The 50,096-nt window shown below is 39.9% G+C and carries 43 protein-coding genes; 15 read left to right on the top strand and 28 right to left on the bottom strand.

Annotated elements, in window-relative coordinates:
* The first annotated feature begins 461 nt into the window (after nt 1–461).
* From H5201_RS16000 to H5201_RS15990, 3 genes are all read left to right on the top strand, one after another.
* Complete coding sequence (locus H5201_RS16000) at nt 462–869, top strand: hypothetical protein (RefSeq protein ID WP_182718909.1); 408 nt, start codon at nt 462–464, stop codon at nt 867–869.
* A gap of 265 nt (nt 870–1,134) precedes the next feature.
* Nucleotides 1,135–1,473, top strand: a complete 339-nt coding sequence (locus H5201_RS15995) for a methanolan biosynthesis protein EpsI (RefSeq protein WP_182785073.1) — start codon at nt 1,135–1,137, stop codon at nt 1,471–1,473.
* A complete protein-coding gene (locus H5201_RS15990; RefSeq protein WP_149980966.1) occupies nt 1,466–2,815 on the top strand; it encodes an SPFH domain-containing protein in 1,350 nt (449 codons plus the stop codon). Before H5201_RS15995 ends, H5201_RS15990 begins: the two co-directional genes overlap by 8 nt.
* 92 nt (nt 2,816–2,907) lie before the next feature.
* Here the strand turns inward: H5201_RS15990 and H5201_RS15985 are convergent, their stop codons facing one another.
* Both H5201_RS15985 and H5201_RS15980 read right to left on the bottom strand, forming a co-directional pair.
* Complete coding sequence (locus H5201_RS15985; RefSeq protein ID WP_145233036.1) at nt 2,908–3,153, bottom strand: hypothetical protein; 246 nt, start codon at nt 3,151–3,153, stop codon at nt 2,908–2,910.
* A 171-nt stretch (nt 3,154–3,324) separates the two neighbouring features.
* On the bottom strand, nt 3,325–4,248 hold the full coding sequence (locus H5201_RS15980) for a DMT family transporter (RefSeq protein ID WP_182739213.1): 924 nt from the start codon (nt 4,246–4,248) through the stop codon (nt 3,325–3,327).
* 91 nt (nt 4,249–4,339) lie between these two features.
* Here H5201_RS15980 and H5201_RS15975 point away from each other — a divergent pair, with 91 nt between their 5' ends.
* Together H5201_RS15975 and H5201_RS15970 are read left to right on the top strand one after the other, a co-directional pair.
* Nucleotides 4,340–5,233, top strand: a complete 894-nt coding sequence (locus H5201_RS15975; protein WP_182785072.1) for a LysR family transcriptional regulator — start codon at nt 4,340–4,342, stop codon at nt 5,231–5,233.
* Nucleotides 5,234–5,348: 115 nt separating this feature from the next.
* Nucleotides 5,349–6,176, top strand: coding sequence for a phytanoyl-CoA dioxygenase family protein (locus H5201_RS15970; protein ID WP_182739214.1), 828 nt, complete (start codon nt 5,349–5,351; stop codon nt 6,174–6,176).
* 82 nt (nt 6,177–6,258) lie between these two features.
* Here the strand turns inward: H5201_RS15970 and H5201_RS15965 are convergent, their stop codons facing one another.
* The 4 genes from H5201_RS15965 to H5201_RS15950 all read right to left on the bottom strand — a co-directional run bounded on the left by H5201_RS15965 (nt 6,259) and on the right by H5201_RS15950 (nt 11,884).
* Entirely contained in the window at nt 6,259–7,617 is a 1,359-nt protein-coding gene (locus H5201_RS15965) for a GGDEF domain-containing protein (RefSeq protein WP_182739215.1), read from the bottom strand.
* Between the two features lie 296 nt (nt 7,618–7,913).
* Nucleotides 7,914–9,863, bottom strand: a complete 1,950-nt coding sequence (locus tag H5201_RS15960) for a methyl-accepting chemotaxis protein (RefSeq protein WP_182785071.1) — start codon at nt 9,861–9,863, stop codon at nt 7,914–7,916.
* Between the two features lie 586 nt (nt 9,864–10,449).
* Nucleotides 10,450–11,046: a LysE family translocator gene (locus tag H5201_RS15955; RefSeq protein WP_182718885.1), complete on the bottom strand. Its 597-nt coding sequence runs from the start codon at nt 11,044–11,046 to the stop codon at nt 10,450–10,452.
* Nucleotides 11,047–11,062: 16 nt separating this feature from the next.
* Nucleotides 11,063–11,884, bottom strand: coding sequence for an AraC family transcriptional regulator (locus tag H5201_RS15950; RefSeq protein WP_182739217.1), 822 nt, complete (start codon nt 11,882–11,884; stop codon nt 11,063–11,065).
* A gap of 461 nt (nt 11,885–12,345) precedes the next feature.
* Between H5201_RS15950 and H5201_RS15945 the strand changes: the two genes are divergently transcribed.
* Nucleotides 12,346–12,753 carry a hypothetical protein gene (locus tag H5201_RS15945; protein ID WP_182718887.1) on the top strand — a complete coding sequence of 136 codons (408 nt, stop codon included), beginning with the start codon at nt 12,346–12,348 and terminating at the stop codon, nt 12,751–12,753.
* Between the two features lie 75 nt (nt 12,754–12,828).
* On the opposite strand, the gene H5201_RS15940 is transcribed toward H5201_RS15945, so the two are convergent.
* Nucleotides 12,829–13,998, bottom strand: coding sequence for an MFS transporter (locus H5201_RS15940; RefSeq protein WP_149980981.1), 1,170 nt, complete (start codon nt 13,996–13,998; stop codon nt 12,829–12,831).
* A 301-nt stretch (nt 13,999–14,299) separates the two neighbouring features.
* On the opposite strand from H5201_RS15940, the gene H5201_RS15935 reads away from it, so the two are divergent.
* From H5201_RS15935 to H5201_RS15925, 3 genes are all read left to right on the top strand, one after another.
* The gene (locus tag H5201_RS15935) at nt 14,300–15,244 is read left to right on the top strand and encodes a Gfo/Idh/MocA family protein (RefSeq protein WP_182718888.1); all 945 of its coding nucleotides are present in this window, start codon (nt 14,300–14,302) and stop codon (nt 15,242–15,244) included.
* A 20-nt stretch (nt 15,245–15,264) separates the two neighbouring features.
* Entirely contained in the window at nt 15,265–15,774 is a 510-nt protein-coding gene (locus H5201_RS15930; protein WP_182785070.1) for a M23 family metallopeptidase, read from the top strand.
* Between the two features lie 86 nt (nt 15,775–15,860).
* Nucleotides 15,861–18,782 (top strand): UvrD-helicase domain-containing protein, encoded by a 2,922-nt coding sequence (locus tag H5201_RS15925; protein WP_182785069.1) that lies wholly within the window; start codon nt 15,861–15,863, stop codon nt 18,780–18,782.
* 45 nt (nt 18,783–18,827) lie between these two features.
* Here the strand turns inward: H5201_RS15925 and H5201_RS15920 are convergent, their stop codons facing one another.
* Nucleotides 18,828–19,775, bottom strand: coding sequence for a sodium-dependent bicarbonate transport family permease (locus H5201_RS15920; protein WP_182718891.1), 948 nt, complete (start codon nt 19,773–19,775; stop codon nt 18,828–18,830).
* Between the two features lie 130 nt (nt 19,776–19,905).
* Between H5201_RS15920 and H5201_RS15915 the strand changes: the two genes are divergently transcribed.
* Nucleotides 19,906–20,871 (top strand): LysR family transcriptional regulator, encoded by a 966-nt coding sequence (locus H5201_RS15915; protein ID WP_182785068.1) that lies wholly within the window; start codon nt 19,906–19,908, stop codon nt 20,869–20,871.
* Between the two features lie 38 nt (nt 20,872–20,909).
* On the opposite strand, the gene H5201_RS15910 is transcribed toward H5201_RS15915, so the two are convergent.
* Genes H5201_RS15910 through H5201_RS15900 form a run of 3 tightly spaced genes read right to left on the bottom strand, consistent with a single transcriptional unit; the run spans nt 20,910 to nt 24,868 of the window.
* On the bottom strand, nt 20,910–21,911 hold the full coding sequence (locus tag H5201_RS15910) for a LacI family DNA-binding transcriptional regulator (protein ID WP_145233053.1): 1,002 nt from the start codon (nt 21,909–21,911) through the stop codon (nt 20,910–20,912).
* 58 nt (nt 21,912–21,969) lie between these two features.
* Complete coding sequence (locus tag H5201_RS15905) at nt 21,970–23,496, bottom strand: MFS transporter (RefSeq protein ID WP_182785067.1); 1,527 nt, start codon at nt 23,494–23,496, stop codon at nt 21,970–21,972.
* A gap of 43 nt (nt 23,497–23,539) precedes the next feature.
* Complete coding sequence (locus tag H5201_RS15900; RefSeq protein ID WP_182785066.1) at nt 23,540–24,868, bottom strand: GH1 family beta-glucosidase; 1,329 nt, start codon at nt 24,866–24,868, stop codon at nt 23,540–23,542.
* Between the two features lie 321 nt (nt 24,869–25,189).
* Here H5201_RS15900 and H5201_RS15895 point away from each other — a divergent pair, with 321 nt between their 5' ends.
* Nucleotides 25,190–27,766, top strand: a complete 2,577-nt coding sequence (locus H5201_RS15895; protein WP_182785065.1) for an exo 1,3/1,4-beta-D-glucan glucohydrolase — start codon at nt 25,190–25,192, stop codon at nt 27,764–27,766.
* A 71-nt stretch (nt 27,767–27,837) separates the two neighbouring features.
* On the opposite strand, the gene H5201_RS15890 is transcribed toward H5201_RS15895, so the two are convergent.
* The 3 genes from H5201_RS15890 to H5201_RS15880 all read right to left on the bottom strand — a co-directional run bounded on the left by H5201_RS15890 (nt 27,838) and on the right by H5201_RS15880 (nt 33,950).
* Nucleotides 27,838–29,328 carry a tryptophan halogenase family protein gene (locus H5201_RS15890; RefSeq protein WP_182785064.1) on the bottom strand — a complete coding sequence of 497 codons (1,491 nt, stop codon included), beginning with the start codon at nt 29,326–29,328 and terminating at the stop codon, nt 27,838–27,840.
* Between the two features lie 7 nt (nt 29,329–29,335).
* Entirely contained in the window at nt 29,336–30,871 is a 1,536-nt protein-coding gene (locus tag H5201_RS15885) for a tryptophan halogenase family protein (protein WP_182739222.1), read from the bottom strand.
* Between the two features lie 106 nt (nt 30,872–30,977).
* Nucleotides 30,978–33,950, bottom strand: a complete 2,973-nt coding sequence (locus H5201_RS15880) for a TonB-dependent receptor (RefSeq protein ID WP_149980989.1) — start codon at nt 33,948–33,950, stop codon at nt 30,978–30,980.
* A 483-nt stretch (nt 33,951–34,433) separates the two neighbouring features.
* Here H5201_RS15880 and H5201_RS15875 point away from each other — a divergent pair, with 483 nt between their 5' ends.
* Nucleotides 34,434–34,898 (top strand): GNAT family N-acetyltransferase, encoded by a 465-nt coding sequence (locus H5201_RS15875; protein WP_259399711.1) that lies wholly within the window; start codon nt 34,434–34,436, stop codon nt 34,896–34,898.
* Nucleotides 34,899–34,957: 59 nt separating this feature from the next.
* Here the strand turns inward: H5201_RS15875 and H5201_RS15870 are convergent, their stop codons facing one another.
* Nucleotides 34,958–36,007, bottom strand: coding sequence for a GGDEF domain-containing protein (locus H5201_RS15870; RefSeq protein ID WP_182718898.1), 1,050 nt, complete (start codon nt 36,005–36,007; stop codon nt 34,958–34,960).
* 220 nt (nt 36,008–36,227) lie between these two features.
* Nucleotides 36,228–37,121 (bottom strand): TIGR01777 family oxidoreductase, encoded by an 894-nt coding sequence (locus H5201_RS15865; RefSeq protein WP_182785063.1) that lies wholly within the window; start codon nt 37,119–37,121, stop codon nt 36,228–36,230.
* Between the two features lie 134 nt (nt 37,122–37,255).
* Between H5201_RS15865 and H5201_RS15860 the strand changes: the two genes are divergently transcribed.
* Entirely contained in the window at nt 37,256–38,296 is a 1,041-nt protein-coding gene (locus H5201_RS15860; protein ID WP_149980992.1) for an AI-2E family transporter, read from the top strand.
* A gap of 12 nt (nt 38,297–38,308) precedes the next feature.
* Here H5201_RS15860 and H5201_RS15855 read toward each other — a convergent pair whose 3' ends face one another.
* The 5 genes from H5201_RS15855 to H5201_RS15835 form a co-directional block, all read right to left on the bottom strand.
* The gene (locus H5201_RS15855; RefSeq protein WP_182718900.1) at nt 38,309–38,719 is read right to left on the bottom strand and encodes a hypothetical protein; all 411 of its coding nucleotides are present in this window, start codon (nt 38,717–38,719) and stop codon (nt 38,309–38,311) included.
* On the bottom strand, nt 38,706–40,043 hold the full coding sequence (locus H5201_RS15850) for an ATP-binding protein (protein WP_149980994.1): 1,338 nt from the start codon (nt 40,041–40,043) through the stop codon (nt 38,706–38,708). Before H5201_RS15850 ends, H5201_RS15855 begins: the two co-directional genes overlap by 14 nt.
* A complete protein-coding gene (locus H5201_RS15845) occupies nt 40,037–40,711 on the bottom strand; it encodes a response regulator transcription factor (protein ID WP_058558569.1) in 675 nt (224 codons plus the stop codon). Before H5201_RS15845 ends, H5201_RS15850 begins: the two co-directional genes overlap by 7 nt.
* Nucleotides 40,712–40,714: 3 nt before the next feature.
* Complete coding sequence (locus H5201_RS15840; protein ID WP_145233630.1) at nt 40,715–40,978, bottom strand: PepSY domain-containing protein; 264 nt, start codon at nt 40,976–40,978, stop codon at nt 40,715–40,717.
* Nucleotides 40,979–41,196: 218 nt separating this feature from the next.
* Nucleotides 41,197–41,499 (bottom strand): YciI family protein, encoded by a 303-nt coding sequence (locus H5201_RS15835; RefSeq protein ID WP_182718901.1) that lies wholly within the window; start codon nt 41,497–41,499, stop codon nt 41,197–41,199.
* A 316-nt stretch (nt 41,500–41,815) separates the two neighbouring features.
* Here H5201_RS15835 and H5201_RS15830 point away from each other — a divergent pair, with 316 nt between their 5' ends.
* Nucleotides 41,816–43,240: a sodium-dependent transporter gene (locus H5201_RS15830; RefSeq protein ID WP_182718902.1), complete on the top strand. Its 1,425-nt coding sequence runs from the start codon at nt 41,816–41,818 to the stop codon at nt 43,238–43,240.
* 66 nt (nt 43,241–43,306) lie between these two features.
* Here H5201_RS15830 and H5201_RS15825 read toward each other — a convergent pair whose 3' ends face one another.
* Nucleotides 43,307–43,948, bottom strand: coding sequence for a CPBP family intramembrane glutamic endopeptidase (locus H5201_RS15825; RefSeq protein ID WP_182785062.1), 642 nt, complete (start codon nt 43,946–43,948; stop codon nt 43,307–43,309).
* 60 nt (nt 43,949–44,008) lie between these two features.
* Nucleotides 44,009–44,602, bottom strand: a complete 594-nt coding sequence (locus tag H5201_RS15820; RefSeq protein WP_182785061.1) for an inner membrane-spanning protein YciB — start codon at nt 44,600–44,602, stop codon at nt 44,009–44,011.
* A 175-nt stretch (nt 44,603–44,777) separates the two neighbouring features.
* Here H5201_RS15820 and H5201_RS15815 point away from each other — a divergent pair, with 175 nt between their 5' ends.
* On the top strand, nt 44,778–45,047 hold the full coding sequence (locus tag H5201_RS15815) for an HU family DNA-binding protein (protein WP_145233641.1): 270 nt from the start codon (nt 44,778–44,780) through the stop codon (nt 45,045–45,047).
* Nucleotides 45,048–45,107: 60 nt separating this feature from the next.
* Here the strand turns inward: H5201_RS15815 and trpA are convergent, their stop codons facing one another.
* From trpA to H5201_RS15790, 5 genes are all read right to left on the bottom strand, one after another.
* Nucleotides 45,108–45,938, bottom strand: a complete 831-nt coding sequence (gene trpA, locus H5201_RS15810; RefSeq protein ID WP_149980999.1) for a tryptophan synthase subunit alpha — start codon at nt 45,936–45,938, stop codon at nt 45,108–45,110.
* A complete protein-coding gene (trpB, locus tag H5201_RS15805; protein ID WP_145233645.1) occupies nt 45,935–47,119 on the bottom strand; it encodes a tryptophan synthase subunit beta in 1,185 nt (394 codons plus the stop codon). Before trpB ends, trpA begins: the two co-directional genes overlap by 4 nt.
* A gap of 7 nt (nt 47,120–47,126) precedes the next feature.
* On the bottom strand, nt 47,127–48,491 hold the full coding sequence (gene trpCF, locus H5201_RS15800) for a bifunctional indole-3-glycerol-phosphate synthase TrpC/phosphoribosylanthranilate isomerase TrpF (protein WP_182718903.1): 1,365 nt from the start codon (nt 48,489–48,491) through the stop codon (nt 47,127–47,129).
* Nucleotides 48,484–49,512, bottom strand: a complete 1,029-nt coding sequence (trpD, locus tag H5201_RS15795; protein ID WP_259398526.1) for an anthranilate phosphoribosyltransferase — start codon at nt 49,510–49,512, stop codon at nt 48,484–48,486. The genes trpCF and trpD overlap by 8 nt, the downstream gene beginning before the upstream one ends.
* Before the next feature lie 53 nt (nt 49,513–49,565).
* Nucleotides 49,566–50,096, bottom strand: a 531-nt coding sequence (locus tag H5201_RS15790) for a glutamine amidotransferase-related protein (RefSeq protein WP_182785060.1), incomplete at its 5' end; no start/stop codon positions are given.

Here is a 50,096-nt window from a genome sequence, read left to right as displayed (position 1 = left end):
GTTGGTCAGGAAAGTCACGAGATTGGTCAATGATAAACGAAGTAAATTTGAATCCTGAGAAAAAAGAAGAAATGCGGGCGGCATAAAATTTAACTTGAGGCGACAACTAACTTGAAAAACTCCGAAGTTGAGGATTTCAACTTTGAAAATAACAAGAGAATTATTATTTTTATAATTAAGTTGCTGAAACTAAATATAAAGTCCACAACTTATCTTATATTCAATACTAATAGCGATTACGTACAAGTCCAGTAATATTTCATTGTCAGGCGTATATGAACAATTTAATGCCGTTAATAAATAGAATATCAGTTCGTTTATTAGACTAAAGTCTATAAGTTAATTTTCTTCACCTGTCGGGTTTAGTTTTATCGTTTGTCGAAATTGAGCCAACACTCTAAAGTTCAGTTGTCGGCAACCCAGACGATATGACACGACTCAAACCAAATAGGAATATAATCATGAAACGTTCACTAATCAAAACCATCGCACTTGGCTCATTATTTACTTGCTCAGCGGCTGTTATGGCTGATCAAAGTGATTACAAATTAATGATTATTGATAATGCGGCAGCGTCTCAGCCAGTAGAACAATCATTTAATAACTGCGCATTAAATGTGAAATCAAAAAATTATGCACAAGCAGATGAAATTTGTACCAAAGCAATTGCATTGCTAAAGCAAAGTAATGGTCCACGTATGAAAGTTCGCGCGCTAACATCATTTGCTTTAAGCAACCGTGGCGTGTCCCGCATGTTGGCAAAAAATGATACGGCTGGTCTTTCTGATTTATACGAAGCCGCACAAATCGCGGATAGCGAAATGGTGTCTCATAACCTGACGCGCGCTAAAGAATACCTTTCTTTATAATTGTTTTTATAAACGATTAAAGACAAAACCACGTTAGGCTAAGCCAACGTGGTTTTTTGTTTTTTAAAGTGTTTCTCTTCTGAGCCAACCGTAAAACTCACTTATATGTTATTACTTATACAATTAGAGAAATTATATTTCTTCTTGGTATTTTAAAACCTGCATTTTGTTCCTGTTACCTTGTATAATACTCGGCTTAACAGGTGTAAACCATTTTTACACTTATTACCAACCCCCCAATATTAAAACAATATAAGTAGATTTTATGATTTTTTACCTTATTGGGATAACGATACTCATCATTATTTTGTGCGCTGCTTTGTATATGATTTACAGTAACATGCATAAAAATAGGATTAATAAATCTAAAGAATACAATGTGTTATTTGATAAAGACACGATTGTAGATGAGTTAATTACCCAGCTAACAGAAAAGAATAAAACCCAAGAAACCGAAAATGAAGTGCTTAAAAGCAAAGAAGATATTTTAACAACTTTCATCGAGTTGCATCGCTCTGGTAGTTTTTGCGGGCAACTAAGTGAGCAAGAAATTATTTACTTTGTTAAGAAAAAATTAGATATGGAGAGTAATAAAAATGGATAGTCAGCAAGCTGTAACCCCTCAAGGCAATAAGAGTTCTTTTATAAGTCGATTTGGTCGTCGTAATGTTATTTTAGTGAGTGCTATTTTTATAGTATTAGCTGTAATTGCTACGCTTATGTCGCAAGTTATTTCATGGAATGAAGCTGATGAACGTTTAGTTCATCAATCGGCATTTACGGGTAACTTAACTGTTATCGATCAGGCTGGACCTTATTTAAAAGCTTTTGGTTCTACATCTGCTTATAAAAAAGTTATTTCAATTAACTTTACTGGCGACAGTAGTGCTACAGCAAGCGCCATTGTGCCGCTAATTCCGATTCGATTTTTAGATACAACAACAGGCGGTGCAAGAGGGGTGTCGCGATTTAGGTTACCTGGTAATGTGCCTGCTGGTGAATCTGGTTCTTTACGTGGATTACTTAAGATCCATGAAGAGTTTGGTTCGCAAGAAACCTTGATCTCAAACTTATTAATGCGCGCTACCACTGAAAATGTAAAGGCATCTGCGCGGATGATGTCTGTAGAGCAGCATTATTCTGGTGGTAATGGTCAATTAAGCCAAGATTTTGCAGATCAACTTACTAATGGTATTTTTGTGACTGAACAAATTATTAGTAGCGGTGAACGTGATAAAACGGATGAGCTAAATAATTTGAGTAAACAGCAACGTGTCACGATCAATATCAAAAAGGATTCAGAAGGTAATGCATTACGTAATGCGCCTATTTTAGGTGCGTATGGTATTACAGTGGTTGACGCCAGTATTATTGATATTGACTATGAAAGTAAGGTTAATGCAAGACTTGAGGCACAAAAGCAAGCGGCTGCTGATGAAGCTTTAGCAAGACAGAATTTAAAAAAAGCTGAACAACAAGCCCGTACTGAAGTTGCTCTAGGTGAACAAGCGATTGCTAAACAGCGCGCAGAATCAGAAAAGTTAAAAATCAAAGAACAAATTGATGCTGAACGAGTAAAAGCGAATGCAATTATTTCTGCGCAGCAACGCGTAGCGGTGAAAGCTGAATTGGCTAAAGAGCAAGCAGAGATCTTAAAACAGCAGCGCTTAGAAGCGATGGGGATGGATGTACTTGCCGAAGCGCGTCAACGGGCTAAATCGGCAGCCCTTGATCCTAAGTATGTGTTTGATGAAACACTAAAAGCTGAAGTTAAAATTCAAACTGCTTTATTCACCAGTTTAGGTAATAGTCGTTTAGTGCCTGAAATTGTAATAGGTGCCGGGCAGGGCGAGCAAAGCAATGGCTCTGAGTTTATGCGCATACTTGCAGCGGATGCAGCATTGAGCTTACAAAAGCGTTTAGATAAAGATAAAAAAACAAAGTAGAACAGTAAATTGTATTTAATAGCCCTAGTCAACTAGGGCTTTTTTATGTGATTAGCCTTAGTAAACTATAGGCTAACGTATTGATTTAATATTTAAAACTTTGGACATAAAGCGTGATCAAAGCCTTTTTCAGTTAATAAAAAAGTCGCGCTTGGGGTAGCAAAAATATAGCCTTCGTAGTTAAGAAACGCAATTGTGCCTTTAACTGATTCGATTTGCTCTGCTGATGCACTTTCTATAATAGCTTTCGGATCTAAATTGACTGGTGTTGGAAACTGCTGATAAAGCTGCTTAAAAATTAAGGTGGCGATAGTTTTAAAGGTGTCGTTATTTTTCATTTTTTTGCTCTTTGGTGTTTATGTGTGCTGCTAATGCATTATTGTAACTCTTTCTATTTAAAGAGTAACTGCCACACTTACTTGTTTATCCTAAAATAATACGCGGTTAAATAGCGATAGAGTTGTAGGTAACCCATCGCTATATATCATGAGCTGGTGCTGTATTACTTGTTATTTACAAGGTTCAGGAATGCGTTTTGGGGTAACAATTCGTGGCAGTAATAAGCCGATGATCACAACAATAATGCCAATTAATTGTAGTTCTGTAATTGGTTGGCCCATCAAAAATGCTGTTAACATGGCAAATACCGGAACGAAGTTAAAAAATAACGACGCATTCGCTGAGCCAAGTTGGCGTATGCCATTCAGCCACAGAAGATAGCCGGCAACAGTTCCAAATAAGCCAATATAAATAACATCGAAAATACCTACCATTGAGCTATTACTGAGTTCGCTAAGCGGGTGTACATTGGCGGTCACTAAACACATTAAGCCAATGATTGTTGCACCACTTAGCATACTAACAAAAGTATAAGGCAATACAGGCATGTACTGATTGATACCTTGGCTAAAGTAAGTGTATGAACTCCAAGCTAACATACCTAAAAAGATCATTTTGTCGCCGGCATTGATTTGCATATTCAAAAGCACGGCTAAGTCGCCATTGGTGATAACTAATAATACACCTGATAGGCTAACGATTAAGCTAAAACATTGTGCTGCAGTAGGCATTGAGCGCTTTGCAACTGAGCTTATTAATGAGGTTGAAAGTGGGCTCAGCGCCATTATTAACGAGCCGTTTGCGGCACTGGTATGTTCCAGCCCGGTAAATAAACCTAGGTTTAAGCCACCTACGCCAACAGCACTAACAATAATCACCCAAGCCCATTGGTTGAACGTTAAACTCGGTTTTGCACTGTTAATTATTTTTAAGTAGATAGCCAAGCAGGTTGCGGCAATACTAAAGCGCCAAAATACTAAAGTCAGTGCGTGTACTTGATTTAATGCATGTTTACCAATAGGAAAACAACTTCCCCAAAAAAATGCACATAATAACAAGAGTAAAATAGCCTTTGTGTTGGCTGAGAAGTTCATCAGCAATCCAGAGATGTTGAAAAGTTGCGGCAAGTGTATTACTTTCCATAATGTGGATAAACAAGCAAAAATAAGAGGGTAGATTCCAAAAATGAAATATAGATATTCACTAGACGATTTACGCTATTTTTGTATTGTTGCCCATTTAAAAAGTTTTAAAGATGCTGCACTGGCTTTATCAGTGCCTTTATCAACATTGAGCCGTCGTATTCGACAACTTGAAGATGATTTACAGCTTAGATTGTTAAACCGTGATGCTCATCGCGTATCGCTGACCCATATGGGGGAGCTGTATTACCAACGTTCGAGTGCATTGTTTGCTGAGTTAGATGGCATTAATGATGATCTTCATATCGAGAAGAATCAACCGAAAGGTAAGATCATAATCAGTGCACCTATTAATGCCGGCTCGCAATTTTTAAGGGATATTTTTTATGATTTTTTACTGCAATATCCTGAGATCCAACTAGATATTAGGCTCTCGAATACTTTAATTGATATTGAAGCGCAAGCAATGGATGTGGTGTTTAGGGTGGGTAATACGGTGGTTGATAATTGGATTGCGAGGCCACTAAAAGATATTCACTTTATTTTGTGCAGTAATTCGCAGACGGTGGCCGACAGTGTTAAGCATCCCACTGATTTATGTGCAAAAAGCGCTGTGATTTGCCAGCCGATGTCTATTTGGCAATTAGTAAATAAACAAAATGATGACGCTTATGATTTTCAACCCAGTAAGGGCATTCGTTTAGAGCTTGATGAAATTCAAATGCTCACACACGCGGTTAAAAAAGGCTTAGGGGTTGGTTATATTCCTGACTATTATGCATTACCAATGATAGCTCAAGGTGAGCTTCAGCATGTTTTGCCTGATTGGCAAAGCAAGGCACGCACTTTATTTATGTTATATCGGGATCGTGACCATATACCATTGCGCGTCAGATTATTCATCGAATATGTGCTAGCTAGATTTGAGCAAGGTTAGTATGCTTTTTTATTACTTTTCTGAACTGTTGGGCAAGTGAAATACAGCCTGTTTAGTTATTAATAGCGCCGGACTACAAATTTAAGTACCTGTATATTAAAAGGAGATATTAAATATGCAAACCAATTTAGTGGTTGAACGGTTTAAGCAGCAGGGTTTTGTAAAAATTAAACAAGTACTTAAACCAAGTGTAATCACAAAACTGCAGCACTTTTGTGATGAGCTGGTTGCTCAAGCACAGTCACACTATGTAGCCGGTTTACCATTGGATAATATTGCTGTTATGCAAACTGCAGATGAGCCTTTTGTTTATCGCGTTAATGAGCTTTTTCAATTTCAGCCACAATTTGCTCAACTGCTAGCGCAAACCGAACTAATGAGTTACGTTGAAGCGATTATCGGCGAAGCTGTTTTGCCTAGCTATGAGTCACTTGTGATAAAAAATTCATTAGATGCACGCGGATTTGATTGGCACCGCGATATGTCGGTGAGGACTCAAGAGCCTATTTTTACCGTGGGGGTGTATTTAGATGATGCAATAGCGCAGCAAGGGGCGTTAACAGTGATCCCGCAGTCTCATTGTAGCCAAGCAAGTGTGTGTGATTTAAAGCGCCAGCTATCCATTGCACAATTACAAAGTGTGGATATTACGGCCAATGCAGGTGATGTGGTAATTCACCATGTAAACACGGTTCATGCATCAGGAAGACAGAAAGGTTCAGCTATACGTAGAACGATCTATTTTGAGTTCAGAGCAGTATCACATTTTATTGATAATCCGTGCTTTCCTAGTGAGTGGATCGAAAAGCGTCAAGCGTTAATGGCTAACCTCAACGCGCTTAATTCAGCTGATATGCCTAATAATGTGCAGCTACCCAATGATTTGTATGTAACTCAAGTACGAATAGAGCCGGCGGAATATTGTATTGAGTTTGCCAGTTAACAGTATCAACATAGATATTTACATGTGTGTAAAGCCAGCCTAAATATATAAATTTGCTCTGAACTAATACAGCCAATACAAGTTAAGCGACTACGATACAATTACGACCTTGTGCTTTTGCCTCATAGAGTGCTTTATCTGCGCGATTAAAAATAACTGAACTCGAGTCATCTGCCTGATAACATGTTACCCCAAAGCTTGCGGTCACTTTAGGTAAGCTCACTTCATCTAATTCGCTAATATACACTCGTAATCGCTCTGCAAGTTGATGGGCTTGTTGCTTATCTTGTGTGGGGGAAATAATTGCAAACTCTTCGCCACCGATACGAAACAGCATATCCATGGTGCGTATTTGTGGCTGTAATTGTGTCGCAAGATGTTTTAATAACTTATCACCTATTTGATGGCCAAATTGGTCGTTAACTTGTTTAAAGTGATCAATATCCAATATTATTAAAGCAAATAGATATTCGCTTCGTGCTGCCATATTGATCTGGTTTTCTATTTGTTCTTCCCACTTGTGTCGGTTAAATACACCGGTTAAACGATCTTGGGTTGCTAATATTATTAATTGTTTTTCAATTTCCTCACGGCTAGTCATTTCCTGATTCAAACGTGATATAACAATTTTTATATCGTGTTCTAATGCTGCAAGCTCATCTTTAGTTTTGATCTTTTTTTGAAGTTCCAAAGGTAACTCATGGTGTTCAACAGAAGAGTTTAATGTTTCGATATTAGATTGGATGCGTTGAATACGACGTAAAATAATTTGAATAATAAAGGTCGTTAACAGCAAGCCGAGAATGATGGCGCATATACCAAGTAAGCTGCTGACAAATAGAAAGTCTTTTTCGTGCTGATCTGTGTAATACGCATCATCAGAGGTTAATTTATTTAATTGCGCTATTATTTGCTTTTCTGCACTTTCTAGCTCAGTTGCCATTGTTTCGACTTGCAACCGCGCTTGCTCAGTAAGTTGATTTTGTTGGTAAACATTTTCTAAATAGTTTTCGAACTCGTCACTTTTTTGCGTATAGTTTTCAATTGTGGTGGCCACTTTTTGATGTGCTTCAGGCTGTAATATGACTTCTTTTAATGCTAATGAGTGATTAATCATTGCTACCGCTTTATCGAGCAATTGTTTTATTTTTTGTTTTTCAAAAGCAAATTGTTGATGTGGGTTGAGCGGCTTATCATCAATTTTGTTTTTTAGTTGAAATTGCTCAAATTGCAGGTGTTGTTCAAGCTCTATGAATTCCACTTGTTGCATTAACTGACTTAACGGAATATCCAGAAAAGCCACTACGCGCATTTCACGCTCTATTTGATTTACTTTATAGGCCGAAAAAACAATAACACAAAACAAAAACGTTAATAAAAAAACAAATAATCCACCAATTTTTTGCTTTATTGACGCATTGTACCAGTTGAATACCGACATAAAGTTCCTCACTGCTTAATAGTCCCTCAAGTATAGTTTAAAAAGCGCGTAATCTAGCTTATTCAGTATGACCACAGCAAGCATTAATTATTCTGATCTGTTGATGATAAATCTATCTCTGGCTGGAGAGTAAAACGAATATTGATTTTTAATCAACATGTTATTAAATATTTAAACCAAAGCTCAAGCTAACTATATATTTGGTAAAGGGTTATGGAGCTCTACAAGTCATTTTGGCTGGCACTGTAACTGTGCGGTAATTAATCTTCACCAGACAGTTACATATAAAAATGACATTAAACAGTAAATTTAACGATCAATTGATTTAATTGCGTTGCTAAACGGGCGATATCCTCACTCGAACTCTTAGTTTGACTTGCTGCAACTGAGTTTTCTTGAGAAATAGTTTTCACATTCACGATATTTTGATTAATGCTTTCGGCGACAGAGCTTTGTTGCTCTGCGGCGCTGGCTATTTGTATATTCATGTCGTTTATGATTGAAATACTATTTGTAATTGACTCAAGTGCTGCACTGGCTTTTTCAGATTGAGTAACACATACTAAGGCATTTTCTTTACCTATACCCATTGTTGCCACTGTGCTATTTGTGCCAGTTTGTAGTTGTTTGATTATATTATGTATTTCACCCGTTGAATTTTGCGTTCTAGATGCTAGTGAACGAACTTCATCGGCAACAACTGCAAAGCCTCTACCTTGCTCACCAGCTCTGGCAGCTTCAATAGCAGCATTTAAGGCTAATAAGTTAGTTTGCTCGGCAATCGCTTTGATCACATCTAATATCGTGCTAATGCTCTCAACAGATTGTTGCACACCGCTTAACTCGGACGATGAATCATTAATATTACTTGAAAGTTTATTTATTGAGGAAATAGTTTCTTTGACAACTTGGTAACCCAATACGGCTTCGTTACTTGCAGTATTTGCTGCATCGGCTGCTTGAGCTGCGTTATTAGCTACATCACGCACAGTTATGGTCATCTCATTCATAGCGGTTGCAACCATATCTGTTTCAGATTCTTGATTGCGGATCCCTTGCGAGGTTTGATCTGTTACCGCAGCAAGCTCTTGTGAAGCAGACTCAAGCTCTTTACTTGCATTTGTAATTGTAGAGATCATTGTTTTTAAATTATTTGCTGTATTGCTAATAGCATTAAGTAACAGGCCTGTTTCGTCGTTTGCAGTGTTTTGTATATTTATATTAAGTTGACCTTTTGCTAGCTGATTTGCAGCTGCTACTGCTTCATGAATTGGCTTGGTAATAATACGGGATAACATCATTGCAGCCGCAATACCGATAACGATAGCAAGCATCGATATTGATAATAAAAAATAGAAGCTATAACTAATCGCCTCTTTTAATTCAGTGCCAAGAGCGGTTTGCTTACTCAGCATTTCCAACTTAATGTCTTCAATTAGATTCGCGACTTTTGGGCCAATCATATCTAAGGTATTTTGTGAAATATCGTTCTGCTTAATTAACTGCTCATTAAGTTCTTTAAGGTGATTAATATATGAGTTATAGCTTTGCATCGCTTTTTTAAGAGATGCTCTTCTTTGCGGATTTTGTAGATTGCTATCGAGCGTGTCTAACTCGCCTTTTAGATCGTTGACTAAAAAGTTCATTGCAGCTTGGTAGTCTTTGTTGTTAACCGACCCAATAAACTTAAGTACAAAAATACGGCCAGTTAGCATTGAACTTAGTGCACTTGCGCCCTGATACGAAGAGGTCAGGCTGTTATCAGTAAACGCCGTGTCGGTAATTGAATCTAATTCACGGCGCACATCTTCACCGTATTGACTGAGGGCAGGTATACGTTTTTTTTGTATATCATCCATTAATACTACAACGCTCTCAAACGCCTGATTATATTCTTTTATCAACTGTAATATTTGGTCAATTACAGCATTCATTTTGGGGTCGCTGATATCGTTTTTACTATCTGTAGTAAATTGCATTGTGGCATTAAAGCGCTCTTTAAAGCTTTTTACTGACTCGGAATCCTTATTGCGCAGAAATTTAGAGGCTGACATTCGCATCATCAGCATATTGGCCTGAATTCTACCTGCTAGAGTAGTGACTTGCGTTATTTTTTGGTATTCACCTGTTTCTGAACTGGCTTTTTGTAATGCTGCCATGCTGATGCCAACGACGACTAACAACAAACAAAGTACAGTTGCAAAGCCAACACCTATTTTTTTCCCTAAGTTTAAATTTTTGAACATTGATAATCACACCTTCTAGTTGGGGTTAAGCATATTATATTCTTAACAGTGAAGACTGGGACGCTGTTAAGAACACAATATGAACCATTAATATAATTTGAACTGTGGATAATAAATCTATTTCCAGCAGCTATTTCCAGCAGCTATTTCCAGCGTTCGATTTATTTAATAATCAAATACTTATATCTTAAATTCGTTTTATTATCACTGGAAGTCTATGGATGGAAAGGTGAAATATAAGTTTATAAAATAAGAACAAACTGTTAGTTAAAATGTTAACCAGAGTTCAGGTTGATATAGAAAAACTAATTTCCTTTGTAGATTAGCAGAGGAGCTAAAGTAATCATATAGTATTATATTACATTTATATGGTTTTTAATAACCGTTATGCTTACTCTTAAAGGTGTAGTTGCAAGGTTGTAGTGTTAAAAATGTGAAATTATCAGAAAGTAATCTTCAAGATGTTATTTTTAACAGCTAGAATTCAGTGGTGCGTTCATCAAAAGGTTTAGATTAAGCAGGTAGAGATTCAAGCAGGATAGTTAACTGTTTACTTCACTCATACTGAGTGAAGTAATAATCATAATTACTGTACTAATACGTGTGTGAGGGCTATATCAATGGCAACCACGACCAGCAAAACAGCCATGACTAAGTTAATTATTTTAAAGTATTTTGAGTTTGTCATATGTTTACCAATAGCATGGCCAGCTAATGAGTAACTCGCAGGAGCGCCAAACGCTAGTAATGCGAGGATACATGACCAAACGATGACTGCCATGCCTGATATATCCGCTGCTGGAAATTGAATGGTGGTGATGGGTAATGTCGCAGCCAGTGCTTTGGGATTAAGTAGCTGCATCCATAAGCCGTTACTAAATGACAGCGATTTTGTAGTGGTTTTTTGATTGTTAAAATTGACCTGTGTTTTAGCAATTCTAACCGCGATATATAGTATATATAAACAACCTGCAAAGCTTAAAACTGGTAATATTTTCGCCGGGATCAACTCTATACCCACATAGCCTAGTAATATAAATAAGATTAGCATCGCGGTGGCTACACCTGAGAAAAAGCCTAAATGTGCCGTGGTTTTATTATTGATGCCACTTTGTAAACCGAGCAGATTGATGGGTCCAGGGGTGTACATTATACCTATTGCATAAGCGAATATTTCTAACATTTTGATCCCTTATTGTTTAGAGCGAAAGTTGTAATTGGTATTGTTTAGGAGTTAAACCATAAATACGCTTGAAATGGCGATTTAAATGGCTGTTATCGGCAAAGCCCGAATCTAATGCGACCTGAGATGCTCGTGCGCCTGATTCGATATATTTTCGGGCCATATTTATCCGACAGTTCACCACATATTGATAAGGCGTTAGGCCAAACTGCTTATTAAACAGCCTAATGAAATGATATTTCGACATAGTAGCGACACCAGCGATATCATCAATTGAGATGTCATGACCTAAGTTCGCCATAATGTAGTCTTTTGCTTTAAGTAATAAAGTGTCTTTTCTTGAACTGAGCCCCAGCGGCTCTATGGCGCAGCCTGTCTGTTTGATGATTGAATGAGCAATATTAAACAGCGTGTTTTCGGTATCAATGGTTGTGTAATTGTTACCACTGATAAGTTGTTTGAGCGCTAAAATCTGCTGTGCTAATTGTGGGTCTGCCAGCAAAGGTGTAGCGACTCTTGGCGTTGCATGTTTGGTGTAACCCAATGCTTTAAACATTGGTTCAAATTCATTTGGGTGTACATAGAGCATAACGTATTCAAGATGTTCTGTTAAACCTGAGTGACCATCGTGAACGTCTTCTGGGTTAAATACTATTACTCCGCCAGTTGGACTTTTGTAAAAGGCTCTTTGACTAAAAAAATCTTGCCGACCTTTTAAGGTAACACCCAGTGAGTACTCTTCATGGGCATGTTTTGAGTAGCTAAAGTCGGTCATCTTCGCATCAAGCAAAGTAAACTGGTTTAATGTTTTATCGTTGATGTACTGAAATTGATTCATTTGCTTCGCACTCTTCGCTAATCACCTATTGCTTGAGTATAAGCAGATTGAAATATAAAAACTTGAACAAAATTGCGCGATTTAGCTATTCAAGCAGCTATAGTATATCTATTAAAAATATGGGCATTCTTGCTGATCAAATAGCTCACTAATTGCGTTAAAGTAAATTCATGGAGGCAAAAGGTAGAGCAATGCAAGAGCAATTGCAGAGAACAACTATACGTCATAATTTTTGCCCTGTTATTGAGTTATTTTCGTGAAGCTATAAGGTCAATAATTTAATGCAATTAATATTAACAGAGCGAGGAAGCTGTTTTATTAGACTAAAGTCTATAAGTTAATTTTCTTCACCTATTAGGTTTATTTTTATCGTTTGTTGAAATTGAGCTAACACTCTAAAGTTCAATTGTAGGCACCAGATACGACACGATTTAGGCAAATAATCAAATAGGAATATAATCATGAAACGTACACTTATCAAAACTATTGCTCTTAGCTCACTATTAACATGTTCAGCTGTTGCTCTGGCTGATCAAAGTGATTACAAATTAATGGTTATTGAGACAGCAACAGCGCCACAGCCAGTTGAACAATCATTTAATAATTGCGCACTAAACGTTAAATCAAAAAATTACGCGCAAGCAGAAACTATTTGTACTAAAGCGATTGCGTTGCTAAAACAAAGCGAAGGCCCAAAAATGAAATTACGTGAATTAACATCGTTTGCATTAAGTAATCGCGGTGTATCACGTATGATGGCTAAAAATGATACCGCTGGTCTTTCAGATTTATATGAAGCTGCACAAATGGCTGATAGCGCGATGGTATCGCATAACCTTACTCGTGCTAAAGAATACCTATCGTTATAAATTAGGCCTTATTACTTGAATTAAAGCCCCATACTGTTAACTCAGCATGGGGTTTTTGCGTTATTAGGCTATGGCTTATCCTGCCACAGGGGTATTGTCAGTGGAGATGCCTTTAAGGCTTTTGATCAGCATATAAATACAGGTGGTGAATAAACAACCGCCTAAATACAACATAATGCCGTTAGCTGAAGCAAATAAGTTGGCAGCAAGCAAAGGCCCAAAGACCGAGCCAAAGCTGTAACTCAGTAACATAATTTCCGTTGCTGAGACTATTTTTTCGATTGGCAATGCGTCACAGGCTAAGGTGATGGCAATGGGGTAGAGTGCAAAACTTGCAGCCCCTAAAATAAAGTAACTGGCCATCAATACGTTGAAGTGTACAGCTTGCATAATACCAACTACACCCATCGCGCCAAATAAACAAAATAATGCCATTAATAAGCTTTTTGCCATTCGTGTTGATAAATAACTCACCAACGGCTGTACTAACATACCGCCTAAAATAATCACCGCCATCAAGGTGCCAGTAAAAGCGGCCTGCTCACTTTGGGCAGCGATATATACTGGCATTAAACCGTATATTGGGCCAAGTACTAATCCTGATACCAAACAGCCTAAAATTGCTGGGCGACTGAGCTTTTTTAACTCAGTTAATTGTAGCTTTTGCGAGTGCTGACTTTGCGGTTGCCCTGATTTAATCAGCAGCGGTGCTAACATCGCTAAAAATAATAGAGCAATAACAAACAAATAGGGGAGTGGGCCACTGGTGCCAAGCGGATCGATAGCTAGTTGGCCAACGGCGCTGCCACCGTACAGGGATGTCATATACAGGCCTAATCGTTTAGCTCGTGCTTTGGCAGTGTCAGTCATTAGTAACCAAGATTCAACCACCACAAATACCCCAGCTACGGCGATACCAGCTACAAAGCGGGCTAAAAGCCACACGTTGGCATTAGGTAAAATAAGCTGTGCTGCAACACTGAAAATTAATAACCCCAGAAATGCCAGAAAAGCATGACGGTGGCCTACTCTTGCAACAATACGCTCAATAAAAAAAGCACCAATTAATAAGCCAAGATAAAAGACACTAGCTAACCAAGAGGCAAGTTCATTATCAAGCCCAAAGGCGCTCAATGATAAAGGAATTAGACTCATTAAAAAGCCTGAGGCAATAGCAAAAAAAGACAAACCAATAACAGGTGCAAGTGGGTTATTTGGTTTATGACCGGCAGCGAGCTCAACCATTAAAGAATCCGATTTAAAGGGCATAAATAATTGCGTTGGAGTGTTTTAATAGCTGGCAATTATTTTTGGTTGGTTAATTTTGCGGCGAATTTAATCCGATTTTGAACACAAGTAAAGTTATATTTGAATATTTACTCAACATTTTATTTAGAACACTTAGTTAGGTAAATAAACCGGTTATTTACGTCATTTTGGTATCATTTTTTTAGCGAAATTGTTTAAAATTTGTAGTTGTTTTATCAATCTAAATAATAACTTGGTATGCTGTGTTTTTATTTTTCATCAAGAGGCAGTAGTAAAAATGAACCAGCTAACAATCGCTTTAGTCGGGCTTGGGGATATAGCACAAAAAGCATATTTACCTATTGCCACGCAACATGCACAGATCGATCCTATTTTTTGTACACGAAACCTGACAACATTAACGCAGTTAGCGAAGCAGTATCGGGTTCAAAAGTGCTTTACAGATTACCAAGCGGTACTGGCGTGTAAGCCCGATGGGGTGATGATCCACACTAATACTGAGTCTCATTTTACGTTTGCGAAGCAGGCACTTGAACAAAAAATCGCTACGTTTGTGGATAAGCCATTAGCGTATAGTTTTAGTGAGGTAAGTGAACTTATTGCGTTAGCAACTAAACATAACACGCCATTATTTTTAGGTTTTAATCGTCGCTTTTTACCAATTATGGCCGATATTGCAAAGCCACAAATACGCCATCTTAAATGGCAAAAAAACCGCTTAAATTTACCAGCACAGCCGCGCACTTTTATTTTTGATGACTTCATCCATGTGGTTGATAGTTTATGCCATTTTGCAAATGTAGAGCGTTTTGATCAACTTAACCAGTTACAGGTGTTTTCACAGCTAGATCCACAAGGCTTATTGGCAGCAATACATGTTAGTTTTGAGTTTCAGGGGCGGTTATTTCAAGGCGCTATGGATAGATTAAGTGGCTGTAATGAAGAAGTGGTTGAAATAACCGGTTTGAATGAAAAGTGGCGGTTTGAATCGCTAACCAATATGACCTCTATGGTCAATGGAATACAGCAGAGCGCGATGCAAAATGATTGGCAAGCAACACTATATAAACGGGGCTTTGAGTCAATGCTAGAGGCATGGCTAACGGCGGTTACAACGCAGCAGGTAGACCAATTACAGCTTAAAAAAGATAGTTTAACACATGAGTTGTGTGAGTGGCTGGTTGCACACGTATCAAACAATAATGAACTATTTCACTGTTAAACTATTTCAAGGAAGCTGTAATGAAAGTGATGAAGTACATGGGACTAACGTTCTTTACAGTCCTTGTTATTGGGCTGCTCATACCTGAAAAAATAGTGATCCCAGTCAAAGGTGCAACAGCAAATGATTGGCATCATAATACCTTTTGGTATGGCCCTTGGGGTAAATCAGGTGTACACAAAGGGATAGATATTTTTGGCAAAAAACACACGGCAGTGGTTGCTTCGGTAAGTGGTGTGGTGCTGTATTCAGGTGAGCTAAAGCGCGGTGGTAAAGTGGTGGCATTACTTGGGCCTAAGTGGCGACTGCATTACTTTGCCCACTTAGAAAGTTATTCGGTAAGTGCAGGAGACTATGTTGCAGTCAGTGAGCTGATTGGTAGCTTAGGAGACACGGGGAATGCGGCAGGTAAACAACCTCACGTACATTACTCTATTTTATCGCTACTGCCGTACCCATGGTTAATGACCGCGCAAAGCCAAGGCTGGAAGAAAATGTTCTTTTTAAATCCAGATGAAAAACTACGCTAAAATAATTGCCGTTATTTTCACACTTATCCAGCTGATTAACTTAAAATACCGGTAATTCACTCTTTTTATTTAGGAATTCAGCAGTAATGAATTCTATTGCAGTTAGCCTGTTTGGCAGGATGTTTTCTAATAAAGCCATGTTGGCGTTTGATCACCATATGTTGACTATTCTCCAAGGTAACTCAACTAGACAAATAAGTTGGAGTGATTTGGAGGCACCGCCGTCGTTTGCTTTCGGCTTGTTTGGTCAAACGATTTCTTTTGTTACGGCACAACAAAATCATACATTTTCGCTGCTGGCATATGGTGCTCACCGTAAATTTAAAACTGAATTTGAACGCTATTGGGTGAACGCTAATGAAGCTAAGCTTGACACTTTTCTTAATAAAATAACAAAACTGGTCAAGCAGCGATATTTACGCCAGTCTTATGTTAGTCGTATTCAGCGGTTGGCACAGCAAGAGCATGATCGTTGGTTGCCGTGGATAAAAATCAGCCCCGCATTTGTTTTAGTGGATAAAAAAATAAACGTATTAGAGCAATATGCAAACTGGGATGCTGCACTTACCCAGTATCTACAACAAAAATACGTTACTAAGCAACTTAACCTACACCACGCTTTTTTTGACCGTGTTGAAGCAAATCCATTAACACTAGGTCAAAGACGTGCTTGTGTGATTGATGACGATAATAACTTGTTATTGGCTGGCGCAGGCACCGGTAAAACCAGTGTTATGATTGGCAGGGCTGGGTTTTTAGTGCAAAGTCAGCAGGCAAGTTACAGTGATATTTTATTGCTGGCCTATGGTCGCAAAGCTGCTGATGAAATGGATCAACGGATCGAAAATAAGCTCGCCACCGATAAAATAAAAGCCGCTACTTTTCATAGTGTCGGACTGGCGATTATCTCACAAGTTGAACGTGCTAAACCGACTATGAGTGTATTTGCAGAAGACGAAAAAGCGAAAGCAAAATGGGTGCAGCAGTGCTTTGAATCATTGATTGAAAACAGTGCCGAGTATCGTCATCTGGTTTTAGATTATTTTAGTAAATACTATTATGTTGAAAAAAATGAATTTGATTTTAAAACATTGGGTGACTATTACAGCTACTTAAATGATAACGATATCCGTAGCCTAAAAGGCGACAAGGTAAAAAGCTTTGGTGAGTTATATATAGCTAATTGGCTGTTTTATCACGGCATAGATTATCAATACGAAGCGCCTTATAAAGTTGACGTAAAAACCATTGAACGCAGACAGTACAAGCCTGATTTTTATTTACCTGAGTACGATATTTACATTGAATATTACGGCATCGATGACGCTGGCAATACTGCGCCTTACATTGATAAAGCGCAATACCATAGCGAAATTGATTGGAAAAATACCACTCATGCCAGTAATAACACTCACTGTATAGCTTTGACTTATGGGCAACATAAACAAGGTAAGCTGTTAAACGAACTTGAACAAGCGCTTTTAAGTGCGAGCGTGAAAACACAGATATTGCCCTTAGAATCACTGCTCGAAAGCTTAAAAGAAACTGGCAGGATCACCGTATTAGCTGCGTTATTTAGTCAATTGCTGAGTTTATATAAGGCGGCTTATTTAACTGATGCTGATGAAGTTGATGTCATTAAACGCTCCCTTGACGCCAAACAAACAACCCAAGCGTTGGCGCTATTAAAACCAATTTTATCTAACTACAACGCTCACTTGCAGCAGCGCGGTGAAATTGACTTTGATGATATGATTATCAAGGCAATCGAGTATGTTGAGTCGGGCAAGTTTAAATCGCCTTGGCGTTATATTATGGTTGATGAATTTCAAGATATATCACAGCCAAGAGCACGATTGGTTAAAGCACTTCGCGATAGCAACAAAGGTAGTTCAGTATTTGCAGTGGGTGACGATTGGCAAGCAATTTACCGATTCAGCGGCGCTGATATTAAGTTGACCACTGAGTTTGCAACGTATTTTGGCTTTACTACGCAAACGGCGCTGGATCTTACGTTTCGTTTTAATAATAAAATTGGTGAAGTTGCCTCAGCATTTATTAGAAAAAATCCCGCGCAGCTTGATAAAACGATTACTTCTTTAACTCAGGTTTCACATCCTAGTGTGTCGTTATTAAGGCGCAGTAGTAATGCGTCTATTGGTTATAAAAATAGTTATTACAGTGACATTCCTGAACTATTAAATGGTGCGATTGATGACATACTCTGCACAATACACAGCAAGGCATGTAAACCCACAACCGTGTATTTTTTAGCGCGATTTTGGTTTCAGCTACCAACAAATACGGATATTAAAACCATGAGTGTTAAATATCCGTTGTTAAAAATTCAGTCGCAGTCTTTTCACGCCTCAAAAGGTAAAGAAGCCGATCATGTTATTATTATCGGATTACAAAAGGGTAAACATGGTTTTCCATCTGAAAAAGTTGCGCCCGCAATTATCGAAGCTTTATTACCAGCGCCAGAAAACTTCGCTTACGCACAAGAGCGACGGTTATTTTACGTTGCACTAACGCGCGCAAAACACCGCGCCTACATCATTGCTGATATGACCAATAGCAGTTGTTTTGTCTCGGAGTTAATTGCTGAACATGACATAGAACTGGATGAATTTACTAGTGATGTTGATCAATTACATATCGCAGATATAAACTGTATGCGCTGTGATAGCGGGGTATTAAAAAAACACAATGGTCGTTTTGGGCCATTCTACGGCTGTTCGTTATTTCCACGTTGTGAGCATAAAGAAAAATCGTGCGAGCAGTGCCAAAGCCCAATGACTCGCAGTCGCTATACAGGGTTTAAATTATGTATAAATACAGCCTGTAACCATCTAGTGCCAACGTGTGATAAATGCGGTGCTGAAATGGTATTACGCAATAGCGCAAAAGGGCAGTTTTGGGGATGCAAAAATTATAAAGGTAATGATCCACTTAGCTGTAAAAATGGCAAAGACAGTAAGTCAATTCAATGGCCCGAGCTTGCTTAACCTATAGACAGATAAGGGCTAAATAGCCCTTATCTATTGTTTAATTTATTGCATCGCAACAGCAAGTTGATGATACAAACCGATACCGATAAGTACGTTAAATGGGAAAGTGATGCCTAGTGAACTGAGCATAGCCAGACCTATATCGGCTTTGGGGATTGCGGCTTTTATAGCGGCAGGCGCTGCAATATAAGATGCGCTGGCCACTAAACTCCCCAAGATAACGATTGAGCCTAACTCAAGCGCTAATAAAGTGCCGACACTGACTCCAATCGCGCCTAATATTAATGGACTGATTATAGCAAATAGTGTCAGTTTCCAGTGATGCCAAGGTATAGGGCGTAATGTTTGCGCTGCCGTTAAACCCATTTCGAGTAAAAATAATGCAAGCACGACTTTAAAACTATTGGTTAATAATCCAGTTACTTGGCTGCCTTGCTGTGTGCCATACATCATACCAATAACAACACCGCCTACGAGGAGAATAACGCTCTTATTGGTTAAGGTTTCATGCCAGAGTGCTTTAAGCGATAAGGTATTATCGGCACTATGTTGTTTATCAAGTCGTCGATAAATTAACAGCCCTACGATAATCGCGGGAAGCTCTAGCATCACTAAATACAGGGTTACTTCAGCACCTACTGCTAGCTGCGCCGATTCAGCATAAGCGAGGGCGACTGCAAATGTCCCCGCGCTTACGGAGCCATAATGGGCGGCGATACTTGCGCTGTTCGCTACCGAAAGTTTTATGACATATTTTAAAATAGGGTAGAGCATTAAAGGTATAAATGCGCCAAGCAGCATCACCGAGCCCATTTCTGGCAATAATTGCCAACTAAGATTGCCGTGTAATACCATGCCGCCTTTTAAGCCTATGGTCAGCATCAGCAGCAAACTTAAGGTCTCGTAAGTTGCTTTTGGAATAACGAGATCAGAGCGTAAAATCCCCGCGACTAAACCCAAAACAAAAAACATTACAACAATATCTGGCACACCTTTCTCCTATTAATTTAAAGTCGCGCTATTGTAGATAAAATCATGCATTGTAAATAATAAAATGATTGATAGTTAGTTATAGGTTATTATCTATGGGCTGATTAATACCAGAGGGGATGTGATAGCGATGGATTTAAGACATATTTCTTTTCGGCTGCTTGAAGTGTTTATGAGTGTAGTAAAAACCGGCTCGATCAGTGAAACCGCACGGCGTTTACACTTAACTCAGCCAACGGTGTCGCTGCAAATTAAACGTTTACAAGAGGCTGTAGATGAGCCGCTGGTGATTATGCAGCAACAAAAACTGCATGTCACAGAAGCCGGGCATGAGTTATTTAGGACTTGCCAACGAGTGTTTGGCCACTTTGATGATTACAACGATTTTTTAGCTGAACTCAAAGGGGGCGAGCGCGGGCGATGTAAAATCGCCATGGTGAATACCGCACAATATATTTTGCCAAAATTACTCGGGCCCTATAGTAATCTGCATCCTCACGTTGAGTTGCCTCTTGAGATTGGCAATAGAGCAGAGGTGTTAGCGCGCTTTGAACGCGGTGAAGATGATATTTATGTATTTAGCCATCCACCGTCACTTGAACATGCAAAGGCGGCACGGTTTTTAAAAAACCCGCTTGAGTTTATTGTGCCTACTGATCATCCATTAGCTAATCAACAACACGTTGAACTTTCTGAGCTAGTGAAATACCGCTTTTTATTAAGGGAGCCTGGCTCTGCAACCCGGATGTTATTTGAGAGCGAACTGCAAAGACGCGGTTTAGTACTGAGCAACAGCGTGCAAATGGCAAGTAATGAGGCTATTCGCGTTGCAGTATCATCAGGAATGGGAATTGGTGTGCTGTCTCGCCATGTGTTGCCAATAGGAGATCATGGCTTCAAAGTATTAACTGTAAGTGATGCAAGCTTAGCAAGTCATTGGTACTTTGTGATCCGCACTGATCGGCATATTGCTCATGCTGCGCGTAGTTTTTTAACATTTGCCCAAGACCACCTTGAACAATACTTAGATGGTCGATGGGTACGTAATGAATTGCATGGGCTGAATCTAAGTTTAGCTGATCAGCAAATTCGTTAGTTGAAAATTCAACCTAGTGAACGAATGATTTTACCGCATTAATTAATATCTGGCGTGGAGTCTCTTAAAACGAGAGTCGGCTGGAATACACGATTAATTGTAATGCCAGGGCGTTTGTAAATGTCTTTAAGTACAAGGTTAGCCGCCATTCTGCCCATCTCTGGGACTGGGTTATCTATAGTTGTTAGAGTTGGGTAAAGGTAATTGGTGAAAATCACGTTATCGTAGCCCATAATGGCGAGATCTTTCGGTAAATTAAAACCGTGTTCTCTGGCGAACTTCATCGCACCTGAGGCCATTTCATCATTGGCACAGACAATTGCGCTAAATTGCGCTTTATTTTCAATAAAATGTTTTAAGCCATCATTGCCGCCGGTTTCTTTAAAGTCGCCAATGTAAAAAAGGCTTTCATCAAAGGCTATATTGTATTCAGCAAGCGCTTTTTTATGTCCTACTAGTCGGTCTGACGCATCAACTTTAAATTGTGGACCCGCAATATAAGCAATATTTTTGTGACCTTTATTGATCATCGTTTTAGTGGCAAGATAACCGCCCAGAACGTTATCAAGACTAATACAGTTGTCTTTAATTTCCTCAACATAACGGCTCATTAAATAAATGGGGATTTTTCCCTTACTAAGTTCAATTAAATATTCGTCCGATACTATTTCCACATGGGCAATTATGGCATCACAGTTACGACTGATTAAAAATTCAAAGCCATTTTTCTCTTTGTCTTCGTCACTGTGCCCTGCGGTAATAATAACATGCTTACCTGCGGCACGAAGTTGCTGCTCTATCGCCGACATCATTTGGCCAAAGAACGGGCCGTCTAGTTCAGAGACTAAAACACCAACACTACTGGTACGACTCGATGCTAAAGAACGGGCAATAGAACTGGGTTGATAGCCAAGTTGCTGCATTGCTTCGAGCACTTTTTTCTTGGTTTTTTTACTTACATAATCATTGTCGTTCAGAACCCTTGATACCGTAGAGAGAGAGACACCTGCAAGTTCTGATACTTGATAAATTGTAGCCATTAATTTCCTAGCGTTATTATTCGCACTTTATAAAAACGTATTGATAATGAAATATAATTTACACATTACTGCGTCTAAAAGCCAAGTCTTCCGTGATTTTCTGCGTCATTGCGGGTGTCAACGGATAGATAAGCATCAAGGCGGCACCTAAAAAAGCAAATGCTGCGGGGATCCAACTCATTAATAGTTGCATGCCAGGTAATGATTGCGTAATGGTTGCTTCGTTCATGCCGTTATAGCCATAGCCTGCCAATACCACTAATACTAATGCCCCAGCGAAACCGCCGCCAGTTTTTTGCACAAACGTCCCTGCTGAATAAATTAAGCCCGTGGCGCGGCGTTTGTTTTTCCACTCAGAATAATCGGCAGCATCCCCTAACATGCTAAAAAACAGGGTAGGCATCATGGCAGCAAAAAACTCAGCTGCACAACCAAAAGTAAATATGGCAACAATGTTGTCAGCAGGCACCCAATAAAATGCTGTGGTTAATAAGCCACTTAATATTAAAGAGATGATAAATAAATTACGTTTGCCTATTAGTTCGGCAAGTTTACCAGTGGCAAGAGCGCCGAAGATAGACACCACTAATAACGCAACGAAGTATTGGCCTGCCATCAGTTCGCTGCCAACCTGATATTTAAAGTAATAAGCAATTACACCATACTTTATACCGTTGAACATCATGGTCAAAAAGCCCATGCCTAATAAAATTAACCAAGGCTTGTTGGTGAGCAAATCAACCATATCACGTTGAGTTCCGGTGAGATTTTGATGATCTTTGTTGAGTAATTTTTTTATCACAACAGTCATCATAGTCATGATAAATGCAAAAAATAGCCCACTGTAGATTTCGCGATAATAAAAGAACAAGGTAGTTGCCAATAATGGCAGAATAATAAAGGGTAAGTTTTTAGTTAAATCTTTGAGCTCTGATTTTAAATTACCACTGGTTGTTTTGTGGGGGATTACCCGCTCTTTGGTGCTAACAAAAGTGATCACCATCAAAACAATTAGTAATGCTGCAAATAAGTACATGGTTAACTGATAACCTTTGGCGTTATCGCCATCGCCAAAATAAGCAACCAGTTCAGGTAAAAAGCCCATCACTAATAAACCGCCTGCAAAGGCTCCGGCAAAGCGAAAACTCGATAGTTTCGTGCGCTCGGTATCGTCTGGACTCATTACTCCCATTAATGCAGAGTAAGGCACGTTACTCACCGTATAAGCTAACGTTAAGCCTATGTAGGTAACGTAGGCGTAAATTAACTTGTTGGTGTCATTGAAATCAGGTGTGGTGAAACACAACACCATGAACAGTCCTAAAAAAGGAGCAGACCATAAAATCCACGGTCTGAATTTACCAAACCGAGTGGTGGTTCTGTCTGCAATCATTCCCATAATGATATCGGTTACACCATCGGATAACCTAACCACCAAAAATAACATAGCTGCGGCCGCAGCCGATATGCCAAATGTGTCAGTGTAAAATACTGCTAGGTAGGCAAGTGCACCTCGCCAAACTAAGTTGGCTCCGGCATCACCCATCGCATAACCGATTTTTTCGTATAAAGGAATTTTGTTCACTGTGTGTTTCTTATTGTTGTTTTTAAAGGAGCACTAGCTAAGTTTACCGGCTAGTAATTAAACTACTATACGCAAGGCCACTGGCTTTTACAGTACGTTGTTGAGTTTGATAATCAACATAAACGATACCAAATCGCTTTGAATAGCCTTCAGCCCATTCAAAGTTATCCATTAAGCTCCATGCAAAGTAGCCATGGATCACCACACCTTGTTCAGCTGCGTTATGCAATGCGTTTAAGTGTTGCTGATAGTAAGCTATGCGATCTGAATCGTTAACTTTACCATCTATCATCTTGTCGGCCATTGCTGCGCCATTTTCAGTAATATAAATCGGTGGTAGGGTGTATTTCTCATTTAACGATACTAATAATTCAGTAAGTGCTTGCGGGTAAATTTCCCAACCAATATCAGTTAATAGGCCTTGATGTGGGCGCTCGTCATAAAAATCATCAGCGCTTGCTTGGTAATGTAAACGCGTATAAAAATTAACGCCAAGGTAATCTAATGGCTGCGCAATAATTTCCATATCACCGGGGTGAATATCTGGACGCTGCTCTGCTGGAAGTTGCTCAATAATATCTGGGTATTTGCCAGTCATTACAGGGCGCATATACCAATGGTTAATATAATCATCAGCAAAGGCTGTGGCTTTAAGATCTGCGTCACTTTGTGTTACCGGGTAACAGGGAGTAAAGTTGAGTACGATACCATTAAGTGTCTGTGGGCTATTTTTAGCCAGCACTTGCATCGCTAAACCATGACCTAGTAATAAGTGATGGGCGGCTTTTCGGCCAAATTCCCGACCGACAATACCTGGGGCATGCACACCAATTTCATAGCCTAAATAAGAGCTGCAAAAAGGTTCATTTAAGGTTGAATATGAATAAACACGATCACCAAACGCTTTGCTAATAAGATCTGTGTAGTGAGCAAATTCATAGGCGGTATTACGATTTAACCAGCCGCCTTGATCTTCTAAATACTGCGGTAGATCCCAGTGATATAAAGTGACAAATACCTTGATGTTGCGGCGTTTAAGTTCATCTAGAAGATCAGTATAAAATTTCACACCTAATGGATTTAAACTACCATCTTGATGCATTACGCGCGGCCAAGAAATTGATAAACGATAGGCATCAACGCCCAGAGAATCTATTAACTCAATATCTTGAGGCCAACGAGTGTAGTGTTCACAGGCGATTAGACCATTTGAGTTATCGGCAATTTTATCGTCTTGAGCACAAAAGGTGTCCCAAATACATGGCAGACGATCTGCTGCACCACCTTCAATTTGAAATGAAGCAGTTGCTACGCCAAAAGTGAAGTCTTTGCTCAGTAGCGGCGAGTGTTTAGGTAAAGATAATTGTTTCATTAATAGAAAACCTCTGCTTTCTTTTTATAGTCCGTGATGCTGTTATTTTTAGCTTTTAAAGCTAACATATCTGAAAGCGCTTCCATATTTAATTTGATTAATGCCAATAGATGGTATTTAATGACTTTAAGGAAGCGCTTCCACATTTAGGTTAGTGACTATTTCTTAACAGGTCAACAGTTAAATTTTAATTTCAATGATGACAAAAAATAGTTCTACCGTTGCTTAGATGAATAAACCGCTTGGTCTCGCTTTTGTAATACAGCAGGTACTTAGAGTCTTTTAAGCAGCAATGAGTTGATAATAGATAGGTATATAAAAATGAAAACACACTTACACACAGCTAAGTTACCTACACTAAGTTTGTTAGCTGGATTAGTTACTCTGGCTGGTTGTTCAGCAAGCGAAAGTAAAGATACGTCTCAAAATAATAGAGCTGTTGAACAAATGCAGCAGCAACAATCGCTAGCTATTTGGCCAAAGCTGAATAATGTGGTTCGAGCTGATCCGCAAATTGAGTCTAAGATTGTTCAGTACTTGCAGACGATGACATTAGAGCAAAAAGTTGCGCAGATGATTCAACCTGAGATCCGCGATATAACGACTGATGATATGCGTAAATATGGTTTTGGCTCGTATTTAAATGGCGGAGGCTCATTTCCGAACGCGAATAAACATGCCACACCACAAGATTGGATTGCACTTGCTGAACAGATGTATCAAGCATCGGTTGATGATTCTCTTGATGGCATCGATATTCCTACCATGTGGGGCACCGATGCTGTACATGGTCATAATAACGTGATTGGTGCAACGTTATTTCCACATAACATTGGCTTAGGCGCAGCAAATAATCCCGCTTTAATAGAAAAAATAGCCGCTGCGACTGCAATCGAAGTGATGGTTACTGGTATTGATTGGGTATTTGCGCCGACTGTTGCTGTTGTACGTGATGACCGCTGGGGTCGAACTTATGAAGGGTATTCTGAAGATCCAGAGATTGTCCGCCGGTACTCAGTTGCCATTGTTAACGGCTTGCAAGGCCATGCAGATGGTGATTTTTTAAGTAATAAGCGGGTGATTAGCACAGTTAAACACTTTTTAGGTGATGGCGGTACCGTCGATGGTGACGATCAAGGTAACAATATCGATTCAGAGCAAGCCTTGTTTGATACTCATGCTCAAGGCTACATTGGTGGTTTGTCGGCTGGTAGTCAATCTGTTATGGCGTCGTTTAATAGCTGGCATGGTAAGAAAAATCATGGCAATAAATACCTGCTTACCGATGTACTGAAAACGAAAATGGGCTTTGATGGCTTTGTTGTTGGTGATTGGAATGGCCACGGACAAGTTGTAGGTTGTAGTAACGAAAGCTGCCCACAGGCTGTAAACGCGGGGCTTGATATTTTTATGGTTCCTACGGGGGCGTGGAAACCACTTTATGAAAATACGATAGCGCAAGTGAAAGCCGGTGAAATTGCCATGAGCCGAATTGACGATGCTGTTGCGCGTATTTTAAGAGTCAAACTAAGAGCGGGTTTATTTGATAAACCGAGCCCTGCAAAACGTCAGTTCTCAGGTAAAACGCAGTTAATTGGCGCGCAAGCGCACCGCGATATTGCGCGACAAGCTGTGCGTGGATCACTGGTGTTATTAAAAAACAACAACAATACTTTGCCGATAGCGGTTAATTCACGAGTATTAATTGCCGGAGATGGCGCAGATAATATTGCTAAGCAAGCGGGGGGCTGGAGTATTACTTGGCAAGGCACCAATAACGAAAATACCGATTTCCCTGGTGCTACGTCAATCTTTGCGGGTTTAAAAGCGCAGATCACGGCCGCAGGTGGAGAGGCCATTTTAAGTCCTGATGGACACTTTACACAAAAACCTGATGTGGCGATTGTGGTGTTTGGAGAAGAACCTTATGCAGAAGGCCACGGTGACAGGGATAATCTTGAGTTTGAGCGTAATAATAAAAAGTCGTTAGCGTTATTAAAACAGCTTAAATCAAAAGGCGTGCCGGTCGTATCGGTATTCATTTCAGGTCGACCAATGTGGGTTAACGCTGAGTTAAATGCCTCTGATGCGTTTGTCGCCGCATGGCTACCGGGTACAGAAGGACAAGGTGTGGCCGATGTATTATTAACTGACGCAGGAGGTGATATTCAGCATGACTTTACTGGTAAATTGTCGTTTTCATGGCCAAAATCACCACTGCAAACCGCAGTAAATAGAGATGATGTAGACTATTCGCCACTATTTCCTTATGGCTTTGGTTTAACCTATACAGATAAAAATACCCTGGCAGATAATTTAAATGAAGACTCAGGTGTTGATATAGCTAGTTTGCCTAATATGGCTATTTTTAATGGCGTGCTGACTGATCCATGGCGATTGTTTTTAAAGTCAGCACAGCAGCAAGTTCAAGTAGCTAGCAATAGCGTTGAATTAGCAGGTATTAGTTATCGTACTGAAGATAAAAATATTCAAGAAGATGCAATGGCATTTGTATTTACAGGTATAGGCCTTACTACAGCCGAAATCAATAGTAACTTCACTGAAGATAAAGTGGCTTATATCGAAGCAAACTCAGCGCTGAGTTTTGATTACAAGATAAATAGCGAATTTGCTGCTCCATTATTTGTTGCTATGAGTTGCGAGCATGGTTGTGGTGGACGTGTTGATATCAGCGCAGAACTCAAAAAGGCTACATTAAATAGATGGCAAACACTCAGCATAGACTTAACCTGCTTTACTGAGCAAGGCGTTGATTTTTCAAGAGTGATTAGCCCATTTTCATTACAGAGCACGGGTAACGGTTCGGTTTCTGTGGCGCATATCAACTTTGTGCCAGAGGGAGCAAAACAGGCAACAATTATCTGCCCAGATAGTTAACTTAGTCTTTGATTTTGTTTTGTTGTGCAAAGCCCTTTAAGTGATTAAAGGGCTTTTTATGCTCACTCAGATTACTCCGCAGAACAATATTGTTGTAAGAACGCTTTATGTGTTGGCAATTGTGCCACGCGTTGAGTAATTTGCTGTTTGATACTGAGCAGAAAGTGGCTTAACTCATCATCACTCATCAGGCTTGCAATTAAATGGTATTGTTTGGGTTTGATACCTTGACCCAACATTACTTGCACCCATGAGTCGACTCTAAAAATATCGCCGTCATCTAAAAATACCCGCCCAGTTTCTTTGAATAAACTAATTTTATGAACAAGGGTATCAGGCACTTCCATATTTTTACAATGACGCCAAAATTCGCTATCAGTGCGATCAGTGACTTTATAATGCAAGACAATAAAATCACGAATATTTTCAATCTCACTTTTTAGCTGTTTGTTGTATTCGTGGATTGCTTGTTCGGTAATACCATCAAATGGAAATAGCCGGATAAAGCGAATAATGCCCGACATAATTAAATGAATACTGGTAGATTCAAGTGGTTCAACAAAGCCACTGGCAAGCCCCAGAGCAAGGCAGTTTTTATTCCAGCCTTTGCGGCGGCGGCCAGTTTTAAATTTAATTACTCTGGGTTCAGTGAGAGTTTCACCTTGAATATTACTGAGTAAAAGCTGCTTTGCATCAGTATCGTTTAAATAACGGCTACAATACACTAGACCATTACCTACGCGCTGTTGCAGAGGAATTTGCCACTGCCAGCCTGCATCATGTGCTATTGAGCGGGTATAAGGCACTATATCATCGCTAATGGCTCTAGTTTGTACTGCAATTGCGCTATCGCACGGCAGTAAGTGTGACCAATCTTCATAGCCGGTATGCAAAGCCTGTTCAATAAGTAGTCCGTTAAAGCCGGTACAATCAATAAAAAAATCACCATTTACGATACTTTCATCTGCAAGAGTTAGGCTGTTTATGAAGCCCGAAGTGGCGCATTTATTAACGTGGATTATTTTTCCCTCTAGACGTTTAACCCCTAGTTGTTCTGAAAATTCACGTAGGAATAATGCATAACGACTCGCATCCATATGAAATGCATAATTAATTGGATTTTGCTGATTAAAAGCACACTTACCTTGTTTAGCTGCTTGCAGTTCATAACAGTAATCACCAAACTCGGATTCAAGTCCTAATGTTAAGCTGTGTAGCCAAAAATGATGAAATTCACCTGCCCAGCATTCTTTGCCCGTCATGCCAAATGAGTGAATATAATCGGTGTTTTTTTCGCCCCAGTTTTCAAAACTGATCCCTAATTTAAAGCTTGCTTGGGTAGCTTTCATAAATGCTTGCTCATTTATGCCAAGTAATTTATGAAAAGTGCGGATCGGTGGAATAGTAGCTTCACCAACACCAACCGTAGCAATGTCGTCGGATTCGATAAGGGTGACATTGATATTTTTACCAACGAGTTTACTGAATGCAGCCGCAGCCATCCAACCAGCTGTACCACCGCCAGCGATCACCACATTTTTTATAGGTTTGTTGTGTGTCATTGTCAGGTTAAGCCTTATTGTTTAAAAGTTGATTTAATAATGCGCGATTTGTTGGTAACCCTTGTAAGTATTTGGCAATTTTTTCACGGTTTTGCTGATAAAAATACTGCCCAGCTTTAGCGTTATTAAAGGTATTTTCTGCTGTTGTATTTTGCGTGTGAAAGCCCATTCCATACAATACATATTGATAGCTGGCAGAGGGGAATACCTCTTCGTTTTCAATTAAATCAAACCTGCTTGGTGGTTGATATTGCCAAAGTGCCAGCAATTCATTCAAACGAGTAGGAATGCTCGATGGTTTTTTTATATCACGCCAGTATTGACTATCATCACGTTCACTTAATATGTAATGTAACTTTAAAAAGTCGATTACTCGCTGCCAGCGATAACTAAAGCGCTGATTAAATCGTTTAGCCAGCAAGTCCATATGAGTACGGTTTTGCGGCATTTGTTCGCTTAACATGCTGATTGAAAGCTCCACCATCGCCAGTGCTGATGCTTCAAGTGGCTCTATAAAACCTTGCGACATACCAACAGCAACACAGTTTTTTACCCAAAACTGTGTGCGGTAACCAGGAAGAAAACTCAGCTTGCGAGTTTGTATTTGCTCGGCGACTTGTTCACCAACAGATAGCGCAGCATAGCTCTTTAACGTGTTCACAGCGGTTTGTTCATCGCAGTATTTATCGCTATAGGTATAACCGATACCACGACGACTCGGTAGACCAATATCCCAGATCCAACCATGTGGCTGCGCCGTTGATAAAGTGGCTGAGGCGATCTCTTGTTGATTATCGTTATAAGGGAGATGTGCAGCGATAGCGCTATTATTAAAAAGAATATGATCTTGTGTGATAAGCGTTGCGCCATAGTGCTCACCAATCAAACGCGCCCGAGCACCGGTACAATCAATGAATAAGTCGCCGTCTATGTCACCGTGCTTTATGGTGGTGAGTGAATGAATATAATCGTCATGACTATTTTTTACTTCGATGACGTCATCAATAATATGATGCACATTGAGTTTTTCTACGCAGTGGTGTTTTAAAAATGTGGCAAACTTACCGGCATCAAGATGATAGCCGTAATTAGTGACCGCCGCGTATTCTGGTGTGTGTAACTGCTTAGGTGCAAGTGCTGCTTGGCAAACAAAGCTTTGCATATTAACGGCGTCGGCATATTTTTGAGTGCTTGCATGATGTTGCCAGTAAGCGTGTAAATCGGTTTCTAAATAGCCTTCGGGAGTCATAAACGGATGATAGTAGTTTTCGCCTATATTTATGTTACGCCAGTTTATGAATTTTGAACCTTGCTTAAATGAAGCATCGCAGTGACGTATAAAATCTATTTCTTCGATACCAATTCGCTTGAGCGTATTGCGCATAGACGGCCAAGTGCCTTCGCCTACACCTGAAATAGCAATGTTTGCAGACTCTATTAAGGTAACCTTTTGTTTAGGGTGTTCAGCGGCTAATAGCCCTGCACTTAGCCAACCTGCTGCGCCACCACCTAATACCACAATGTGTTGTATTTTATTATTCATTGTGTGCTCTGTTGTTTTAATAAAATTGCTATTAACCTGCAACGCAAAAAGCCGCTAACAACTAGCGGCTTAATACTCATGGCGTTAATGAGTCAATAACCCTTGCTTAGAAGTTATAACGCATACCAATATTATAGCGTGCACCATTTTGTTCTAAATTCCATAACTGTGCTTCATACCGGCCATGTTGGCGCATATTTTGTTCAGTAATGTTAAGCCCTTCGACAAAGAACGACATTTGTTCACTGTAGTTGTAAGCAATATTAAAATCAATTTGGTAATACTCTTCTGTAAAGCCCGGTTCGTTAACGTAACGGGCAGCACTGTTTAAGAATTTATCACGCCAGTTATAGGCGATACGCGCCTGAAACTTATCGTTTTCGTACATGGCTATAAAGTTAGCTGTGTCGCTTAAGCCAACAAGGGCAAATTGTGTGACGGTTGGATCAGCGGCTACATTATAATCAATATCACCATTTACTATGGTGTAGTTAGCTTGTAAGCCAAAACCCGTGTCGCCAAAGAAGTGTTGTACGGCAAATTCATAACCATCAATTTTGGCATCTTTACTGTTGGTTGGTACTTGTGCCGTAAAGTCCATCAGTGGGTCATCACTGTTTGGTAGAACGTCGTAAGCGGCTTCAAATTCTTCATAGCTCATCGAGTCAAATGCTACACCATTTTCCATTGCAGCGACCATTTGGAATAAATTTGAATCAGTAAACGCAAGACCTTGTGCCTCAAGCTCTGCTTTGGCTGCTTGTGCTCTTGGACCCGCAGATGCATCGCGTAAGCCGTAGTAGTTTTGAGTCATTGGTGATAGACCAATAAAATTATCTACTTTTTTATTAAAGTAACCAATCGACACATAACTTAGATCAGTGAAGTACCACTCAGCAGATACATCAAAATTATTCGATTCAAGTGGGACAAGGCTAGGGTTACCAGTTGCTGCTGGTGCATTAGTGGTGCCTGGAATGATCGAAGGGCCGGTAGGTACACCTACCGTTGCCGCAGAACTTAAATTGTCGTAAGTAGGGCGGGCAATAGTGGTACTGTAAGAGGCGCGAAGAGTCACATCCTCAATAACGTTAATGTTAAAATCTAAGCTAGGTAAAAAATGGTTATAGCTTGAGCTCAAGGAATAGTCATCTTTATTGGTGCCGTAACGCACATTAAAGTCGTTGTTACCTTCCCATGCAACTGCATCAGGTAAATCAATATTAGCAGTTGAGGTAATATCGGTTGTTTCATAGCGCGCACCAATCACAAGGTTAAATACCATACCATTGATTTCGTTACTGTAATTATATTGTACAAATGCCGCTTGAATATCTTCTTCAATAGTGCGATTTGTTGCAAAGGCGCCATCAGCCGCAAAATTGAACCCGTATTGATCTGCCGCCCAGTAACCAATCTGTGAAGCACTACCGGTAAAGCCTTGATCAAACGAACCACTGGTATCGTAATCATCAAATTCGGCTAAAAAATTAGTTGGATCTAAATAGCCATCGGGTAGTTCACCAGGGTTTTCAATGCCCCAGTTACCCATTGTATTACGTGTTAGCGATTGTAAAGAGTGACTTTCCATTGAGCGTGACTCAATACCAAAGTCGATACTGCCGTTGTCTATGAGATAACTACCGTGTAGTCGAAATTCATCAACGGTTGATTCTTGACTTGCAAAGTTTGCATCTAAAATTGAGCTACCTACATCAGCTTGATCAAGCGCTCCTGAGCAGTTTAGATTTGTGCGACTACAGTCATCGAAATCTATTACCATAGAGGGTAAGTCACGGCTAAAGTCAACTTGTTGTGCGGCCACGACATTGGCACCTAAGCCTGCATTTATCCAACTACCATAAGGCGCATCGGGTTTGCTGGTGGCTTTTGAGCTGTGGGCATCAAACGTAAAGTTCAGTTGATCACTAAAGTAGTATTGAAGGTTTAAACCGATTGAATTATTTTCGTTTACTTGATTTTGCTCTTGTAATGCTAAGCCTAAGTCGCGAGTGGATAAGTCGCGGCGTTCTTCACGGTAATAAATAGGTGTTTTAACAGCATTGTCATCAAATGTTAAATGGGTTTTATAGTTGTCCATCCAAATTGATTGCTCTGCACGGGCTTCAAATAACTCTTGCTGTGAGTAAGTATAATCAAGTGTTGCGGTAAACGAGTCAATAGGGCTGTATTGCAATGTTAATTGAGCATTAGTACGAGTTCGCTCACGATCTGCAATGGTGTAGCGCAAGTCTGATGGCATTGAATAATACTGGCCCATCGCAGGAGCATTTTCTAATACAATGTCATCTGCTGCTTGAGGGATGGTGCCATCATATTCTGTGGTGCGCCATTCGCCAACAAATGCCCCGGTTGCTGAACTATCACGCTGTTGCATACTTGCTGTGAGTGAAGCACCAAATTTAGCATCTTCATCTGTCCAGCTAAAGATCCCTGAAATTTCTGGAGTAACATCATCGCCGACACGGTTAGTTGTATCGTGCTGTGCTTTAACACCAATATTGGCAACTAGGCCAGGGTTATCAAGCGGACGAGCAGTATTGATATTAATGGTTGCACCAATGCCACCAGATGCGATGCTTGCTTTACCTGTTTTATATACTTCCACTGATTTCACACTTTCTGAGGCAAGATTAGCAAAATCATAGGCTCGAGAGTTTGGAGCACCACCACCAGCAGGAAGAGAGGCCGCAGGCATTGTACGTCCGTTTAATGTCACCATATTATAATCTGGACCAAAACCACGCACCGTCACTTTAGAACCTTCACCATTGCTGCGGTCAATTGAAACACCGGTAATGCGTTGCAGCGATTCAGCTAAATTAGTGTCTGGAAATTTACCAATGTCTTCTGCAGAAATGGCATCAACAACCCCAGAAGAGTAACGCTTAAGCTGAGTTGATTCTTTGATACTGCCTTTAAAACCGGTGACTTGAATCACTTCTAATTCACTTTGTTGTTCAACCTCGGCGGCAAACGTAGACATAGTGGTTGCGGCACCTAAAATCAAAGATAAGCTGGTGGCTAACTTTGTTTTCATTAAAATATGCTTGGACATTAGACTTCCCTCGTACTGTTATCATTATTATTTACTCGCCACAAAAATGCGGCGGTATCACTGTGTGTGGAAGCGCTTCCATAGCGGCTTGTATTAATTTCTGTGGAAGCGCTTCCAGAAAGGCTAGTGTAATTTTTATGTTGCGTCAACAACTGTGTTTAATTTATTGCAGCTAAAATGTATTAAATTTGTTTATTTGGATGTGGTGTTTATTGTTTTATATATAATTATCGGTCAATTATTTTTTATTTTCATCTTTGTAACTTTATTAGGTAAATGAGTGTTCGCATGGTTTTTATGCCCATAAATATGAAAACAACTGAACTTAAACGGGAGGCTAATTGAATGATGGAGTAGCAATTAGCATAAGTAAAAAGTACCTTATTGTTATTATCTAATTGCGGTTGGTATATTTATAACGTATTGTTTGTTATCAATTAACATGGAATATATCGTAATTCCCGAGATTAAGTAAGAGTCGTTATGTTGTTAACTCACGTCAGAAATACCCACATAAAAGAAATCATGTCATGGTTTTTAAATGAAGAAGAAGTTCATGCATGGGCTGGGCCTAATTTTAGATACCCGTACGATTTTAATTCTTTCAAAAAGGGTTTAAAACTTGATGAAATAAACTCATTTGTATTGCTTGCTGATGATAATACGCTAATGGCTTTTGGTCAGTTTTATTTACGTATTGGTCGTTGTCATCTAGGTAGGTTAGTGGTTAACCCTGAGTATCGTGGTGGTGGCATTGTAGCAACACTAATTACGCAGCTCAGTGAACTAGGTCAATTAACTTTAGCTACGCAAACATGTTCTTTATTTGTATTAGCTCATAACAAAAGTGCGATTAAAGCGTATAAAAAACTTGGCTTTGGGCTTGCTGATTACCCAGAGCCAATACCACTTGCTAATTGTTTGTATATGACAAAGACACCAGGCTAAGTTTAATCAGTGGTTATACTCAGTGGACTCAGTGCTTAAAAAATTACAATTCAGTTCGGTTACATAACACCGTTGGCAACATGGTCGGTTTGTTGATCACTAATAACCACTTGATCTCGGCCTTTTGCTTTAGCGATATATAAGCGTTTATCGGCTTGATCTAACAGTGTTTTAATTGAAGCATTGGCATCATAACTACTGCTAATTCCCACACTTACTGATAAATTAATAGTGTTTCCTTTAAAACGTAAGCTATGCCCTCTAATTGCATCACAGAGTTTTTGAGCAGTTACCTGAGCTTGATTAAGAGATTGATCAGGGAGTAATAAAGCAAACTCTTCACCACCAATTCGCGCAGCAATATCGTTATCATTTAGCTGTGCCATGATATGTTGCGCGATCCATTTAATAGCGGTATCACCTGTGCTGTGACCATATTTATCATTAACACTTTTGAAGTAATCAATATCGATCATAACTATCGAAAATGATTGCTGATATGCAACGCCTTGTTTGAGGAGTTTTTCACCTTGCATAAAAAAACCACGTCGATTTAAGAGGCGGGTGAGCACATCGTGATTGACTAGTCGCTGAAGGTTTTCTTCAATATTTACAAATAATAAAAACGGCAATACCAAAGCTGTAGCAGTCGCTAGAATGACATGGCTTACTAAAATTATTTGTAGCCAAAGACTATAATCAGTTGCAGAATTACTAACCAAAGGAGCTAATAACATAAATGCTTGTATATACATGATCAAACAATGGCTAATAAAACAGCCGGACAAGATTTTTTGTTGCATTGGTGCTACGCATTTCATCTTATGAACTAAACATGCGCCGTAAATAAAGAGTGTTGCAATAACAATACTTGTCACCAATTGGCCTGCTGTAATAGCATAGATTGGTAGTAACACAATTGCACTGACAATCACTAAGGTTAAAAAGTGCCGGTTAGTATTTTTAGTGAGGTTAGTTACTTTCTGCAAACCAATAAGAGCGAGTATAGGACTAATTATGATGCACATATCAGCCAGATAGTGCGTAATAAAAGGGTTATCGAGCACTATTCGCAGGCATGCTAAAATTTGCGCGGCCACAAATACCATACACGACCCGCCTAAGTATAAATAACAGGGTTGTTTTTTATAATTATAAACGGTAAAAAAAAGCCGCCGATCAGGACATTCAAAAGTAATGATGTGCTCATCACAGTAGGTAAATGTAGCATTATGAATCTGCCTTGTTTAATCGAGCTGCTTTAGCCACTGTTGTTATAATTATTATGTATTAGTATTTAAATAGCAAGGTAGTATTAAATTGCTGCATTTATTGTAATAGGTTTGTAAGTGCACTGTCTAATTTTTTATAACGAAAGCAATAGTTGCTATCAAGTGCTTTAGTTGGTTGTACATATTGTCCGTAAAGCAGCAAATCTGCCATTTCACCCATTACTAATTTTAGTACCCATGCAGGCATAGTTATTTTTGCTGGTCGATTTAATACCTTACCTAAACTTTGACTAAATTCGCTATTTGATACAGGTGTTGGAGCGGTCATATTAATTGCGCCGCTGAGTTGCACGTTATTGATAATATGTATAATTAAATTAATCATATCCTCGATATGTATCCATGACATGCCTTGCTGGCCATCAGCAATAGGACCACCTAGTGCTAATTTAAATGGTGGTAACATTTTGGCTAATGCACCACCATTGTTAGCTAAAACGATACCGGTACGTAATAAACATACTCGAGTATTGACTGATTCTGCTTGCAGGGCGGCTTGTTCCCAATCATGGCATAGTTGATGACTAAATTCAGGGGTCACATCAACAAAGCTTTCGTCAATTACGGTGGTTGATTGGCGACCGTAAAATCCGACCGCACTGCCTGATATAAAAGTATGCGGCGGTGTATCGCATTGGTTAATTGCAGCGCTAATTTGTTGAGTGAGCGAAATACGGCTGTCTCGCAGTATTTGTTTTTGTTTGTCGCTCCAGCGTTTATTTACGATGGGTTCACCGGCTAAATTAATAATGCAATCGAGATTATTAAAATCAACCTCTTCAAGGGAGTCAGTCGCATGAATATTCTCACCTAACAGTTTTGTCGCATTTGCAGGATTGCGGGTGAGTACTGTCAATTGATGTTCTTTGTTCAGCTCAGGGCACAAATGACGACCGATCAGGCCTGTTGCGCCAGTTATTAAGATATGCATAGCAGTATAAAACTCTTTTAGTAATTATTTATTGGTTATACGTAGGGTAGGCTGCTTTGATCACTTTGCAAATATTTCATTCTACAGACTTTTCACATACACTAGCTGCAGTTTATATTTTAAAGGATTGTAGTTTGGCTAGTTTAACTGGGGTAAACAAAAGTTTAGTTATCTTTGCAGCGTTGGTGGTTGCTTTAGCCGGTATTAAAGCGGCAAGTGTAATTGTCATTCCGTTTGTACTTGCAGCATTTATTGCCATTATTTGTAGTCCTTTATTAAGTTTTTTTGGTCGTTACAAAATACCTAAAGGCATCGCGATTATGTTAGTGATGTTGATGGTGGTTGGCTTAGGGGTTAGCCTTGCCAGCTTAGTCGGGCAATCATTGACTGACTTTTCACAGCATTTACCTGAATATAAAAGTAAGTTACAGGATGAGTTTATTTGGTTGGTTGATGTTGCTGCCAAGTACAATATTTTGCTCAATAAAGAGCAAGTCATATCAATGTTCGACCCGGGAAAAATGATTGATGTTGCCACCGGTATGCTGACTGGCTTAGGTGGTGTGATGGCAAATTTGTTCTTAATTATTTTAACTGTGGTATTTATGCTTTTTGAAGGGCCTATGCTTAGTCATAAAATTCATATGGCATTAGACGATCCTGATATGAAAATGCAGCAAATAGACCGTTTTTTAAATTCTATTAATTCTTATTTAGCGATCAAAACAGTGGTGAGTGTTGGTACTGGTGTATTAGCCGGGCTACTACTGTGGATCTTAAATGTTGACTACTTCGTGTTATGGGGAGTAATGGCATTTATGTTTAATTACATCCCTAATATTGGCTCTATTATTGCCGCTATCCCAGCTGTTTTATTAGCTTTGATCACACAAGGCCCATTGGTCGCAGGGATCGTAGGTGCAGGTTATTTAACTATTAATACCGTGATGGGTAATATAGTCGAACCAAAGTACATGGGCAAAGGTTTAGGGTTGTCGACCTTAGTGGTATTTTTATCATTGATCTTTTGGGGCTGGCTGATTGGCACTGTAGGTATGTTGTTATCGGTGCCACTGACGATGATTGTTAAAATTGCCCTAGAAACCAGTGATGAAGGACGTTGGTTAGCGACTCTTTTGGGTAATGGTGAAGAAATCGAGTCACCGTCTAAATAGCCACAGTAGTGGTTAGATAGGTTGTTTTAATAAAGTGATGTGCTGCTCTAACATACGCAATTCACAGCGTTTATATACAATAGCAGCTTGGGTGGCGTTAGGTACTTTGTGTAAATAACGCCATTTACAGCTGTCTTCCACGTATTTATCATGACTAATAATGCTACGTTTAAAGATTGGTAGCAACTGAGTATTACCGCTATCTTCTTGGATCTTATTTAAATCTAAAGTGATTTTATTTATCCAGGTTTGTTGAATGCGGGTTAAGCTTTCTATTTGTTTATCTAAACATTGAATATATTTTTTAGCTTCATCAGGTGTTGCTTGCTCAACGACAGTACATTGCTCTTCTGCTGCAAACGTTGTTGTACTCAGTGCTAAAAGTAGTGCTGAGATTGTTGTTAACCGACTATTTTTTATCATTATAGTTAAACTCTAAAATAAATTTCGCGCCGCCTAAGGTATCAGCATCTAAAATAGTCAGGGTACCGTGATACGACTTTACTAAATCTGACACAATCGCCATACCGACACCATGCCCGCTTTCGTAGGTGTCCAAGCGGGTACCTCGAGTAAGTAAGGATTCGCGTTTATCAATCGGCACACCGGGCCCATCATCACTAATAGCGATGGTGAGATTGCGTTTTTGAATGACTTGGATATCGACTTGTGAACGACAAGCTTTACAGGCGTTATCAATTAAGTTACCGAGTAGTTCGAGTAAATCAGTTTTGTCACCTAAAAAGTAATCTTTGTCTTTAACCGCATGGGTAAAAATAATATCTTTATCGCGGTAAACTTTACTCATTGCATTGAGGATTGAATCGAGCACCGGCTTAATGGCTGTTTGTTTTTTCCAAGTATCAGATGCACCTGTTGCAGCACGTTTTAATTGGTGTTCGATCATCACATTTATACGGTCAAGCTGCTCTTGGGCATCGGCATCGTTGGCAAGCGGGCTCGATTTTAATACTGCCAGTGGCGTTTTAAGCGCGTGAGCTAAGTCGCTTAAAGACGCACGATAGCGCTCTTTTTGGCGTTGCTGAGTTTCGAGTAGTAAATTTAAATCGGCTTTTATAGTTTGCAGCTCAACAGGATAAAGTCCTTTAATTTCTTGAATATCACCCGACTCAATGGCTTTTATTTCTTTATCCAAGCGTTGCAATGGCCGCGCGCTCCAGACAAAGCCCACAGCCATTAATGCTGCAATGGCTACACCCATGACGTACATCCAGTTTACAAGGGTTTGTTTAAAACCATCCATTAACCGCAGTAGAGCATCGTTGCGTTTTAATAAAATAAAGCGGGCATGCTCTGACTGGTCAATGTTATTTAAAATGACGGTGAGACTAAGTTGCCAATACACGGTATTTTTATATTCCACACGACGAAAATCGGCAGCGCCTGCTTTGGTTTCTAGTTCGTCAGGCACAAAGTTAACATTTACCGCCGACTCAGAGTGCCATACAGGCTGCTCTTCACGATAGATCATCGCATAAGTATCAGAGTTTAAACGATTCAATTCAGGAGCTAAAATAGTGCTGGGCATGATAATGCCGCGCTCAGTAAAATCGACTTCTGAAATTAAAGAATATAAATGGGCTTCGAGGGTTTTTTCGGTGGCTTCGACTAATGAAGCGTAGTACGCCTTACCAATAGAGAAGAATAGGATAGGTAAAGCGACTAATAAAACAAAGACAAGGATAAATCCTTGCCTTACTTTTAACGGTATTTGCGATGCTACCACTGACTTTTAAGCCTGTAACCGCGTCCGCGTAGTGTTTCTACTGGATTTAAAGTACCATCAGGGTCAAGCTTTTTACGTAAGCGCAGTACGAATACTTCGATTACATTTGAATCTAAATCAAAGTCTTGATCATATATGTGCTCTGTAAGCTCAGATTTAGAAATCACTTTTTGTGGATTAACCATTAAATACTCAAGCACTTTGTATTCGTATGCGGTGAGACTTAGTTCTCGGTCATCAACCCACACTTGTTGTGAGCGGGTATGAATTTTAATAGGCCCAGCAGTCATTTCAGGATTTGCTTTACCTGCGCTACGACGAATTAACGCATTACACCGCGCTATTAACTCTTCAACATGAAATGGTTTAGTTAAATAGTCATCAGCACCAGCATCAAGTCCTTCAACTTTATCTTGCCAACGGTCACGTGCTGTTAAAATCAGGATTGGAATGGTGACCCCTTGTGCACGGGCTTTATTGATCAGTTCAATACCATCGATTTTTGGTAAGCCTAAATCAACTACCGCCATATCAAGAGGATATTCTGTGATGTGAAATAAACCAGCTTCGCCATCATGACAGAGATCGACACTATAACGTTCTTTTTCTAATGCATTACGCAGATTGTCTGCTAAGTGTAAATCATCTTCAATTACTAAAATTCGCATTTCTTAATCCTTCTTCACTTCGCCGGTCTTTTTATTGACATGAACGTCGACGACATGGCCGTCCGATTTTAATATTCTTACAGTATAAATATCGTTAAGTACGGTAATTTTAAGAGTTTTACCATCTTCGACTTTTTTAGCAAGCTCAACAGCTTGTTTTTTATTGATCTCAGCTTTATTGACTTGAGATGCAGCTTGGCTACTAGTCGAAAAAACACTCGAAAATAGCACAGTGATGGCGACGCTGAGAGCTAACACAGTACGCATGATGAGAAACTCCTAAACCAGACCTGAATAGTTTAATGAACCAAGTAGCTATAATTCAAGTGAAAAATCACTAAATCTGATGATTCAATGCAACAGAGTTTAATTAACATCCGGTGAACAAACACTGAATTGTGGTGATTTGGCTCTAAGTCTTATAGCCATTGCATTAAATTCTGGTTCATTTAAACAGTGTAATCCAGTTTGGTTGTTGGTTTTACTTAGCCAGGAAAAACTTTCTTAAACGGTTTAACTTGTGAGTTTTCATATACGCCACCGTTTACGTAAGGATCTGCTGCAGCCCATTCGCGAGCCGCTTCTAATGAGCTAAATTCTGCAATCACTAAAGAGCCAGTAAAACCAGCGTCAGCTGGCTCGGCGCTATCAATGGCAGGTAATGGACCTGCTGTCAGTAATCGGCCTTGCTCCTCTAATTCTTGCAAGCGTGCTAAATGAGCAGGGCGGGCGGCTTTTCTTAATTCTAAGCTATTTTCAACATCAGTTGAGTAAATCATATACAACATGGTGTGTTCTCTGGATTTCAATATTATTGGAATTATGCTGATATTAGCACAGCAAAATTAATAGGCGAATAAATTGCGATTAGTTTAGAGTCTTACTAAAGCGCGAAAGCTTTACGCAGTTTTTAGTTAACTTTCGAGGCTATAAACTGATGCTGCGATTTAATCACTGTTAGCTTGAACAAATTTTAATCTTAAAAGAACAACAACCTCTAAGGTTTACAGTATCATTATATTTTTAAGTGGAATCTGCTTGAAAAGCCCAGCACAACACTGGTAGAGTCGCTTGAATGGTACAAAATAATAATAAGGTTTTTAAATGAGCGATACTCGTGAGCATTTTAGCTCCCGCCTCGGATTTATATTAGCAGCTGCTGGCTCTGCGGTCGGTATTGGTAACTTGGTTGGTTTTCCAGTCTCAGCAACAAAAAATGGTGGTGGTGCATTTTTGCTCGTTTACGCGCTATTTGTTGTGTTTATTTGTTTGCCGGTAATGATGGCAGAGATGGCAATGGGACGCCAAGCACAAAAAGATCCACTAGGCTCTTACAAGTTATTATCAGGTAATGATGCTAAGTGGAGTTTTGCTGGCTTTTTAGCAGTATTAACCCCGTTTATGATTGCAGTGTTTTACATGGTTATTACAGTCTGGATTTTTGGTTACTTAAGCCAAGTTGCGGTTGGGAACTTAGATGTGTTGGCTGATCCAAAAAGCTTTGGGGTGTTTATTAATAGTTCCAGCGTGTTTGCGTATATGGCAGCCGTGGCATTAATTGTTAATTTGATTTTAGTCGGTGGTGTTAAGCAAGGGATTGAAAAAGCAGCTAAGTTTTTAATGCCCGCATTGTTCGTATTGCTAATCGCATTAGTGGCGTATGTATTGACGCTAGACAATGCTATGGCTGGCGTTAAGTACTATATTATCCCTGATTTTTCTAAGATGAATGCCAGTGTCTTGAATGGTGCATTAGCGCAAGCGTTTTTCTCATTGTCGTTGGGTATGGGTATATTGATGACTTACGCTTCATATATCTCGAAAAAGGATGACATTGTTGGCAGTGCTAAAATGGTTGCACTGACTGATTCACTGGTGGCGTTTATTGCCGGTCTTATGGTGCTACCAGCTATCTTTAGTTTTAACCCAGATACTGATCCTACTAAATTGTCTGACTCATCTGTGTCGATGATTTTTGAGTTTTTACCAAAGATTTTACTCGCGCTACAAACTGATATTGGCTATGTTGGTGCATCAATTGTTGCGTTTGTGTTTTTCTTGCTGGTATTTTTTGCTGCAATTACCTCGTTGGTATCCATCGTTGAGGTGCCAACAGCTACGCTAAGTGACCGTAAAGGCATAAGTCGTAAAATGGCGTTACTGATATTAACTGGTAGCATCGGTGTACTGACAGTGTTATGTACTATGTCGTTTGGTATGGTTGAAGGGTTAACTTCATTTACTAACTATGGTGGAGCGTCTAAAAGCTTATTTGATATTGTGTATGATGTATTTTACGACACTATCTTGCCATTGAATGGTTTAATGGTATGTTTATTCGTGATGTATCGCTGGAAAAAAGTACGTTTAAGTGAAGAGCTAAGCCAAGGTTGTCCAGGCTATGCAGGTAGCTTTACTGAAAAATACGTTAATTTTTCGCTATCAACCTTTATTCCGGTAATTTTAGTAGTTATATTTATTAATACCGTAGCGACTAAGTTTTTTGCTATGAGCATTTTCGGTTTTTAATTAATACAACTAATTGAGCTTCCCATAATTAAGCCGTGTTAAGTATCATTAGCACGGCTTTTTCAGTTAAGAGATTGTTGCCGAATCTAAGTACTGACCTATTCCTAATGTAAACATCCACAGTCCCCATAAGCTGTGTTCGATAACGCAGACAAACGTGGAGCGGCTTTGAGCATAGGTAAATGCAAATAATAACCCGCCTATAAATGCCAGTAGTACTGCCACCCAATTAGCATAAACAATATGCGCTAAAGCAAATACTGTGGCGCTAACAATTATGCGCACCGTTTTTTTTGGCATGATGCGTTTATAACGATGAAAAAAATAAGTTCGAAATATCAACTCTTGCGGCATGACTGACAATAATGGATAGAACGCGAGTAACATTAACCAGTCATTAAATGAGTTTCGAGGCAGCATAAACCAATTACCTTGATTAATGATCCCGTAAAAAACCCCTGAAAACAGTGCGCCGATAAAAAAGAAACTAAACAGTCGGCGTTTCACTGCGGAAAATTGACCAAGGCTGGTAAGTCTAAAGCGTTTAAAGTGGGGATCGCCTAGCAGCAGCATACCGCACACACTCATTAACACGATTAACGCGGGGATCAGCCAATTAGCAAGGTAGGCACGAAGGTAAAAACCCAGCAAAGGAAGGCATACAAATATAAGGGTAAATTCAAACCAGCGGTATTGATTGGCGTTCAAGGTCGTCTCAGCGTGATTTTGTATATTAGGCTAACAAGCTAAGACGACATATTTATGACATTAAGAGCGCTTTTTATCGTCTACTTTTGGCTCATCTTCATCGGGTAAATATTTATACAACATGATGATAGTGGCAAAAAGACTGACAAACGTGATCCCCATTAAGCCAAACACTTTAAAGTTAACCCAAAAATCGAGAGAAAAGTTATAAGCGATATAAATATTTAACGCTGATATTCCCGCTGTGATCGCTATCCACAATATGTTGAGTTTATCCCAAAGCGACTCAGGTACGGTAATTTCTTGCTCAGAGTCTGATGCATTATTTAAAATGGCACTGAGTGCTTGTTTAACTAAATTTTTACCAAGAAAGTAGCGACTGCTCAATAAGCTTAATGAGAGCACAGCGTAGATGATAGTGGCTTTCCACTTTACAAATTGTTCATCATGAAACACCAGTGTAAGAGTGCCTAAAATCACGGCAATGGCAAAAAACAACCACTGGCGTGTAGGTACTTTGCCTATTTTAAAATAAGAATAAGCGACCTGCAGAAAAGTGGTGCCCATTAATAATGCCGTTGCCCAGTAAATATCAACTAACTTGAATACCGCAAAAAATAAAATTAGCGGAATAAACTCGATTATTGCATGCATAGAATGCCCAAAAAAATAAAACCAAAGAATAGTTGCAGAGGTTGTATCAACTTATTGTGTTGTTTACAAGGTTGACTTAGTAGTTACTAACCCTTAGCCTGCGTGCCTTTGTATTCAATCATTACCAAAATCTGCTGAACAGTGACTGAGTAAGCGGTATTTTTAGGAGCATTTTATGAATAAAGCACAACTGATTAGTGCAATGTCTGCACACAGTGAATTAACTAAAAAAGATTCTCAAGCGGCTTTATCAAGCATGCTTGCAGCCATCACTAAATCATTATCAGAAGGTGATCAAGTGCAAGTAAATGGCTTTGGCACGTTTGCGTTAAGTTATTATCCCGCACGTACAGGACGCAACCCACAAACGGGAGAGGCAATAGACATTGAAGGCGCTAACAAGCCTGTATTTAAAGCAGCAAAAGCGTTGAAAGAGAGTCTTTAACGCGTTTGATTACCAGAAAAGGGCCGCAACAGGCCCTTTTCTTATTTTCGAAGTATGAATTTACAGCGCAGTTGCAGCTTTCATGCTCGCTACGAACTGTTGTAAACCACTGAGCATAGCTTGAGGGGTATCGAGATTCGCTTCAATAATTTTCACTACCGCCGAGCCAGATATAGCACCCGCTGCACCGGCATTAAGTGCTGCTTTTACATCATCAGGGGTTGAAATCCCAAAACCTAATAACGCAGGGGCGCTGTGGTATTCTTTTAGTTTAGTGACAATTGATGTCGCCGGCATTTGTGCTTTAGTTTCTGTGCCTGTTACACCCGCACGAGATAGTAAATAAGTATAACCACGGCCATAAGAGGCACATTCGCGTAAAGTGTCATCAGGTGCGTTAGGCGTGGCTATAAAAATGGGGTCAATGCCATTACTCATTGCCGCTTTGCGAAACATTTTAGATTCATGAAGCGGCACATCTGCAACTAGAATTGAGTCAACGCCAACTGCTTTGGCATCTTGGTAAAAAGCCTCTAAACCGCGTTTAAACACTAAGTTCGAATACAACAATAAACCAATTGGGATATCAGCATTGTACTGGCGTACTTGCTTGATGATATCAAAGCAATCTTGGGTATTTATATTTACTTTAAGAGCGCGAATATTGGCAGCTTGAATAACTGGGCCATCTGCTATTGGGTCTGAAAATGGAATACCCAGCTCTAAGCCATCAGCGCCGCCATCAATTAAGCTTTTGATTATTTCAACACTCAGTTCTTTATTTGGATCGCCAATTGTAACAAACGGCACAAATGCACCTTGATTTAGCTCGCTTAAACGGGCGAACATTTTACCGTAGCGGTCTGTTTTTTGAATTGCTGTCTGGCTCATAACTGATCCCCTTTAGAAAGTACATCCATAACGTGTGATAAGTCTTTGTCGCCGCGACCACTTAGATTCACTACTAAAATTGACTCTTCAGTTTGCTGCTCTGCATACTTCAGTGCGTAAGCTAGTGCATGACTTGATTCGAGCGCAGGAATAATCCCTTCGTTTTTAGCCAGTAATTGGAATGCTTCTAATGCTTCGGTATCTGTAATACCCACATATTGCGCACGGCCAGTTTCATGTAAAAACGCATGTTGTGGGCCAACAGCTGGGTAATCAAGACCCGCTGAGACAGAATATGATTCCTCAATCTGGCCATCATCATTTTGCATTATATAGGTATAAGTACCGTGCAAAATACCTTTGGTTCCTTTACAGATTGTTGCACCGTGCTCGTGGGTATCAAGCCCTTTGCCAGCGGGCTCTACGCCAATGAGTTTTACACTTGGCTCGTCAATAAAATCTGTAAACATACCAATGGCGTTAGAGCCACCGCCTACACAAGCAAGCACCGCATCAGGGAGGCGACCTTCAGCTTTTAATACTTGTTGTTTCGCTTCTTCACCAATCACTTTTTGGAACTCACGAACGATGGTAGGGAATGGGTGAGGACCTGCAGCAGTACCAAGTAAGTAATGCGCTTCTTTATAATTTGCTGACCAATCACGAAGCGCTTCGTTTACGGCATCTTTTAATGTGCCAGAGCCTGCAGTAACCGGGATCACTTCAGCGCCCATTAGTTTCATTCTAAATACGTTTGGTTGTTGGCGTGCCACGTCTTTAGCGCCCATATAAATACGGCATTTTAAACCAAGTAATGCACACGCAAGCGCCGTTGCAACGCCGTGTTGGCCTGCGCCTGTTTCAGCAATAACTTGTTTTTTACCCATGCGTTGAGTTAATAGTGCTTGGCCTAACACCTGATTCGTTTTGTGCGCGCCACCGTGCAGTAAATCTTCACGCTTTAAGTATAATTTTACTTTTGGGTTTTTAATTAAGTTACGCGTTAATGTCAGCGGCGTAGGACGGCCAGCATATTCATTAAGTAACTTTTCCAGTTCAGCTTGAAAAGCCGGATCTGTTTGCGATTTATTAAATTCGTTTTCGAGTTGTTTAAGTGCTGGTACTAGCAATTCTGGGACAAACATGCCGCCAAATTCGCCGAAATAAGCTGGATTATTCATATTGACCTCAATATTTACGGATGCTAATAAATGCATCATTTAATTTGTTTGGGCATTTTTTACCGGCGCTTTGCTCAACCCCTGAATTTAGGTCGAGTCCATGCGCACCTTGATATAATGCACCTTGAATATTTTCTGGGTTTAAGCCACCAGCAAGCATAAATGGCTGCTTAGTCTCTTTGAGTATTGCCCAATCAAAGGTCTTACCGGTACCGCCAGCTTGTGTATCGCTGTGAGTATCGTATAAGTGGCGATCAACGCCATTGACAGGTGCTGGCAAGCTATCCTTCACAGCTTGCGCCTTCCAAATCTGGCAATTACTTGGTAGCAAAGGACGCAGTTCGTTTATATAGACTGCGTCTTCTTGGCCATGTAATTGCACTGCTGCAAGCTTTAAGCTCTGAGCATGATTGACAACGTCTGCGATTGTTGCGTTTACAAATACGCCTACATAGGCAAGCGGGGCACTTTGCATAACTTGTTTTGCACAATCTAAATCAACAAATCGAGGGGATTTAGGTGCAAAAATTAGCCCCCCATAAACGGCACCACTTTCATAAGCGGCAATGGCATCTTGGCTACGGGTTAAGCCACAAACTTTGTTTTCACCTAAAATTACGCTTCGACAAGCGCGCTCTAAATCACGCTCAGCCATCAGTGAACTACCGATTAAAAAGCCATTACACAACGGGGCCAAGCGTTTTACATCTTGGTGTGTGTAAATACCTGATTCTGAAATAACCACTTTGTTATCAGGAATAAGCTTTCTTAGTGCCTCTGTGGTAGCTAAGTTTGTGCTCAAATCACGTAAATCACGGTTATTAATACCAATAATTTGCGCATTGAGTGCAAGAGCTCTATGTACTTCAGCTTCGTTACTCACTTCGGTGAGGATTGCCATGTTTAGGCTTTTTGCAACTTTTTCAAGCGATTGATATTGCGTATCATCGAGTACTGACAACATTAATAAAATAGCATCGCCGCCATAAATACGGGCCAAATAAATTTGGTATTCATCAATAAAGAAATCTTTACAGATCAATGGTTGCTCTACTTGACTGCGCACAAATTCGAGATAATCAAAACTACCCTGAAAATATTTTTCATCGGTTAACACACTGATGCAGCTAGCGTAGTTTTTATAAACACGGGTGATCTCGGCTAAATCAAACGGCTCTCGAATAAGGCCTTTTGATGGCGAGGCCTTTTTGCATTCCAAAATAAACTGAGTGCCAGGCGCTGAAAGGGCTTTATAAAAATCACGATTTGTGGGTATTGCTTGATGCTTAAAGCTCTCAAGAGGGCGCTTGGATTTGCGTTCGATGAGCTCTATTTTTTTATCTGTAACTATTTTGTCTAATACATTAGCCATTACTAACCTCGGAGTTTGCGTATTCTTTATTACTGCTTATGACAATGGCATTTAAGGTATTCAATGCACGGCCGCTTTGTAAAATCTCTTTAACTTGCATCGCGGCACTTTTAAAATCGTCGGCTTTATTGGTTAAATAAAGCAACGCAGCAACGTTAACAATAATGGCCGCATTGTGCGCGTCGGTGCCGTTACCAGCTAAAATAGCCATGCTAGCCTTGGCGTTATATTCTGGCCCTTCACCGGCAAGTTGTTCAAGTGAATAGTTTGCAAGACCAAAATCAGCAGGGGTAAGTGTGTACTGGCTGATTTTTCCGTTGTTAAGCTCTGCGACGGTCGTTTCACCGTGCAAGGCTATTTCATCGGTACCCGAGCCATGAACGACCATTGCGCGCGGTGTACCTAACGTTTTTAAGGTGTGTGCCATCGCTAAGCATAAACTTTCATCATATACCCCCAATAATTGCACATCCGGTGCTGCTGGATTTGCCAATGGCCCTAAAATATTAAAAATAGTACGGGTTTTTAAGGTCGTTCGCACACCCATAGCATGGCGTACGCCGCTGTGATAATGCGGAGCAAACAAAAACGTAAAGCCGGTTTGCTCTAAACACTGCGCCGCGTGTGCTGGTTTCATGTCTATATTGATGCCCAATGCTTTGAGTAAATCAGCGGAGCCGGAGTTGCTCGAAACACTGCGATTACCGTGTTTGACCATATTTATACCGCAAGCTGCAGCAACGATGGCGGCGGTGGTGCTAATATTAATAGTGTTTGAGCCATCGCCGCCAGTGCCACAACTATCGACAAGGTTTGTTAAGTGAGTAATAAAAGGTATCGCATTAGCACGCATCGATGCGGCAGCTCCTGCGATTTCGTCGCTTACTTCACCTTTTATTTTCAGTGCCACTAAGATGGCTGCTAGTTCGATGTCATTTACTTTGCCTTGCATAATGGCATCAAATAACTGTTGGCTTTGACTAAAGCTTAATGATGTTTGCGTTAATAACACATCAATCATTGAGCCAATGCTCGCCTCACTGGCTGATTGTTGGTTTACTGACATACTATCCTCTACTGCTGTGCACTGGCTAAAAATTGCATACTTTGTTGAAGTAGCGCGGCGCCATTGGGCGTCAAAATAGACTCAGGATGAAATTGATAGCCAAGGGCTTTATCGTCACGATGATAAATTGCCATCGGTATTGACTCATAGTGGGCTATCACTGCAACACTGTCGGGTACTTTCGTGGCCATCAGTGAATGATAACGTGCCACAGGCATACGTTCACCCATACCTGCAAATACTGGGTGCTCACCAAGCTCTATGATTGATGATTTACCATGTACGGTTTCTCCAGCATGGCCAATAATACCGCCATAACTTTGTGTTAGTGCTTGTTGACCAAGGCAAATCCCCAACATTGGAAAACGGCCTTTGCATAGTTCAATCAATGCCATTAAACAGCCCGCCGCAGTGGGGGTGCCTGGGCCCGGCGACAGTACTAAAATCACTGGTTTAGTTTCCGCACACATTTTGTCATAAATCACCTGCGCGTCTATGTTGTTACGATATACCACTAAATCGCTGCCTAACATAGAAAG

This window comes from Pseudoalteromonas sp. SG43-6, assembly GCF_014164365.1.
Classification (GTDB): Bacteria; Pseudomonadota; Gammaproteobacteria; order Enterobacterales; family Alteromonadaceae; genus Pseudoalteromonas; species Pseudoalteromonas rhizosphaerae.
This window is presented reverse-complemented; position numbering and strand designations above follow the sequence as displayed.

Excerpts from the sequence above, each read along its gene's own strand:
- H5201_RS15940 (WP_149980981.1), bottom strand. The coding sequence starts at position 13,998 with ATGGTTGAGCTCGCTGCCGGTCATAAACCAAATAACCCACTTGCACCT.
- H5201_RS15975 (WP_182785072.1), top strand. The coding sequence starts at position 4,340 with ATGAAATATAGATATTCACTAGACGATTTACGCTATTTTTGTATTGTT.
- H5201_RS15875 (WP_259399711.1), top strand. The coding sequence starts at position 34,434 with ATGTTGTTAACTCACGTCAGAAATACCCACATAAAAGAAATCATGTCA.
- H5201_RS15870 (WP_182718898.1), bottom strand. The coding sequence starts at position 36,007 with ATGGTATTTGTGGCCGCGCAAATTTTAGCATGCCTGCGAATAGTGCTC.
- H5201_RS15855 (WP_182718900.1), bottom strand. The coding sequence starts at position 38,719 with ATGATAAAAAATAGTCGGTTAACAACAATCTCAGCACTACTTTTAGCA.
- H5201_RS15945 (WP_182718887.1), top strand. The coding sequence starts at position 12,346 with ATGAAACGTACACTTATCAAAACTATTGCTCTTAGCTCACTATTAACA.
- H5201_RS15865 (WP_182785063.1), bottom strand. The coding sequence starts at position 37,121 with ATGCATATCTTAATAACTGGCGCAACAGGCCTGATCGGTCGTCATTTG.
- trpD (WP_259398526.1), bottom strand. The coding sequence starts at position 49,512 with ATGATTGATGTGTTATTAACGCAAACATCATTAAGCTTTAGTCAAAGC.
- H5201_RS15895 (WP_182785065.1), top strand. The coding sequence starts at position 25,190 with ATGAAAACACACTTACACACAGCTAAGTTACCTACACTAAGTTTGTTA.
- H5201_RS15925 (WP_182785069.1), top strand. The coding sequence starts at position 15,861 with ATGAATTCTATTGCAGTTAGCCTGTTTGGCAGGATGTTTTCTAATAAA.
- H5201_RS15950 (WP_182739217.1), bottom strand. The coding sequence starts at position 11,884 with ATGAATCAATTTCAGTACATCAACGATAAAACATTAAACCAGTTTACT.
- H5201_RS15995 (WP_182785073.1), top strand. The coding sequence starts at position 1,135 with ATGATTTTTTACCTTATTGGGATAACGATACTCATCATTATTTTGTGC.
- H5201_RS15890 (WP_182785064.1), bottom strand. The coding sequence starts at position 29,328 with ATGACACACAACAAACCTATAAAAAATGTGGTGATCGCTGGCGGTGGT.
- H5201_RS15845 (WP_058558569.1), bottom strand. The coding sequence starts at position 40,711 with ATGCGAATTTTAGTAATTGAAGATGATTTACACTTAGCAGACAATCTG.
- H5201_RS15955 (WP_182718885.1), bottom strand. The coding sequence starts at position 11,046 with ATGTTAGAAATATTCGCTTATGCAATAGGTATAATGTACACCCCTGGA.
- H5201_RS15840 (WP_145233630.1), bottom strand. The coding sequence starts at position 40,978 with ATGCGTACTGTGTTAGCTCTCAGCGTCGCCATCACTGTGCTATTTTCG.
- H5201_RS16000 (WP_182718909.1), top strand. The coding sequence starts at position 462 with ATGAAACGTTCACTAATCAAAACCATCGCACTTGGCTCATTATTTACT.
- H5201_RS15990 (WP_149980966.1), top strand. The coding sequence starts at position 1,466 with ATGGATAGTCAGCAAGCTGTAACCCCTCAAGGCAATAAGAGTTCTTTT.
- H5201_RS15960 (WP_182785071.1), bottom strand. The coding sequence starts at position 9,863 with ATGTTCAAAAATTTAAACTTAGGGAAAAAAATAGGTGTTGGCTTTGCA.
- H5201_RS15830 (WP_182718902.1), top strand. The coding sequence starts at position 41,816 with ATGAGCGATACTCGTGAGCATTTTAGCTCCCGCCTCGGATTTATATTA.
- H5201_RS15915 (WP_182785068.1), top strand. The coding sequence starts at position 19,906 with ATGGATTTAAGACATATTTCTTTTCGGCTGCTTGAAGTGTTTATGAGT.
- trpA (WP_149980999.1), bottom strand. The coding sequence starts at position 45,938 with ATGAGCCAGACAGCAATTCAAAAAACAGACCGCTACGGTAAAATGTTC.
- trpCF (WP_182718903.1), bottom strand. The coding sequence starts at position 48,491 with ATGGCTAATGTATTAGACAAAATAGTTACAGATAAAAAAATAGAGCTC.
- H5201_RS15930 (WP_182785070.1), top strand. The coding sequence starts at position 15,265 with ATGAAAGTGATGAAGTACATGGGACTAACGTTCTTTACAGTCCTTGTT.
- H5201_RS15980 (WP_182739213.1), bottom strand. The coding sequence starts at position 4,248 with ATGAACTTCTCAGCCAACACAAAGGCTATTTTACTCTTGTTATTATGT.
- H5201_RS15815 (WP_145233641.1), top strand. The coding sequence starts at position 44,778 with ATGAATAAAGCACAACTGATTAGTGCAATGTCTGCACACAGTGAATTA.
- H5201_RS15965 (WP_182739215.1), bottom strand. The coding sequence starts at position 7,617 with ATGTCGGTATTCAACTGGTACAATGCGTCAATAAAGCAAAAAATTGGT.
- trpB (WP_145233645.1), bottom strand. The coding sequence starts at position 47,119 with ATGAATAATCCAGCTTATTTCGGCGAATTTGGCGGCATGTTTGTCCCA.
- H5201_RS15985 (WP_145233036.1), bottom strand. The coding sequence starts at position 3,153 with ATGAAAAATAACGACACCTTTAAAACTATCGCCACCTTAATTTTTAAG.
- H5201_RS15820 (WP_182785061.1), bottom strand. The coding sequence starts at position 44,602 with ATGCATGCAATAATCGAGTTTATTCCGCTAATTTTATTTTTTGCGGTA.
- H5201_RS15835 (WP_182718901.1), bottom strand. The coding sequence starts at position 41,499 with ATGTTGTATATGATTTACTCAACTGATGTTGAAAATAGCTTAGAATTA.
- H5201_RS15885 (WP_182739222.1), bottom strand. The coding sequence starts at position 30,871 with ATGAATAATAAAATACAACACATTGTGGTATTAGGTGGTGGCGCAGCA.
- H5201_RS15935 (WP_182718888.1), top strand. The coding sequence starts at position 14,300 with ATGAACCAGCTAACAATCGCTTTAGTCGGGCTTGGGGATATAGCACAA.
- H5201_RS15880 (WP_149980989.1), bottom strand. The coding sequence starts at position 33,950 with ATGTCCAAGCATATTTTAATGAAAACAAAGTTAGCCACCAGCTTATCT.
- H5201_RS15970 (WP_182739214.1), top strand. The coding sequence starts at position 5,349 with ATGCAAACCAATTTAGTGGTTGAACGGTTTAAGCAGCAGGGTTTTGTA.
- H5201_RS15900 (WP_182785066.1), bottom strand. The coding sequence starts at position 24,868 with ATGAAACAATTATCTTTACCTAAACACTCGCCGCTACTGAGCAAAGAC.
- H5201_RS15910 (WP_145233053.1), bottom strand. The coding sequence starts at position 21,911 with ATGGCTACAATTTATCAAGTATCAGAACTTGCAGGTGTCTCTCTCTCT.